This window comes from Flavobacterium movens (assembly GCF_039581425.1).
GTDB lineage: Bacteria > Bacteroidota > Bacteroidia > Flavobacteriales > Flavobacteriaceae > Flavobacterium > Flavobacterium luteolum.
Window position 1 is genome coordinate 1 of sequence record NZ_JBCPXY010000016.1, and the last position, 57,671, is coordinate 57,671.

The window sequence follows — 57,671 nt, forward strand, 5'->3', positions numbered from 1 at the left end:
TTATTTATTTATTTATTTATTTATTTATTTATTTATTTATTTATTTATTTATTTATTTATTTATTTATTTATTTATTCATTTTTATACTTTTATACTTTTATACTTTTATACTTTTATACTTTTATACTTTTATAATGCTGTAATATTCTGCCGAGCATTTTATGCCCTATCCAATCCCTTCGACGCTATAATCCCCCTTCAAAATTTCCTCGCCTAAAATGACCTAAAGAAAAACAGCGCTCCGCACATCCAAATCCAAAACCCCACCGCCTATACCCTTTTTTTACCTTCTCTGAACCGTCCCCTGTTTTGCCCGTCCCTCTTTTTAGCTTTTTTCCCGCCCCTGCATTTAATCTGCTTTGCCCCGCCCCAAAATTTTGCTTTCTTTTAATGCCCCCGCATTTCCTTTTCGCTTTTAACTTTCCCACGCCTATTTTTACTTTTTTCACTTAATTTTTTTTCAGAAATTTTATTCGGCAATGAGAGCAGGCGCTTGTTTTGTTACCACTTCTGTCTCCAATATTTCAATCCTTATTTCTGACATTTTTTTTTATTCGTCTAAAGAGCCGCAGTATGCTGTGTTTTGTTTCATGAGCATAAAAAGGTGAGTGTCCCACAAAAGCAGGGCTCTGCCTTGAAAATACTACCCGAAGGGCTGGAGATTTTCAAGGCCAGACCAAAGGCCCGGCCTTGCTTTTGGAAAAGGGCACGGACTACCTTTGCTCCTGAAACAAAAAACAGAAGCATACGGGAACTTTGATAAAAAGCAAATGGGAAGCAATCGGGATGCTGCGGATAAAGAGCAGTCAGGAAGAATAGCGGTCGGCTTCGAGGGTGAATTCTAAGAATGATTATCAGATTAATTGAGTATAAAAATAAAATACTCAGTATTTCGCACCGGAAATCACGTATATATACTTAAGCCTTTATATAAGAAAATTGATATTTTTGAGAAAATTATATTGAAGAATAAGGTTTTCCGTAAAATAAGCACAAATCCTTCCCGGACTTTTGTTCTAGAATTTGTGCCGAATTATAATTTTTCATAGTGAAAAAACATTTTAACATGAGAAAATAAAACATTGTTGATCAGCAAATTAGCTATAAAAACATAACTTTCATCTTCCAATTCTAAAATATTTGCAAGTGCGAGAACGTGAGTGACAATTCTACACAAAACCAAAAATATAACTATGGACAATTCAATGAAACTATATTGGGAATTGGTTTATAAAAGACAAACCAATAATGACCTTTTACGGGAACTGCACAATCCTATCCGCCAATATGAGAGAGAAATGATAGACGGGGCAATTTTAGACATCGGATGCGGACAGTCGCCGTTTCTTCTTGATTTCCTATCAACTGACCGGGAAATTATTGCAATCGACAACGAGCAGATACAATTGGATTTCCTAAAAAAAAGAGTTGAAAGCGAAAAAACAGCTACGCTGAAAAACTGGAGTTATTTAAATCTCAATTTCCCAAAAGACGATCTGCCAGACTTAACATATTCCTTAATCATTTTCTCTAATTTACTGCACTTCTTCACGCTTAAAAAATGTGTCGAGATTGGTAAAATAACAGCAAACAAGTCAACAAAAGGAACATTGATATACGTTGGCGTACATTCAGTTAAATTCTATGCAAACAATCCGTCAAATTCAAATAACAATGATTATTTCAAACATTATTTTACCATAAGAGACTTAGACAAAGTTTTTCCAAGCCATCTGTTTGAAAGAATATATTATGCGGATATTGATAAAAGCGATTCGCAAAGCGAGAGAGATTTAGCAGAAGAGTGGCTTGACAAGGATATAGAAGCAGATGGAATCACTGATCCAGTCCAAAGGGATTTAATCAAGAAAAATTATTTAAAAAATAAGAGACAATCGGATGTTATAGCAGTTTATAGAAAAAAATGATTTGCCATTATCAGCTGTTTGACATAATAGGCGGTTACAACCTGAACTGGAGTTTTTATTTTAAAAAAAGTACTTTTACCACATAATAATACATTGCCGGCTTCGATTTAAACCAAGAAACAGAGCATTGGCAGAGGTAAACACTCATAAGAAATACAATGATATTGAAAGAATAGATGTAATCGAGACAGACAGGATAAACACTAAACATTTAGGTTGGATATAATTGTAATAATTTAAAATTCTTATGTCTTAAAAACAGCGCAAAAGCGAAGAAGCTAAAGCCTGTAGGCAAAACAACATCATGAAAAAGCTATTTAAAAAGTCTCTCGAATCAAAGACAAATTTATTTGTCTCTTTGACAATTCTCTGTTTAGCGTTAATTATTATTTTTGACGCACTTGATCCGGACTTTAAAATCCATGATATTTTAGTTGAGTTTCATGGGCTGCTTTTCGACTTACTCATTTTGGGAATTCTACTAACAATCTATGAATCGATAACTTCCCGCTTAGAGACAATAAAACGTTATCAGGAAGAACTAAACGATTATAAATTTTGGAAAACTGAAGAAGCAATGTATCGGACAAGAGGCCTGATAAAAAGACTAGTCGATCTCAAAGTAAAAGAACTAGATTTGTCACATTGCTATCTTGCAACCGACAAATCCTTTTCTCAGTATAAAGAAATGCAAAAATGGCAATTTTGCGGCACAAATCTTTTTGACTCTCTCTTTATGTTTGCTAATATGAGCAGTTGCAATTTTTATATTGCAAATTTAGAGGAGGCATCATTTGTGAGAGTCAATCTAACGGACTGTAACTTTGGAGGTGCCAATTTAATTAATTCAAAGTTTGAAAAATGCGATTTTCTAAACACAAATTTTGATGATGCATTAGTCAGCTCTGAATTTTGGTTTGATGAAATCGCAAAAAATCAAAATATCAATTTCGAAGAAATTAAAGAAATATACAGCCTTTACGAGTTTACGGGTCATAATCGTGATTTAAAGATCTTTAAATTAAAACGCAAATAAACAGCCACAACACATTTTGGACGTCTGGCTTAATTTAGGAAGCTGGTTTAGCATTTGGTGTGATTTCGTAAGTACTAAACCAAACCTTAGTTTTGCCCCAAACCTGCTGTACGATCAAGAAGTTAACTGCAATTGCCTAACACACCCACTCCATATGATGGAAACTTTAATCAATGTCGCAATCCAGGATATCCTCACAAAGAGAGATGATATTCTTCCGTTTTTCTTAAGAAAAAAATCTAAATTCGAGGGTTGGCTAAAATTTGAATTGGCACTCTCAATAGAATCCGACCTGAAAATGGAAAATGTTGAAGTTGAAACCAAAAATGAGCACAATCAATGTCGATGCGATATTTCCTTTTCCTTTAAAGATGCCATATATAGAATAGAGTTAAAAACTTCCAATACTAATTGGAAAATTCCTGGTGTAGTAAGCAGCAGGAAAGGCATCTCTAAAAATATTAAATCAATAGTAAATGACGCTAAAAAATTAAATTGTCAAAATGGAATTGTATCGTTTGTATTGTTTCCCATTCCTCTTAAAAATGATGGTTGGAAAAAATATATTAAACGAATAAGCGAAGAAACTGAAGTTGCTATAGACGAATCTCATTACACATTGCTGGAAGTAAATATTGACACTAAACATAAATGTAATTTGCTCATTTGCTCATTTCGTTCTAAAAATTATACAGAAAAAGTACAAGCGGCATTAGGCAACACAAGTTTATAGCCATTTGCAAATTTAGTAGAACCAATGTCTTTTATAGTATTTTCGTTCAGCCGAAAATACTCATTGACAATCTATCATTCCCAAAAAAATATGCCTTCTCTAATAGAGATAAAGCAAACTGTACTTTGAAAATTCCGCATCTTTATAGGTCATACAAACAGAGTAATCTGTAGTGAATTAAAGGAAGATGATGACTAAAAGCATATAAAGGCTGCTGTAAAAGATTTTGGAGATAGCCATAATTGAAAATTAGTTTTACATGTTGGAAGATCTGTTTCACCTATTTACTATAGCTCAAAGATTACAAAAGAATTTAATTATATAAGTACTTAAATAAAGAATATTGCAGTTAAATTCTAAGCAGAAAACTTATTAAATTTAAAACTTCAAATTTTTTCTTCTCACCCTACGTCCCTGTTCTTTCTTTTTGGCATATATATATTCTTTAAATTCATGTCGCGAGATAGATTTCACTAAAATCTCTTTTTCCATAATTGCAAAATGCGCAGAGAGCTGTTTTCTAATAGATTTGGAATCCATTCCTTCCCGATAGGCTTTCATTGATTTAGAATAATAACGCTTTTTTGAGGCCTTTACGGCATAAGAAAGGAAATTCCTTTTCCCTAAATGTGAATATCTTTCAAAAATCTGCTTTTTTAAAATTTTATCCCTCTTTGATTTATCACTGTACGCCATCATTACAGTCTTTACAATCCTTCCTTTCATTTTCCTGAAATAGCGTGAAAGGCTTCCTGGCCTGATATAAATTGAAACACCATTAAACTCAAAACCGAGGTACTGCAGATTCTTATAATAGTGCTGCTCATTCTGCGAAGTGAAAACTGGTGAAAATTTTTCAATTTTCTTCTGGTTAAATCCTCTTATTTTTCCAGATAATGCAGGCCTGAAATGGATTATTTCAGTTTTTTTTGTTTGGATAACCAGCTTATACGCCGCTATTTCGTTAAGAAGGATTTCATTGATATGCGCTGCTTTTTCAGAGTCGCAGATTATCAGAAGATCATCGCAGTAGCGCCTGTATGTAAAATCCAGCTCAATGCTGAGATTAAATATTTTTTCATCAAAATCAATAAGGTAAATATTCGATAGCAGTGCGCTCATAGGCGAGCCCTGCGGTATTCCCCGGAAACTTTTTTCACCACTCTGGGAAATCTTTGGAAGATTGACCGTCAGAAGATTTCTTTTTCTGAGCAGATCAAACTTATTGTTGAACGTTGGACCGGCAGCATTGTCAGGTATCAGATCCAGAAGCGAGTTCCAGTGCGGTGCTGTTTTTAAATCTATTTTAAAATGCTTCAATATACTGTCTCGGCTGATATAGCTGTATTTTGTAAGGGATCTGAAAATTTTATACTGATCCTTTGTCAGCTCCTGAATGTTTAATATTTTACACCATTTGTTTTTTAAAATCGCATGGTCAATATTATCAAAATAACCGGTAATATCAAGTGCAATCGCAGTGCAGTGTCCATTAGCCGAGGCTTTTTTCCTTACAGCTTCAAATGCTTCTTTAGCAAACTGTATATTACATTTCCCGTCAAGATCAGATCTGTAGGCCAACACGCATTCACTAAAACCTTTCTCGTGTATATACTCTTGGTACTTTTCGGTCAAAGCAAAAGAATAAAAACCATAAATATAAGAGTCGAAATGGGAAGCGAAAGCGATTGGTCTTATTTTAGTTTCCAGACCATACATTTTTTCGTTTTCCTGAAATCTGAATCTCGGGGTCTTAGTAAGTATTTTTACAAAAGGAAGAAAAGAATGCTTTTCCATAAGCACTCTATTTGACACAAGCTTTTTGATGTCACTGCTGTTTTTAAAAAAATTAAAATAAGGATCTAAATGGGGATAAGTTTTAAGCTCAAAACTCTCCTGGCTTTCTGCAGTCTTCGCCACATAACGCTCCCATAAATCCTCATTAAAAAGTAGTGCTTGATTCATTATTTTTTTATAGGGACACCAGCAGAAAAGCAGTATCAGTCATTAACCTTACCTGCTGATGTACAATGTTAAACATTGCTTGGCCGACGACCGATTTCCATCGCCTTGGGGTTTACACCCATTCATGCCTTAATCCTCACATTGGCTGATAGAATTGTGTTCTCAGCACTTCAGATTGGCTTTTTTAATTCCAACCTTTCCAAGATTACCGGCAGTCTGACTGAACTGCTTTTGTGTGCCTTGAAACCTTGCAGAAATGTTTTACACCTGCTCGGACATACCAGACGGAGTCTGGGAAATCTTACAAACAATAGAAATGTTATGAAAGCAACTTTAGTCTTGACAGTATATCTGATATTTCGTATCTTAGCGGAGTATTTCTTTCCCTTTGGTACAGAAATTGCAGTATATGTCATGAATCACATTCTGCCTGTCGCGATAGGCAGAATAGTCAACTTAAACATTCAACCCTTCGGACTCTTCCGAAGGCACTTATCTAACGCAAAATCTATGCCATAGATTCCCTGCATCAGTATAACGTCCCATAAATATCAGTTTTAATAGAAATATATTGATTTCGAAAATATTTTTCAGATAATTTCCTGACATCTCTGACATATTCATGACAGTTTTGTTATTGATATGCAGGGTAATGACAATTTCTACCCGAGCTTCTGTTAAAAAATATGTAAGTTAAACCCTAGCCCCGATAGCAGCGGAAATCTTTCTGCGCCGGTGTTCGGCGCAGAAGATTGCAGCGAATAGCGGGAAAAAGCTCTCAAAAAACCAGCCCTAAAAACTAATACCAAATAAAAACTCCAATAAACAGATAGGCAATCCAGTGAGCATGAGCTCCCTTAAAAAAAATGCGCAGAAACAACTCAAAAAATCCCGAGACGTTCCCCCGAATCCCTTGACAGGACAGGTTTTTTTGCCTAATTTTGCCCCATGAATCCTGAAGAGATAAAACGCTATTTTGAGCATAATCCCCCGCCTAAAGAAGTAAGGCTCACCGAGTGGGCCAATATCACCGATACGCAGATATTCCTAAGGAGCTGCTATTTGACCATCAGAAACTTCAGCGGCCCTGTGGAGAGATGCCCCGCCTTCTGGCACCTGAGGGATTTTTACATCCTGATGAAAAAAACTCCCGCAGCGCAGGCTCCAGCCCCAGATACGGCTTCGCAGGATATACCGCAGGACTCATCGAATCAGGCAGTTTCAGACGAAGAAACCGCTGTATAGGATACGCACCGATAAAACCTCGATGATTTTAAAATATAAAAGCCCTGCAATTTGAATCGCAGGGCTTTTTTTTAGGAGAAGCGCTGTCTCAGAAAACAAGGGAATCTGCTTTATTTCTTCCAGAGATCTTTAGGCCAACTTCCATTACACCGTTCAGAAAATCTTTAAGGATCCGGAATGTGCCGGAATTGACAGCATAAAATTGAGCTGCCAGTCCGCAGGATCGGTTTAATCCCTTTAAGAGGATCAGCAGGTGTCTGCAGCCAGAAATCCATATGATGTAAATTCTGAATAAAGCTTTTCTGCACGTTTTTTTCTCTGCTTCGGACCTGCTGAAAAACAAGGCTTTTTAAATTTTGTTGCTATTTGTAACACACAAAACTTTAAAATTGTTCTAATCTGTACTAATTTTGATCTGTATAAAAATGAACAGATCATGGACCGGGCCATTGTACATATTGACATGAACACGTTTTTCGTATCGTGTGAAAGACTGACTAATTCGCAGCTTAACGGAATCCCGCTGATTATCGGCGGCGGTGACCGGGGCGTTGTGGCATCGTGCTCCTACGAGGCCCGAAAATTCGGCGTGCGCTCGGCCATGCCGATCCACATGGCCATGAAGCTCTGTCCCCAGGCAAAAATCATGAAAGGCGACATGGAGCTGTATTCGAGACTCTCCCATAATATTACCGAAATAATCCAGGAAAAAGCCCCTGTGGTGGAAAAGGCCTCCATTGATGAGTTCTATCTGGATATTACCGGCATGGACCGTTTCTACGGCAGCTACAAATGGACCGATGAACTGGCGCATCGCATCACAAAGGAAACGGGGCTTCCCCTCACCTTTGCCCTGTCGGTGAATAAAACCGTTTCGAAGATCGGCACCGGCGAGGGCAAGCAGAAGCAGAACCTTGAGATCCCGGGGCACATGGTTCAGTCTTTTCTCAATCCGCTCTCGATTAGAAAAATCCCGATGGTCGGCCAGAAGACCTTTGAGCTGCTTTCGCGGATCGGCATCCGCACTATCCAGACGCTCTCTGAGATGCCTGCCGAATCCCTGCAGCAGATGATCGGCAAAAACGGCACAGAGCTCTGGAAAAAAGCCAACGGGATTGACAACACCCCTGTAGAGCCCTACACGGAAAGAAAATCAATTTCAACCGAGCATACCTTTTCACAGGACACCATTGATGTGCTGAAACTAAACCGCATCCTGCAGGGCATGGTGGAGAAGCTGGCCTATCAGCTGCGCGCCGAGCAGTGGCTCGCCTCAACGGTGACCGTGAAGATCAGGTACGCCAATTTTGATACCGAAACCAAACAGTCAAGAGTCCAGTACACCTCGGCCGATCATATCCTGACCCAGACCGTCACGGATCTCTTTACCAGGCTCTACCAGCGTCGCATGCGCCTGCGCCTTATCGGGGTGCGCTTCAGCGGCCTTGTCAGGGGAACCTATCAGATCGACCTTTTCAATGACACCGAGGAAATGCTTGCCCTGTATCAAGCTATGGACAGAATGAAGACCCGTTACGGCTTTGATGCGGTGATGCGATGCGCCGGCGCCTCTTTCAAGCCCAATACTAAAGACGAAATTCTAAAACGCAAAAAATAAATCATGTTTCTCAACTGCCACTCTTTTCATTCCCTGCGCTACGGCACCATTCCGCTGGATGATCTGATCAGACAGGCAGCGGACTGCGGTGTCTCGGCAGCAGCTCTGACCGACATCAATACAGTAACAGGGATTTATGATTTTATAAAAGGCTGTGAAGCCTTAGGCATAAAACCGCTTGTCGGGATAGAATTCCGCTGCAGGCATAAATTTAGATATATCGGGCTTGCCAAAAATGCGGCAGGACTTGCCCGGATGAACCGCTTTCTGACCGATCACAATTTCAGCGGCGCTCCCCTGCCTGAAAAAGCTCCTGCTTTGGAATCCGTATATTTTATCTATGGTATGGAAAATGCGCCGGCTGAGCTCGGCGAGAACGAATTTATCGGCATCCGGCCCGAGGAGCTCACAAGGCTTTTTACAGCTGAACTTAAAAGGAAGATTTCCAAGATGGTTATCCTGCAGCCTGTGGTATTCAGAACTAAAAGGGAATACAACCTGCACCGGATCTTGCGCGCGGTTGACCTCAATGAACTGCTGTCCAAACTCACAGCTGAGGACTGCTGCAGAAAATCCGATGTGATGATTCCCGAAGCGGAACTTATCGCCCTATATAACGATTATCCCGAGATTATCCAGAATACCCGATACATCATCGAGCACTGTAATTTTCAGTATGATTTTGAAACTCCGAAAAACAAAAAGCATTATACCAAAAATAAAGCGGGAGACATTGCCCTTCTGACCACCCTGGCCGAAGAAGGCCTTATATGGCGTTACGGAAGACATAACGCCGAAGCAAAAGCGCGTGTGGAAAAAGAGCTCAAAGTCATCAATCATCTTGAATTCAGCGGCTATTTCCTGATCACCTGGGACATCATACGCTACAGCAATAGCCGTGGTTTTCTTCATATCGGAAGGGGTTCGGGCGCCAACAGCATTATAGCGTACTGTCTTGGAATAACCGACATCTGCCCCTTGGAGCTTGACCTTTATTTCGAGCGGTTTCTGAATGAAAACCGCAAGAGCCCTCCCGATTTTGATATCGACTGGTCGTGGAAAGAGCGTGATGTGATATTGAAATACATCTTCGACCGCTATGGCTACGAGAATGTGGCTTTCTGCGGCACCAATGTGGAATTCAAATACCGCTCTATTTTCCGCGAGGTGGGCAAAGTATTCGGACTTCCCAAAGATGAGCTGGATATGTTGGCAAAAAATCCCATGAAGCTCCACCAGACCAATTCCATAGTAAAACTGGTGCAGCAGTATGGTATGATGCTCGAGAAATATCCAAATATGCGCAGCATGCATTCCTGCGGGATTCTGATATCGGAAGAACCGCTGACCAATTACACGCCGCTGGAAATGCCCCCAAAAGGTTTTCCAATCGTGCTCTTTGATATGCATACGGCAGAGGATATCGGTTTTGACAAGTTTGACATCCTCAGCCAGAGAGGCATCGGGCATATTGATGACACCGTGAAAATAATTGAGCAGAACAGAGGAATCCGCATCAATATCCGCGATACGGGAATCTCAAAAAACGAACCCTCCGCAAACGTGTATCTTGCCCAAGGGAGAACCATCGGCTGCTTTTACATCGAAAGCCCCGCGATGCGGGGACTTTTGCGCCGTCTGAAATGCGATAATTATAAAACCCTTGTGGCGGCATCATCCATTATACGTCCCGGCGTGGCGCAGTCGGGAATGATGAAGGAATATATCTTTCGCCATAACAACCCGTCAAAATTTGAATACTTCCATCCGGTTTTCGAGCGCGAGCTCGGAGAAACCTACGGCATTATGGTGTATCAGGAAGACGTTATCAAAATTGCCCTGCATTACGGCGGGCTCTCGGCCGCCGACGGAGATATTTTAAGGCGTGCCATGTCAGGCAAGGGACGCTCCAAAGCGGCACTTGAGAAAGTAAAGGATGATTTCTTTATTGCAGCTGCCGCAAAAGGGCATCCCGAAGCACTGAGCCAGGAAATCTACCGCCAGATAGAATCCTTTGCAGGCTATTCGTTCTGCAAGGCGCACTCTGCCTCCTATGCCGTAGAAAGCTATCAGAGCCTTTATTTAAAGGTGCACTACCCTGTTGAATTTATGGTTGCCGTAATCAATAATCAGGGAGGTTTTTACAGAACTGAAATCTATGTGCACGAAGCGCGGATGGCCGGCGCTGTAATCCATACCCCGTGCGTGAACAAAAGCGGATATGAGACATCTCTGTACGGCAGCGATATTTATCTGGGTTTTATGCACCTGCAGGGTCTGGATTCCAAACTCTCTCAGTTCATCGCCTATGAACGCGAGAGAAACGGCATCTATAAATCGCTGGAAGATTTCATAAACAGGGTGCCGATGGGCATTGAGAATGTAAAGGTGCTCATTTTCATAGGCGCATTCCGCTTTACGGGAAAAACAAAAAACCAGCTGCTGGTGCAGGTAAGCCTTCTAATGAACAACTTCAAGCCCGAGAACCGCGGGCTTATGCTGATTAGGGAGCCCGCCAAAGAATTCAAGCTGCCTGTTCTGGAGCGCTCGGTATTTGAGGATGCCTTTGATGAGATAGAGCTTCTGAATTTTCCGGTTTCCTGCACCGTTTTTGATCTGCTGCAGACCAGACACCGCGGGGACGTGATGGTGCGAGACCTTCTGAAATACCATAAAAAGCAGGTGCGCATGCTGGCCTATCTGATCTCAACCAAACAGGTGCCCACCAAAAGGGGCAATATGTATTTCGGCACATGGATCGATCATGAGGGAGCCTATTTTGATACGGCGCATTTTCCGGACAGTCTGGCAAATAATCCATTTCAGGGAGGAGGCTGCTATCTGCTTTTGGGAACCGTGGAAATTGACTATCATTTCCCGACGATCACCATATCCAGAATGGCGAAAATGCCATTTATCCCTGATCCCAGATATTCGGACTCTGATAAAAGGTATACCACACAGCACAATATCAAGCAGGATGTCAGCAGCACCCATCGCCAGCCTTATCCGCAGGAGCATGAAATCAATCTGCCGCGCCACAGGATGAAATTTTGAATATTTATTTATGCAATGTCCTATGAATGAATTAATTTTGATAGAGAAGCAAAAATAGAAAGAGGAAAACAAGCATGCCATTCATCAGTTTTCTGCTGTTTCTTTTCCAAAGCTTTTGCTTTCGCTGCCTATTTTCATTTATTAGCCTTTCAATACGCTTGATGTCTATTGTGCAAGATTCCATAAGATCGTTTTGTCAAACTTAAGCGAAATTAAAAAGACGAAAGCCCTGCGAAGGGCATATTTGTGTCAGGATAAGACATTTTAAAACAGCCTTAAAACGGAAAATTATGTGTTATTATACCCAGCAGAATGCCTCGATAGAGGATCTTAAAAGACGATTTAATGCCGAGCTCGACAACGAGGAAACCTATCTGCAGTCTGATTTTATAAACGGATTCTCGCATCCGAACATTCCCATTATCCTTAACTCGTCCCCGAACCTGATCACAACCGATTACACCTGGGGGCTTCTTCCGTCATGGGCAAAGGATATCGAGTTCAGGAAAAATACGCTCAATGCAAGGATTGAGTCCATTGACCAGAAAGCCTCATTCAAAAACATAACCCATAACCGCTGCCTTATAATCGCTTCGGCTTATTACGAATGGCACTGGAACGATGTGAAGGGAAAAAGCAAGGACAAATACCAGATAAATTCGCAGGACGATGAGATATTCACTTTTGCAGGCCTGTATTCTACCTGGACCGATCCCCTTACAGATGAGGTAAAAAACACCTATACCATGGTGACCACAAAAGCCAATGATCTGATGCAGTATATCCATAACCATAAACTCAGGATGCCCATTATGCTCAAACGCCAGGACGAATCCGCATGGCTGGACCAGTCGGCTAAAATTGAGGATTTCGCTTTTCCCTATCAGGGAAACCTGGTCGGTTTTCAAATCTAAAAAAACAACGTTATGGAAATGGATAAGTTTAACGGAGTTACAAATGGGGAATTTATAGATTACTTCAAAATTGACCTGCACTCCAGAATGGAGATCATCAATTACACCTATCCGCATGAACTCCTGGACGAAGACTCAGGTTTTGGCGAGCACGTCCACAGGTGCATCGCCCTGTTGAAAGATTATATTCTGCTGTGCCGCAGAAATGCAAAAGCCACTGTTGTGCTGCAGCAGAAAGATGCGCTGGAAAATACGGCAGCAGCCGATCAGCAGGCAGATTTTGTGCACACTGCAACGGTTCAGGAAACTCCCGGAAAGAGAAGCGAAAGGCTTGAAATCGAAAGGAAAGAGGAAAATGAAGAATCCACAAAGAAGTACATGGAGCTCAGGGATGAAATAGACAGGCTGATCGATGAGCATCGGGAGAACGTAAGGATAATATACGTTGACCTTTGAGATCTGACAGCCCGCAGCTGCCATCAGCCGAGAGTAAGCAAACGCATTAAAATTACCGCTGCTGATTTTGCGGCTCTAATATTGCTATGGTTTTATCATCCATCTGGCCGTGATAATATTTTTCCAATATTTTTAGAAAAACTGGATCTGCGTTGGGAATCCTGCTGAACAGCGTCATGCAGGACCTGAGCTTGCGCTGGTCAGGCTTTCCAAAAATTTCCAGTGCCGTTTTGCCATCTTGGGCCAGAAGCGCTTCTGAAATTTCGATCAGGCGTTTTCCAAGTACCGGATCATTAAGGTACTGCCCTGCTTCATCAAGGTTTTTTAATCCAAAATACACATTGTATTGTGTAAATCCCAAGCCTCTGATCTGAGGAAATACAAACCACATCCAATGGCTCTGCTTTTTTCCGCTTTTAATTTCATCCAGTGCCTGAAGGTACACATTTTGCTGTGCCCGCAGAAATCTTTCAATACCTTCATTTAAATCCATAACGAACCTGTTTTCCAAACTAAATCTATAACTTGCATTGCTTTGACCAGGAGAAAATTCAAATCAATCTGCTCTTTCAGAATACCTGCTGATACAGCAGTTCAATTGTCACTTCTTTTTTGGCCGCTCCCTGCTCGGTGAACACTGCAGTCCATCTGGGCTCGAAATTTTCAACCAGATACAAGTAAGCTTTCAGAATTTCTTCGGCAGAACTTGCCCTATCGATCCCCAAATTCTTTTCATAGGCGATGATGCGGTAAAACACGCCGTTTTCCAGAAGCTCGTCCTGTCCGTCAGCTGTATTGTCGGGCGCCGGTCCAAAGCAGAAAATTTCAGTGCTGCCGACCAGCAATTCTGTTAAATGGCTGCGGACCGATAAAAACAAAGCCTCGTCCCTTAGACCGTACGGCACCTCCAGATCGCCGGCCCTTATGGTCAGGGCAAAATCTTCAAAATGCAGTTCCATAAATCGAAAATTAGGAGATTAAAAGGCCGGCGGGCCATTTATTTTGGAAATCTGTTTAAAAATGCCAAAATCAGTCAAGAATTCCTTCTCCGAATATCTTTTCAGCCTGAAATATATAGCTCTCCAGTATCGGCCCGGAAAGGAAAAAACGGCTCACTGCCGCGGCTTTTGCATCCAGCTTCTGATTCTCAAACGACAATTCCAATAAGGCCTTATAATCTTTAAGCTGGCCGGGATCCAATATCTTTCGCAGTTCGCGTTCCGTGTTTACAAACGATTTGAGCATGGGAAAATCATTATGGTTATCCATTTCATACCTTTCAATTCCGGATCTTATCTCCAGATATTCCTTTTCGAACAGCCCCAGAACTCCCGGCACGTTATGTCGGTAAAAAATATCAGGTATCAGACCGGCTTTATATTTCGCATAATGCTGCGATGAAGACGCCTCACTTTGGAGGTACTTTTCAAAGGTCTGAATCCGGTATATATAGTCGACCTGAAAAACATTAGGGTCCTGATAATCAATATCCATACAGCACTGTATTTAATGTTACCTATAAAATTAGCTAATTTTTCAATTGCACGAGCATAAAAGAAAATGTTCTGTTAAATTTTTAAACAGCTGCCTCACTAAAATTCAGTAGCGCAAGGGCTATCTCAGGCGGTCAAATATTAAGAATTTTCAGCTGTAAAAATGGAATATCTTAATGATATTGCATAAATTTGAATTCATCGATATGCTTTACTGCCAACTAAATTCTCCAAATACAAAACAGAGCCTTCTGGGCCTCTAGCCCCGATAGAAGCGGAAATCCTTCTGCGGCGGGGTCCGCGCAGAAGATTGAAGCGCATAGCGGGAAAAAGCTCCCAAAAAATACTATCATATACAATCTAAAGAAAACAACAACAACAACAACAACAACAACAACAACAACAACAACAACAACAACAACAACAGCAGACACAATCAACTATCGGCCATCAGCAATATTTTTTTTATTTTTGCACTCCATAACGCCCTATCAGCGCCACTGCAGAAAACATCCATGGCTTTTAGAGGAGCCGTTACAGAGATAATGAAAATGAAGAAGTTTGAAATAAAAAAACAAGACGGCGATAAATGGCTGGTATCCCACAACGAGCACCCCAGGTTCACCTGCCTGTTCGAGGATAAAAAATTCATTTACCACAGGACCCTCACAGGCCTCTGCGACCCCGCAGGGGATCCTGAGCAAATCGAGCTGGTCCAGAGAATGGAAAAATGGCTCTCGCGCTACCACAGGGAAAAAATAAACGGCTGACGCTCTCCAGGGCCCTTTGGAGATATGCCCCCCTTGCGCCAAGCAAAAAAATAAAGTTCCAGCAGGGCTCCCCATGCCCCAATTCCTATAGTCTGCCCTATATATAAACAGCAAAACCCGAGCAGGCTATAAAATGGCAAGCCTTAAAATCGGATCATCAGATGGGCAATATATAAGAATCAGAAGCAATTCAATAAATTCTTTTAGCGATTTTTAGCGATTTTTGCATCGGCCCAGTTCTGAAGATCACATAAGATATCAAGAATCCAGTAAAAATCAGCTTGTCATTTCTGATAAAAATCTGGACTCTGCATTTTACTGATTGAAAGTTCTGGATCCAAAAAAACCATACAAATAAACATATTGCGGAAGATTATGTTTATGGACAGGCCCGTCTTATGCCAAAGGTGTCAGACGGGTATTTCCATTATCGAAAATCTTGGCAGAATCGTGGCAGCATCCCTGCAAACGGCGCTTGACTGCTCGATATCCCCTTAGGCAAGCAGGAATTTTCCGCTGTTTTTTTGTCCGCCGTCCCAGTCCATTTCAAATATTTTCAGCAGCAGATCTTTCAGCCCCTGAAAAGTGCTTGGCTTGACGGCATAGAAATCAGCGCCGAGCTTATGGCAGAGTTCGATATTATCGGGGCTTCTGCTGGTGGAGAGCATGATGATCCTTACTTCTTTCAGAGCGTCTTCCCCGCTTCGGATTGCCGCAAGGCAGTCAAATCCGTTTTTGATCGGCATATTGATATCAAGGAAAATAAGATCCGGCAGACGCTGCAGCGTCTTATGAAGTGCATTGAGCAGTTCCTGCCCGTCACGCGCCGCCTCAACGGCAGCCGACAGCTCCAATTCCGCGACAGCATCCAAGAACAGCATTCTGTCGTCTTCATCATCATCAGCTATTAAAATAAGCTTCCGGCAGTCTTGGAATTTGCACATGTCCCTTTTTTTTTTGCGGCGGCAGCAGAAAACAAGAATCTATGAATCTGCAAAAGCCCATATAAAGTATAAGTCTCTGTAAATCGACAAACCGCCTGGATTATATCCCTCGAGCGGCCAATTGCCTTTAAATGTACGGATTTTATTTAAACAGCACACCATTTCATGCTCAATAACTGGGCATATTAAGACGATCTGCCTGCTGCTTTGAATAAAAATGAAAAACGGCAGGCAATAATTTCCGCATAAGCGCATGCTTTTTCTTCAATTCTCCCTTGCTCTGAAAATTCTGGATAAACCGGCTTCGGCATCAAAAAGATGTTTTTCGGATGCCCCGAAAAATAACGATTTTTGAAATTCCCATATTTCCAGCATTGGCTAATATTCTATGCTCAGCTCATCGACTGTGATCGGACTTGTTGAGATTCCCTGCTCGCTTATCAGGACGATGTATCCCCAATTGCTCACTTTACTGCGTTTTAGCTCATTGACCGTTTTTGAAACTTCCAAAGCATCGGGAAAGTGTTTGGAATATTTGGTCGCGGCATCCTCCTTGGTGACAAACCTGCCGTCAAAAAATGCTTTAATGATTATCTTCATAGGACTTTTTTTTATTGATAGATGATTAGCTGAAGGAAAGCCAAAGCCGTTTATCTTCCCTTATTTCAAGTATTATCCATAAAGCTCATGCAATGAAAAAGATATTGGAATAGCCTGTGGCCTAAAAACAGTCCGAAGGCGTGCTTTGATCTGTTTTGCGATTTCTATGTTCAAAAAAAACAGACCTTAAAATCGCGTTCAAGCAGCGCAATCCATATATGCTGAAAACTATGCCATTACAGTTTCAGCGTCAGTCCTATCCCAGGCGAAAATCCTGAAACATTCCCGCCTCCTATTTCTACATAAACGCCCCATTTTTCGTTCCAAAACCATCTTCCGCCTATCTGCAGGCCTACATTGAAATCGCTTCCGTCATGGCCATTATTGCCATGGTCATCCCTCAAATCAAAAGAATAGCCTACATTGGCCCCGCCATATACGTCCCAGGCATCATCAGTAATGCCAAATACATGGTCGAAATAATAATTTCCCTTTACCCCGGCATTGAGCCAGTCAAGATCCAGCGTGGTCCCCACTCCCGGGGCAATGGTTATGTCCCTGTGGACCGGTATTTCATAATTTATTCCCACAAGACCAAAATTCAATTCCTTTCTGGCCTGCGCAGATACACTTGCAAAACATAATACTGCAAAAAATGATAGCGTAATTTTTCTCATGTTTTTTCTTTTTTAAATGTTACACTCAAATTTAATTAAATTTATTAAATAAAACCTTAAAAAACACACCTACACAATACATTATCAACAAAATGGGACAAAAATATTCCCTGTTAGAGATTTCAGATATTGCCAATCTTAGCCAATGCTTTTAGATGCAGATAAACATTGAATTGCTATGATAACGTCTTTGCTAAGAGCGTCCTTCATAGATATAAGATACATTAAATTAATACTTTTATCCACCTCCACCGCTTGGCGCTCCATCATCCACTGCTTTCTCTTTGCGGACAACGGTCTTTGAGATATCAGAAAAAATATTTTCAAAAGTGAGATTTAGCTGAAGGGCATTATAAACTTTATCTGTCGCCATACGAGGCAAATATTCATTTGCATACGAAATTTCGATCTGAAATTTTTTTGATGCTTTGTAACCTAACCCTATCGTGGCGCGGTTTCTGTCAAAAAACTCACTGCCGCTTATTTCACTTTTAGTTTTAAAGTACACTTCATCAGATAAAAATCCATATACCGTCTTTTCTTTTATTTTTGGTCGGTTTATGGGGTATACCGCTCTGCCTTGAAATCTAAAACGCTCAACAGCTTCGAAAATCCCTGCTTCGTTCTCAATATTTCGATCCTCAAATCTTGCTCTAAGGTTAATATTTATTCTTCCATGCCTAGCTAGATTATAAGTTGCCTGCAAAGCAAACCGATATTCGGGCGCTTGATTTTGATTAAGTTCCGGCACATTCTTATTGTAATAGTAAGCATAAAAAAAAGAAAGCTTCCAACGGTCGCCCGGATAATAATGTATCCATGCTCGAGCGCTGAATTGTGTTAAACCGTAAAAAATATTGTTTTCATCTGGCACTCCGCTACTTGTCAATCCAGCATCAACTTCTGCTACCCAGTTTTCACTAATGTTATGCGTAAAGGCATATTCGTTCCAGAATTGATTCAGTACTTCTTTCTGCCCCCAACTTGAATGCACATTCACAAGTAATAATACAGTTAAAACATATTTAAATTTAAAGCGCATAAGCATTTAAATTAATTATCAAGCTATTGAAAAGCTAAAAGTATTCTATTACAAAATTCTCGTTATTTGTAATGGCGAAAATTAAAATCGGCAAATCTCATAGGTAAATTAATGGTGAAGCTACACTCTAATAGATCTTTTTGTCAATGTGCGATTTAATTGCATAGAATAATGTTTAAAATAATCTTTCAAACTGCTATTTACAAACTATTTATTTTCAATCCATTAAAGCCGTACTGAAACAAAAAAAATCAGGATATCTCATTGAAATGCTCTCTTTCGATTTCCAAATGTTCATTCACTTCAACCGATACCCTGATTCTCAGCCATTGCTTTTTAGTATTAAGGTTCAACTATATTAAACCAGAAATTAAAAGTATCTATTTTACTTAAAAAGCTTGTAAATGCGTTTTTATCTCCTGAAATTTTAATAGTCCCGTTATCAACAAGATCTTTAAAAGAAGTCTCGCCAAGACTAATGCGGTCCAGATCCTTTCTGTTAATTGTCAGGCTTGCGGTAACATCCTCAGAAACATTGCTTCCTATGCGCGGATTAACAGCGCCATTTTCTATAAGGAGTGCGACTTTTTCATTAACATCTGGCATCGTGATATTGAAATTGTACTTCATTGCCGCGGCATCTGGATCTGTACCTTTAAACTTCATTGCAAGGAAATTAAAAAACAAGCTTGTAGACATTCCGCGAACCATGTCTGGACCAGCCGTATTTGGCGATGGAAGCACTTTAACCCCGTCTCGCAGCTCTTTTGCCCCTGAAAGATAAAAATTTCTCCATGGCCCCGACTCAGCCTGATATCCCAGCTGCTCGTAAGTGTCTGCAAGCAGATTTCTTGCACTCTGGTTCTTAGGATCTGCAAATACAAGATTGCTCAATACGGTCGCTGTCCATCGGTACTCGCCTTTATCAAATGTCTGTTTGGCTTTTGTTAAAACTGATGCCGCCCCTCCCATGAACTCGACATATTTTTTGCCCTCCTCCGCAGGCGGCAGCTTGTCTAGATTGGCAGGATTGCCGTCAAACCATCCGAAATATAGGTCGTACTGCGCCTTTATGTTATGGCTGACAGACCCATAATATCCTCTGTTGTAGAACTGTTTATCCAAGCTTTCAGGAAGTTTTAGCATATTGGCTATTTCTACTGGAGTATAACCTTCATTTGCCAATCTTAAAGTCTGGTCATGGATAAATCTGTATAGGTCTCTCTGGCTTTTCCAATATTTGTTAATAGTTTCATTTCCCCATGTAGGCCAGTGATGTGATCCAAAGGTTGACTGGACATCTTTTCCCCATTTCTGTAAAGACAGATCGATATACTCGCTCCATTTCTGTCCATTTCTTACCTTTGCGCCTCTCAAGGTATATAAATTGTGAAGAGTGTGGCTGATATCTTCCGCTTGGCAGAAAGATTTAAATTCTGGAAAGTAAAACATCATTTCAGCTGGTGCTTCAGATTCAGGGGTATAAATGAATTCAACCGTTATTCCGTCTATTATTTTTTTCTCTCCATCCAATTTCTTAATTATTTCAGTGCCTTCTAAAATTCCAGCCAACCCGGTTGAAGTGGTTTGTCCCAGTCCTGTTCCCAAAGTTCCTTTTGCGTCTTTCGGCAATAAGTTTCCATACATATATGAAGCTCTTCTTCCCATGGTGTTTCCTCCCATTACATTCTCGCTGATTGCTTCATCAAAATATCCTTCCGGCACATATATGGGCACTTTTCCACTTTTCACATCAGCTTCATCCACAACGCCTCGGATACCACCAAAATGATCAATATGGCTGTGAGTATGAATCACCGCCGACACCTTTCTTTTCCCAAGTTTCTCATTTGCGAGATCAAGCCCTGCTTTAGCTGTAGGCGGCGATAACAGCGGATCTATTATAATCCAGCCGGTCTTACCTTCGATTAGTGTCATATTGGCCAGATCAAAACCACGAATCTGATATATTCCGTCTGTAACTTTAAAAAGACCGTGTATGCTGTTTATTTCACTCTGTCTCCATAAACTGGGATTAGTAGTTGCAGGAGCTTTTCCCTTGATAAAATCATACTGCTTCATGCTGTATACAACATTTCCTTTTTCATCTTTAATTTCACCCGCCGGCAGCGTTGCAATAAATCCTTTTCTCGCATCTTCATATGATGTATTGTCACTAAAGGGAAGATAAGAGAGAAGATCTTCCTGCTTTTTTTTGGTAAACGAACTTGCTTCCTTTTTATTTTTATCTGAACCATTCTGAGCAATTAGACCGAAGGGCATCATCGCCAGTAATACACTCATTGGAAGCCATTGTGCAATTAATTTTTTCATAATTTTAAAGTTTAAAAGGGTTTTACTTTTCTTACAAACTAAAGTTCGGATTCTAAACTTTAAATTATCCAAAAAAAAAGAAAAATGTTGTTTCAAATCATAATTTGAAACAACATTTGCTATATCAAATATTCATTTATAAGAAACAAACTACAAAATTAAATGAGGTAAAAAATCGAGATATGATTTTAACATGCCATGATACAAATTTTCAAAATTTCAAACTGCAAGATTATAAATCATATTTACGACCAACAAAACTCTCTATGATCAGTCTTGGAAATTAAATGAGTTGGTATAGGATTTTTTTTTAGCTTAATTAAACGTTCACAATAATTATCTCAGAAAATAAGTTCAAAAGCAGCCAATTCAATTAAGTGCCGAAAAATTTATTTGGCTTTATATCTAGAAGTCAATATTGCCAAATGAGACTAATTGAAGACAATTTTAACCGTTCATTTCAATTCATAATTATACTTGATATTTTTCACCATAAATATTGAACATTAATAATTTAAATAATAATTATCGGAAAAAATTTCATTAGAGATTATCTATGAAATCATGTAGATTTTTGCATCAGTCCCTAAGAGGAGATCTAACTAAAAATACAATGCCAATGGAAGACAGACACCACATATAGCAAGGCAAAATCTTCAAATCATCTAAAAATGATGTCGAAATTTGTCCTGCGCCTTTCACAAAGGCATATGGCGCCAATGGAAGACAATTGGCGCCACTTTTTTTACTACTTCTACTAAATTACGATAACTTTGAATCATTCTTGCTTTTAATTTTCTTTCTTTAAAATAATGCTTTAGTGAGTAAACTAATATGATGATTAGAGGTAATTTGTGCAAGTGGCACTTGCACAAATTCATTTTCTGGCTATGAGCGGACTAATTGAGAAAACAGATAATAATTCATGAATAATATGTCAAAAAGTACACAAGGGACACTTCTTCTGACTGCAATGATTGGTAAATCATAAAATATTTTAGAATTGTATATTTAGTTTACTGCCATAAAACAATTTAGTTCTTATAATTTTTATATCAATCCCCAACAGGACATCTAAACCAAATTTACAAAGCCAATGAAAGACAGACCCTACATGTAGTACGCCAATTTCTTCAAATCATCCAAAAATGATGTTGTAATTTGTCCTGTCCCCGTCACTCTTAAAGAAACGTTAAAACATTAGTTTTAGCGTTTTTTTTATGTCAATCATACATCATTTAACCCTCTTTTACCTATAAATATGAACGGTTTATAAATCCTGTTGAGGTAACTACTCAGAATTCAAACCATTGGTATTACCTATGTATTGGGACTTTCAAAGATTTTTTATGTTTATATTAACAAAAAACTATCTTAACTTTCAATATTCTATTAACTAAAATATTTCTAAATTCGCACCGTGAAAACATTGGTAACAATATTATCGTTAATTGTACTGCTTCTTTCAACAGTGCCATGCTCTGCGTTTTCTAAACACACAGAATGTGGTGTCGAGAAAAACTGCGAAAAAAACTGCAAGGATGAATCACATGATTGCGGTAATGAATGCAACGGAAAATGTTCGCCATTTTATTCTTGTGGAACTTGCATTGGTTTTACCATAAATTTTAATTCTGTAATTATCAATAAAAAATTAGAATTTACGCTTATCGAAGTTTCGCAGACGCCATCCTACAACAAATTTGTAGATTCTTCTTTTATCTGCAAAATCTGGCAGCCTCCTAAAATTTCTTAATGTAAAAAGTTTATCCCCTGCACTAATCTCATTATGCGGGTTTAATTGTTTATTATTAATATTAAGAAATCATAAATGTTTAAATATATTTTATTGATTGTGGCAATAGCATTTATTGGCACTGCACGAGCACAGAATACTATCAAATTCCATATAAAGAATACTGCAACTAGTGAACCTATAAAAGGTGCATCTGCAAAAATTGAAGAAACAAATTCTGTTTTCAAATCAGATAATGACGGAAATATCACTATCGAAAATCTAAAAGATGGAAATTATACCTTGTCGAGCTCAATAGAAGGCTACGCTCCAAGCAAAACTGTTTTTAAAGTGCCATCTAGCTCTAATTTTATAGAAATTGCATTGCAGAGTAAAGAAGAAGACGCTGAAGAAATGGAAGAAATAGTCGTTACTTCAACCAGAGGAACCAGAACAATTAGTAATATTCCGACCAGAGTAGAATTTATTGCTGGCGAAGAACTGGAAGAAAAAGCCAATATGAAACCAGGAGACATTCGTATGATGCTTAACGAAAGTACCGGAATCCAGACTCAGCAGACTTCAGCAACTTCCGGAAATTCTTCTATTAGAATTCAGGGATTAGACGGTCGATATACGCAAATCTTAAAAGATGGTTTTCCCATTTATGCAGGTGCGTCAAGCGGACTGGGATTATTGCAGACACCTCCATTAGACCTAAAGCAGGTTGAAATAATCAAAGGTTCTGCCTCTACCCTTTACGGTGGAGGAGCAATCGCAGGATTAGTGAATCTTGTTTCTAAAACTCCAACCGAAGAAAGAGAATTAAGATTTCTGATCAATGGAACTTCTGCCCTTGGTTTGGATATTAATGGATTTTATTCGCAGCAGTTTAACAAAATCGGATTGACTGTTTTTGCTTCTCACGACCGAAATGCACCTTATGATCCAGCAGATATACAATTAACCGCTATTCCGAAATTTGAACGCTTTAATTTTAATCCAAAACTATTTGTCAATTTTAATGAAAACACAAAACTTAATTTTGGAGTAAATACGGTTTTTGAAAATCGTATAGGCGGAAATATTGATTATATTAAAGATGAAAATAAATATCCTGGCAGTTACTTCGAAAAAAATAAAACCCAGAGAATAAGCACTCAATTTGCCTTGACTCATAAATTTAATGAGAGAGAATCTTTAACCATTAAAAACAGTTTTAATAATTTCAGTCGTGTTATCACAATTCCTGATTATGTTTTTGACGGTTTGCAGAACAGTACTTTTTCTGAAATAAGCTATTCTAAAAACGGTGAAATTGCAGAATGGGTTGCTGGTGGAAACTTATATACAGACAGTTTTACTGAAAACAGCCAGACCTCTTTTCCGTTAAGGAATTATAACCAGATTACTTATGGAGCTTTCCTTCAAAATACGGTTAAAGCAAAAGAATGGCTGGAAATAGAAACAGGCCTTAGAGGAGATTATGTTATTGATTATGGTTTTTCGCTGCTTCCAAGAGTTTCTGCTTTGTTTAAAATTAATTCTAAATTTACATCTAGAATTGGCGGAGGTTTGGGTTATAAAACACCAACTATTTTTACAGAAGAAAGCGAACGCATACAGTATCGCAATGTACTGCCAATTAGCAGTGATTTCAATAAACTTGAAAAAAGCTACGGTTTTAACTTTGATGTAAATTACAAAACTAAAATTACAGAAGATCTGTCCTTATCTTGGAATCAGTTATTTTTCTACACCAATGTTGACAATCCTTTGATTTTAAATTCTCTTCCTGATAACGTTTACCAGTTTGTAAATGTTAATGGCTACTTGGACACAAAAGGAACTGAAACAAATATCAAATTAGGCTATAAAGATTTTAAGTTATTTCTCGGTTATACATATACAGATGCCTCAATAGATACGAATGGAATAAAATCTGAAAACCCTTTAACGGCTAAACACAGACTGAATAACGTTTTGATGTATGAAGTTGAAGATAAATGGAAAGCCGGCTTAGAAGCTTATTATTATAGTCCTCAAAAACTAAATGACGGCACGACAGGAAGAGATTACTGGATTTTCGGTTTTATGGTAGAAAAACTTTGGGAGAATTTTTCAGTGTATGCCAATTTTGAAAACTTTACCGATACGAGACAGACTAAATTTGGAAGCATATATACAGGACCTATTTCAAATCCCGTCTTTAAGGATATTTATGCTCCGTTAGATGGTTTTGTAGTGAATGCAGGAATTAAAATCAAAATTTAAATTTCAAAACCTTTTAAATTAATCATTTGTAAAAACCTTCAAAGCTAAATTAGTTTTGAAGGTTTTTATTTTGCTGTAATGATATTATAAACAAACTCTAAATTACGATTGCAACTCACTAGCCTAAAAGAAGCAAAACACTTTTAAAAAATTTTTATTTTAGCAATTGCTTAAATAATAAAATACGTTATTTTTGTATAATGGAAAGTAATTCTTGCATACGACAACAGGCGGATATTAAACAAATCATCCGCTGTAAAAACAGAGTACTTGAACTCAATGATTCCTTTGACTATTTATCAAACGGGCTCGAATTAGCAGGTAATAATGTGAGATTAAGAATTCTCTTTTTACTTTATGAAGAAAAACGACTTTGTGTCTGTGATATAAGTGACATTCTTGGAATGGGTACCTCTGCAATCTCTCAACACTTAAGAAAACTCAAAGACAGAAAACTTATCGAAACTAAACGAGAAGCGCAAACCATCTTTTATTCATTGACACAGGAATATGAAAAAATGCTCAAACCATTCTTCGAAATATTAATCGAAAATGAAATTTTAGAAAAAATATGAAAACAGAGAATAAAATAATTGGAGCTGGATTTTTCACAGCAATAGCTGCTTCATTGTGCTGTATTACTCCCATATTAGCAGTCGTTGCCGGAACAAGTGGACTTGCCTCTGCTTTTTCATGGCTTGAACCAATGAGGCCTTATTTCATCGGGCTGACTGTTTTAATTATTGGGTTTTCTTGGTACCAAAAACTAAAAACTAAAAAGCATATAGAATGTAACTGCGATACAAAAGAAAAATCAAAATTCATTAATTCAAAAATGTTTTTAGGAATCATTACCATATTTGCAGTCCTTATGCTTTTGTTTCCTTACTATTCAAACATTTTCTATCCAAATACAGATAAGCAAATCTTAATCGTAAAGAAATCATCTAGTAGTCAAAAAGCGGAATATACAATCAATGGAATGACGTGTGCAAGCTGCGAAAAACACGTAAATTATGAAGTGAATAAATTACAAGGAATAATAAATTCAAATGTCAACTATACAACTGGTAAAGCAATTGTAGAATTTGATAATTCCAAAACTACCATTAATGAAATTGAAAAAGCAATTAATTCAACAGGCTATATAGTAACTAACAAAAAATTAAAATGAAAATCGTTCTACAATCAATAATAACCTGCCCCCTTTGCTCCCACAGCAAAGAAGAAACAATGCCGACTGATGCCTGTCAATTTTTTTACGAATGTGAAAATTGCAAACAAACTCTTAAACCAAAGCAAGGTGATTGCTGCGTATATTGCAGTTTTGGAAGTGTCCCGTGTCCGCCAATTCAGCAAGATAAAAAATGTTGCTAAATTGAATAATCTGCAAAGAAAAAAATGATCGTCGATAAATTTTGATTTGAATATTTTCAGAATAATAATTTAAATTTACTTTTAAACAATTTGTTTTTTTTACTCTAAAAATTTATCTCTATCATTTATATACAGATTTATTTTAGAAAAAATACATCTACTTTGAATTCACAAATTTTAACATTTGACCCTTATGATACAACCAAACCGTCGATTGTTAAAAAAACAAAATAATTATCTTACAAATTAACCTGAAAGTAAGCCAATTTCTTTAAATCATTCATAAAATGGTTTGTAAATTGTTCAGTCAAGGTCACAAAGCTAAATGGCGCCAATTGAAGACAATTGGCGCCATTTTTTTATTAAATATAATTGTTGCCCGGCTGAAGCAAAAAATTGGTTTATTCTTTTCCTTAATTTATCAGACCTTCGGTCAACGCCACTGCCTGTCGTATAAGCCAACATCGCATGAATCCCTTGATTCGTACGGCGCTCGGATATAATAAGTATTGGTCGTAACTTTAATAAACAACAATAAAAACTAAACTACAAAATGACTTTTCATTATCTCCATTGCAATTTAAAATTCTTTAGTTTCTTTATTGGCAAATTATTCTATTTGACCATAAGATGGGTTTCTAATTTGAATATTATCCTTTTTTTGCATTATAAACTTATTTCTTCTATATCGGCCATTCTCCATTTTTTACCAAAGAATGACGGATCAGGAGCATAAAGCCTAAAAAAGACAAACCATTTTCCCTCTTTTCCGGTTGTGACCCAATTGTTTTCAAATCCTTTTGGAGCATTTGGAGAAAAATAAATATCAACAGATCCGTCTTTGTTTTTCTTCGTTTTAGTGTTGAAAGAGTCTAAACTTACAACAGGCGCTTCCCGAATAAAGCATCCATTTTCGTAATCATAAGCTGTTATAGACCAATATTGCCTAGCAGGAACGTTTGGCGGAACCCTTAAATGGTATGTTTTTCCACCACTTAAAGGTGCACCGGATTTATCGTTGTAAGATAAGACATAAATAGTTGGAGCGCTTTTATCAGCCTTTTTAGGAGGTGCCCAGACAAAGAAATTGGCTACTGCCCTAGCATCGTAATCTAATAAATTGGAATCCTGAAATGAAAACTCATTTTTAAAATTTGCCGAAACAGGTATTGACCAATGAGTGTTTTCCCAAAAATAAGGAATCAAAGTCTCTTTTTGAAGAATGTTAATATATTCATGCACTTCTTTGATAGCCGATTTAAAAACCGTAAGATTTTCTTCTGTAGGCTTAAACTCTTTACCTTTTTCAATGCCTATAGTACGCAGGATATTCATCATTGCTAAATCTCTAGGAATGATAGCCTCCTCGTTAACCATTTTAGCAAGTGAAGTATAAAAAGTTTCATCCATTTTTGGATATCCTTCCCAAAGTTTGCCGGAGGCGTCTATAAAATTTTGCTGGGGAGGATTATTAGCTTTGGAGAAAGGATAAAGACGGATCTTTTTAATTAATGCATTTGCAGCATCCTGATCTGTTTGCGAGTTGCTTTTTGCTATTGTACGAAGCAACCAGAAACCACCGTAAGTATTTTGGCGGACTGGAAAATATCCCTCCGGTATTTTTCCAGTGTAATCTGGCGGAACAATTAAATATTTCCCACCTCTTCCTTTGTCTTCTCCTCCTCCTCCTACAATCACAATCGGCACATCCCACATATCGCATAATTGTCCATAGATTCCTGCTTCAGCTGCTGGTGGGACTTCTAAAACCACAGGTCCGTCTTTTTTTGTATCGTAAGCGCTGTAGATATATCTTGTAGATGCGTTTGGAGTCGTTGTTTGAAATTTCCAATCTGGCATCTTGGAGAAATATACAATGTCATTGTATTTTGCACCTAAATTAAGGTAACCTTGTCGAATGGCATCAGTTGCAACAATTGGTATTCCCCAAATTGCAGCTTCTACGGCACGGGAATGCAGTAGTTTTTTGCTAATTTCAGTCTGCCCATTTGCATTATTTTCAGCCTGTAAACTTTGATTCTCAATATTTTTTTTACAAGATAATATACTGATCATAAATGCGAAAAAAATAATCTTATTCATATTATTAGATTTTAAGTTTAATATCAATCCGTATTTAAATTACAAAAGAATTACTACAAATTTGCACAGCAAAAAAATGCTGGATTTTGATGCCATCATTTTATAGTCTTAAGCTAATATATTAAATATTTTAGTACAAACCAATCGCCTGGTTTAAAATAAGTTAAGCTATTTTGCTGAATAAATTTTTCAAATAAAATCCTGCGAAATTTGATTTCCCTAAGTTTCTGACTATAACACTGAAATATAAAATTGTTCAAGTATTGCTTGTAATAACGTATTTTTCGGCTCTGGACTTGATACTCTGCTACAAAATGCTAAGGCGAATGTTGAACAAATTTTAGTTTTCAACGATGAAATTTTTGCTGCAAAATTTGAAGGAAGCTTATTTAAGAAAATAATTTATCATTTTGTTAAAAGTTCTGAAAATCAAATAAATTTATCTTTAAATCCCAAAAAGAACTTCATCGAGCCAAAAAAAAGACAACTCTACCTTAACCATAAAAATCTTTTCAAATCCTCCATAATATTTGTAGAATTGTTTATTAGTTTGATGTGATAAACAAATTTAGTTTTTATATTTTTTTTGCATCAATCCCCAACAGGACATCTAAACCAAAAATACAAAGCCAATGGAAGACAGCCCCTACATATAGTAAGCCAATTTCTTCAAATCATCCAAAAATGATGTTGTAATTTGTCCTGTACCCGTCACAAAGCCAAATGGCGCCAATTGTCTTCAATTGGCGCCATTTTTTTTAAACATAATTGCTGATGGACAACAGCTGAAAATTGATTTATTCCTCACTAAAATAAAGCACAAAATAGCCCCGATAGTAGCGGAAATCCTTCTGCGCCGGGGTTCGGCGCAGAAGATTGAAGCGCATAGCGGGAAAAAGCTCCAAAAAAAAAACAAACCTAAAAAACAAACCTAAAACTATTGCCGTTTGGAACTGCATGATAAGCCGTCTCTGGGCTGTTTCCGCCTCCTACCTGATATGGAATATCCGCTCTTGAGCTGATAAATCCTCCCACGATGCTCCCATGACTATTGCCGCCAGATTCTTAAGATCTTCATACGTGCTGGGCTTCACGGCATAAAAATCCGCTCCCAGGGCAAAAGCCCTTTGCATTGTTTTGGCTGCACTGTCAAGGGAATAGACGATGATCCTTGCATTTCCGGGAGCCGGGCCCATGCCTCTGAGCCTTTCGATGCACTCAAAGCCGTCCATGCCCGGCATATAAAGGTCAAGGAATATGAAATCGGCAGGCTCCTGCTCCGGTTTGGAAAAATGCTCGATGAGCTGCTGTGCGCTGCAGAGCTCAAATATCCTGAAAGGCCGATCGAGCTCCAGAAGCGCTTCATGGAGCAGCATGCGGTCGTCCTCATCGTCATCGGCTAGGCATATGATTATTTTCGGGTCTTCATCCATGATCTGTCGGTTTTTCGCTGCCGAATAAAACCATCATACAAGGATCCCTCAAGCCGGCTGCGCCACAGCCCTCAGAAAATCCCTGAAAATCGAATTATTCGGCTCTTGGATCAATAATTTTCCAATTTAGGAATTCTGGCGCCCTGAAACAAATACGGAAACAGATTTTACATAATTTCCACCTTAAAGATGGGAATTATGTAAAATCAGCATAAGAATTCCGCTTCAAAAAAACACCTCAAGCGCATCATTTATAGATATGCCCTAGATGCCTGGCTCTGCCTGGTCTGTCTGGCGCTTGAATTCCAGTTTATTTTTATGACAGATTGATTCTGTATTTTTCTTCTGTAGGCCAAGAAGATCTATCGGGCATAAACCGCCCTATCTGGAATACTTTTTCAATAAATTCTATGCTCTGGTCCACTGGCGTATTCTCCTCTTTCAAGTGGCTCGCAAAATGGCCTATCAATTTTTGGATAATCCTGGAACTGACCAGATCCATCTGAACCTCGTCAAAATGGATTGCTTTCTTCTTTTGGAAAGCAAACTCAGTCGATACAATCTCATTCAGTTTTGCTTTCAATGCATGGATGGTCGGTGCGCATTTTCGGCCGTTCACCCAGGCATACAGCTCTGATTTCAGATCCTCAATAATGGCTTCTGCGGCAGGAATATGCTGTTTTCTTCTCTCCAGCGTCTCATCGGCAATCTGGGAGAGATCATCCAGATGCATTAAAGTCACGCCGGGTATTTCTTTGACATCGGCATCCACATTTCGCGGAATGGAAAGGTCCAGGATCAATAAGGGCTTATGCAGGCCAAGAAGTGTTTTATCAATAGTGGGGCTTTGCGCTCCCGTAGCCACAACCAGCACATCCGCCCTTTGCAGTTCTTCTTTCAGATCGCCGTAACCCTTTACGATGACATTGAGTCTTCGCGCCAGCAATTCGGCTTTGTGTCTTGTTCTGTTTATAAGGGTTATATGACTGTTTTTGGTATGCTTTAATAAATTTACGCAGGTATTTCTGCCTATTTTTCCTGTCCCCAGCAGCAGAATATTTTTGTTCCCTACATCAGCTGCATTCTGGATTATATACTGTACCGATGCAAAAGAAACCGACGCGGCGCCGCAGGAAATTTTAGTCTCTGTCTTGACTTTTTTGCTCGCCTGGATTACGGTGTTTACCAGGCGGTCCAGAAATGTGTCGGCCAAACCTTTCTCTCTGCTGCGGCTAAAAGCGGTTCTGATCTGGCTGATGATTTCAAAATCGCCCAGGATCTGGCTCTCCAAACCTGTCCCTACCCGGAACATGTGGCTGACGGCCTGGCTGTTTTTATAGATGTAGCCAAATTGCTGAAATTCCTCCACTCTGCCTTTCGTATGGCCGCAAAGCAGTTTTATCAGTTCATACGGATGAGAAGCCCATCCATAGATTTCAGTCCTGTTGCAGGTGGAAATTACAATCAACGACTCTATGCCCTCGGTTTTGGCCTGCGCCAGCAGGTCAGACTGGCCTTCAGCATCCAGGCTGAATTTCCCCCTGATCAGGGCATCTGCTTTTTTATAGCTTAATCCTAAGGCGTAGAAAGTGGTGTTTTGGGAAAGCTTAAAATTTTCCATGGGATGGCTTTGATTAAAGATTCGAAAAAAAAGGAGTTCTGCTCTGGAAAATCAGTCCGCACCCGTATGTGCTGCCATGCGGACAAGCGCCTCCAGTCAGTATGGTCCTTGTATGAGATATATGGTCAAAGATGCCATGCAGCAAATTTGCAACTGCAAAGGGATTCCTTTAGGCAGACATGCTTGTTTTGGAATAAGACAATGTCTTAAAAAGAAAACGCCGCCCGCAGAAAAAGGCGGCGTTTTTTGGGAAGATGAATTATTTTTGGACGATGGGCGTTCTCAATGATTCCAAAACTGCCACAATATCCGTATAAAGTTCGGTGTTTGAAGCAACGCCGTTCGCATTGGCGGCCGCTCCCACATAACCTTCGAATTTCGTATAGTCGGCACTGCTGGATTTTGTTCCCATTCTAGGGTTTGTCGCAGGGTTGTGCGCCGCTGCCATGCTCAGGCCCGAATACGTATTAACTGCATTTGTCCCTCCGGTGTTGAAGGAAAAGAAATCAGTCAGGTTATCGGATAATTTTGCAATATTTGTAGCCTGGGTCGTTCCGGTTTCGGCCAGAAGGGGCGCAAAATGCGCCTGCAGGTTTCCTGATGCATTGGACTGGATATCGGCAACTATCAGTCCGATTGTTGAATTGACCACTTTGCGGAAGCTAAGGCGTCCCTGCTCGATCATCTGTCCTGAATTATCAGGATCGGCAACCATTTTAGTGCCTCCCAACCGCTCATATATGGATGCTTTTACAGGAGCCGGAGTCTCATCATCATTGCTGCAGGATGTAAAAACAGCCGTTGAAAGGAATAACGCGATTAAGGCGATTTTAGAATAATTTTTCATAACAATAATATTAAAGGTTAATTAAAAAAATGATTGATCTTCTGGGACAGCTTGTAGCCCAGACTGTTCTGGTCCATAGGACAGACTTCTTTGGATGCCAGATTTTCAGGCAGTATATAGGGCTGCGCATCATAATGCCTTTTGGCCATCAGCTGCGCATAGACCTTTTTTGAATTGGTGATCCGGTTATTATGGAAGTAAACCACCACGTTTCTCTTGATAATGATGGAATCCGAGGTCAGCCCTTTGATGGATCTCAGGTCAGCGCAGATCTGTCTGGCCTGTGCAGAATCGATAGCCTGCTTGAAGTCAATGCGGCTTACCTGCAGGTTTGGAGTGTCATAAACCGCAGGCTTGGCAGTAATGATATGGAAAAGAAGAATTGCTGAAAACAGGACCGTTGTTCCCATTGCGATCCAAAGACCTTTTTTGATGTGCTTGTTGATTTTCATACGTGATTTTTATAGCGGTTAGATTTAAGGTCATATACGGAAACTTTTTTAGGATGGTTTTAACAAGTAAAAAGAAAACTTTAGTTTAGAATTGTTTTAAATAATCTGAATCCTTTCCACAGCATCAGCCATGCCTAAAACAGCATCCCGCATCATCTTTTCATACTGCCCATGTTTTTGGAGATATCGCCGGCAAAAGCCATGATTCGGATTTCAATGGACAAAAAGAGGTCTTCCTGCAATCTGTAAAAGAGTTTTTGGCGTATATAGGTGAAAAGCATTCCTTGAGATGAAAATCATCTCTGCTCTGCAAACCAAAAAAAAAAAAACGTTATGAAACTACAAAAAGCATGTGCCGTTTTATCAGCTGCCATAATCCTTGCAGGCTGCTCCAATGATGATTCCGCAGCTCCGACGGACACCACCGCCCCTGCCGGATCAGCAACCTATGACAAGGATGTGAAATCAATTATTGACAATAACTGCATTGTCTGCCATGCGGCGGTTCCCACAAACGGTGCGCCCATATCCCTTGCCACATATGCCCAGGTCAAAGAGGCCGTTTTAAAACGAAGCCTCATCATCCGCATTTCCCTTGAAAACGGCAATAGCGTGCTGATGCCCAAGGGAGGCCCCAGAATGCCCCAGGAAACTATAGATATAGTCAAGCAATGGGAAAAGGACGGATTATTTGAAAAATGATTTTAATATCCGCGGCAATACTATACTCTGCCCCGGGCGGTTAAATGATCCCGCCGCAGGCAGATTTAATGCAGGAGCCTGCTCCGGTGCGCGGGTCGCCACCTTAATGTATAGTGGTTAAAAATACCCCTTAGAGAACCTCTGGTCAGCATTCAATTTCAGAAAATGAAATCCCATTTAAAGGCGATTTGATGCCCAATAATTATCTCATAAGCATAATAAGAGCTATATTTGCCGTTTCGGATATCAAAAAGAAATAAAATCATCTCATCTCCCCTAATGCCGCCCTGCAAGAACATACTGATCTTCCTGCTTACCGCCCTGCGTCTTCTCCACGGCAGTGAGCCTGAAAAGCTTTCATCGGCTGTATTCTCTGATCCGTCCATGGAAATCCTTGCAGGCTCAGATGCAGCAGCTTCAGTTTTCAGTGCACCGGGCGCTAAAAAAAAAGTGAGAATAAATAGTTCATCCAATGAACGGAAAACCAAACTCAAGCCGTCCGTTTGTGTTTTGAAAAATGAAAAATTCCGCTTTGATGCTGTTTTGGCGAACTGCGCCATAGACAGCTCGCTTTTCAAGAACAAAATAGCCTGCCGGCTGGACAGCAGCAGCCTGCTTCACCTATTTCACCTTTTCTAGAAATCCCTTAAACAGCGTACCGTATTTTCGGCCTTTGGGTCCGGCTTTTCACTTCGCTAAATTTCCTTAATCTTTTAAGACTCGCTGCATCTTCACCATTTTTAGCCCCATAGGCCGCTAGATCCCGTGAATTGTTTACCATTCAATGTTTTTCCTAAACATCTGCTGGATATCATTTCAAGTCGTTTCCTATTGCAAAACTAATCGTGTTTTATCTCTGCAGGCCTAATTGGTTTTAATCATTTATTAATCAGGATACCCGTATCCGCTCTCAAAATTCCATGAAACATTTATTCTTGCTTTTCATATCCTTGCTTATATGCCAGACGGCGGCGTCTCAAAAAAAATCGCTGAAATTCTACCTTGAACAGCATCAGGGCAAAAAAATTGACACCATATTCCGCATCGGCACTTCTGACAGCATCAAAGCCGGGCTCCCGGCAACATTGATATGCGGAAGATTTAAGGGACCGACCTTTGCCATCGTGTCAGGAGCGCGGCCCTCAGAACAATCGGCAGTACAATCACTTTTAAAACTGCGCCGCGAGATAAACCCTGAAAAACTGGCCGGGAGCCTGATCATAATTCCGATAATGAATCTGGATTCCTTTTTTTCTTCCTGCCAAAATAACGGCCTGAATACGGATTTAAATCTGGATCAGTATTTTCCAGAAGCCCAAAAAAGCATCGTCAATGGGCTTGCAGCCGATTTTATAACCACCCATATTTTTGATGCTACTGATATTCTTCTGGATATCAGATCAGCGGGCAGCAATGAAGACCTTATATCATATGCCAGCTACTATCATAACAGTGAACTTCCCCAGCAGGCCCTCTTGTGCTCGCGCCTGTGCGAAATCAGCGGTTTGGGAACCGTAGTTGCCAGGCCTTATCTTCAGCCTTGCGGGCAGCCTTCCAAGCAGATCTCCAGACAGGCAGTGCGCCTTGGCATCCCAGCCCTGAGCATAACGGCGGCAAAGCAGGCCGCCGCCGCCAGATCTGAAATAGGCCCGGCCATGAATGCTGTGTATAATATGCTGGCCCAGCTCAAAATGTATCAGCATAAACTGGCTCCGCAGGCAGTGCTTCCAAAAAGATTCTTTAATGACCAGCTGCTTGTAGCCTCACCTGCAGAAGGCTTGTTCTACAGCAGCGCAAAGGCCGGCAGCAGCATTATCAAAGGTGAGGAAATAGGCTATATAACCGATGTTTTCGGCAGGAACGTAAAAATAATAACCGCGCCGGCAGACGGAACAATCCTTAAAAAAAGCACCGGACTTGCCGCCAGCACATCTGCCCCGCTTTTCTGGATCGGCCGCAGCAGAAGCAGTAATGAAAAAGAACAGGAAAAATAAGACTGCTGCCCGCATTTTCCTTAACGAAAAACTCTTTGGATTCTTCTAAAAATCAATCCCGATTTGTTTTTTCTGCCCTTACCGGCTAAATTTGCAGATATGACAAAACTAATAAACCTAAATATTTTCAAACGATTTTTCTCCTCCTCCTCAGCCGGAGGCGTCATCCTGCTGCTTTGCGTAGCTATATCGCTCACTATAGCCAACATCGGGTGGGCAGAATCGTTTAATGGTCTGCTGCAGATGAAACTTGGCAGGGATTTTGGAGCCATAGATCTGGAATATCCCCTTATTACCTGGATTAATGACGGTCTTATGGCTGTATTTTTCCTTTTGGTCGGCCTGGAAATCAAAAGGGAAATCATCGAAGGGGAACTCTCTTCCTTCAGACAGGCGTCCCTGCCGGTGCTTGCAGCTATCGGCGGTGTTGCTGTGCCGGCCCTGCTCTACGCCTCGCTGAATGCCTCAAATCCGCAGGCGGCCGCAGGCTGGGGAATTCCCATGGCCACCGATATTGCCTTCGCACTCGGCATTATTTCCCTTTTGGGCAGCAGAGTCCCAAACGGGCTTAAAATTTTTCTGGCCGCACTTGCCATCGTTGACGATCTGATCGCCATACTGGTAATCGCAATATTCTATTCCAGCGAAATCCATCTTATCTACCTTGCCTATGCAGCAGGCATCATGTCGCTTCTGATCATTTTTAACAGATGCGGGGTAAAAAACATATTCTGCTATATCATTCCCGGGGCAGCAATGTGGTATCTGGTGCATCATTCAGGCATCCACGCCACCATTGCAGGGGTACTGACGGCGCTCGCCCTGCCCACCAATGAGGATGACACCGAATCCCCGTTGGAAAAACTTGAGCACAGCCTTACCATTCCGGTAAACTTTTTCATAATGCCACTGTTTGCCATTGCCAATACGTGCATCACTTTTGAGAGCGGAATGATCGAAGGGCTTGCAGGAAGCATCGGGATGGGTATCATACTGGGATTATTTCTCGGCAAGCCCGCCGGGATTTTTTTAATGTCCTGGTTAGCCGTTAAGCTCAAAATTTCAGAACTGCCCGACCAGACATCATGGCCTCATGTACTTGGACTAGGCATTCTGGGCGGCATCGGCTTTACCATGTCTATCTTTATTGCCCTTTTGTCCTTTAAGCAGCCTGAATTACAGCTGCAGGCAAAATTTGCCGTTCTTACAGCTTCCCTTCTGGCCGGCGCGCTGGGCTATGCCATTTTATATCTCTATGGCAGAAGATCCGAAAAATCATAACAAATTTTCAATGCAGCGGCTATTTTGGGCCCGTGCAGCTTGAAATGCTTTTTTTTGCTTTATTCGAAAAAGGGTTTTATTTGCAAAAATAAGGCCCTTTTTTACGCCATCCTTTACGCGTGCACAGGCAATCATACCTTGATCTATGCGCCATAAGGCTACTTCTCGCGGCGGTAGAGCACCACGTTTTTGACGCCCAGCCTTTCATTGAGCCAGGTCCTGAACTTCTCCTTATCGGCCTGTCTGATTGGTTTTGCCGCGTCATATGCCACAGCAGTCACCTCGGCAAGCGAATCGTTTTTTAATGCGGCCTGCTGGCGCACAATGGCCAGGGAACTTACTTCGGGAAACAATATTCGGATTTCCTTCAGAAATGAGGCATTATCGAACTCATAGCGCGAGAGCTGCTTCTGGAGCTGCATGATCTTCACATCCTTTGCATTGAGCTCATTCTCACTGCTTTTGATCTGGCTCAGGATATCGCCCTTCAGCGCACTGAAACGGTCGGTGCTGTCTTGCCTGATAATCAGTTGGGCACCCTTCAAAAACTGGTTCTCACCCATTTTTTTTCTCAGAAGGCCCATTTCGGAATCTGTAAATCTCTTGGAAAGGAAAGCCAGCTCCAGCACTTTCCCCTTTGGAGCATAGGAAGTCTTTTTATAAACCATCGTGTAGCCTTTAGCTGTGAACTCCTGATCGGCGAAAAGGTCTGCACTTTTGATGAACTGCTGCTTCTCATACAGCGTATAGGCAAGATAGGCGCTCGGGATAATCATAACGGTAATGAGTACGGAAATGAAAATTCTGACTTTTCTCTGCTGTCCCTTGTCCACAGCCTCTTTGGCAGGATATTTAAGATATTTTACAATCAGGAAAGTGGATATGCCGATAAACACGCAATTTATGCAGTACAGGTAGAAAGCGCCTAGGAAAAAAGGCCACTGCATAGTGGCAATGCCGTAGCCTGCCGTACAGAGCGGCGGCATGAGGGCCGTGGCGATGGCGACCCCGGGAATGGGATTTCCCTTTTCGGTCCTGGTGACGGCAATCACGCCCACCAGCCCCCCAAAGAAGGCAATAAGTATATCATATATATTGGGAGATGTGCGTGCAAGCAGTTCGGACTGCACTTCCTTGAAGGGGCTCAGGTAAAAATAGACCGTCGAGAAAAGAAGGCTTACCAGAGTGGCATTAAGCAGGTTGCGCAACGATTTTTTTAGCAGGGAAAAATCATAGATTCCCAGGGCAAAACCCGCCCCCACTATCGGTCCCATCAGCGGGGAAATCAGCATCGCACCTATGATCACCGCTGTAGAGTTCACATTAAGCCCCACAGAGGCAATAATGATCGCACAGGCCAGTATCCAAAGATTGGCGCCTTTGAAATCAATATTTTTCTTGACACTCTCAAGGGTCTTACCCTTGTCGTCTTCATCCTCATGGAGGGTGAAAAATCCTGAAAATTTCTCCATAATCTGCTTCTTGATAAAATTTCTGTATTTTGAATTTAAAAAAAATATGCATATCATCCAAAACAATTGTGAAATTGCCCTGCAGACCATCTGGAGAAGACCGGATGCAGGTACAGTGTTGCGGCATGTATATTGGGACTTTAGATCGAAAGCTGGATCCCCATGAAATAAGGCGGAAGAAGCTGATATTATGCATTTTCACCCAATAGCCTTTTTTGAACTTAGAAAATCAGCATTCCTTTAAATTCGGCGCTCCCAACCGCATAGAGAAAGGAAAAACAGAACTCTGTAAAGGATAAGGAATTATCGGCTCTGGATACCTCATGGAAGCTAAAAGCAGTGCTATCAATAAATTGTTTGTTAAAATCTGATGCTGAAACAAAGCTGTGGCGTATCTTTGAAAAAATTGCCCCTATAATCCCGCAGCGCTTATTGCCGCATTTAAAATCAATGCACGGGCGCGCGTACACAGTTTTCACTTTCATGTTTAAAAAAAAGCTTTTACAGATTGAGGCCCTTCTTATTGTAGGAAGAAAAAAAATGTCTCCCAAACAGTTTATATTTCTGGCCAGCGTCCTTGTCGGGATCACTTCCGCCTTGGCCGTCATACTCCTAAAATCATTTGCCCATTCGGTTTATCAGGCCGCTGCATATGCCAACAGCATACTAAAGCTGAGCTTTATCAACTCAGTGCTTCCCGTTATAGGGATCCTGCTCACGGTGATGGCCACCAGAAGGCTCCTTGGAGGGACCATTGAAAAAGGCACTTCCCAAATCCTGTATCTGGTAGCCCGCAAAGCCAGTATTGTTCCCAAAAAACAGCTTTATGCGCAGATTCTCACAAGTTCCCTCACAGTGGGGCTTGGAGGCTCGGCCGGGCTTGAAAGCCCAATTGTGGTTACAGGAGCCGCTTTCGGTTCCAATTTTGCCCAGCAGTTCCGATTAAGCTACAAAGACAGGACGCTCCTTCTGGGCTGCGGAGTCGCGGCCGGAATCGCCGCTGCTTTTAATGCGCCCATAGCAGGGGTGCTGTTTGCCGTTGAAGTGCTTCTGGTGGATGTGACCATAGCAGCCTTTACACCGATTATGATCGCCGCCGCAACCGGCGCCCTGGTTTCTGCAATCCTGCTTAACGAAAATATACTGCTCAGCTTCCGCCAAAAGCAGACTTTTGATTACCACAACATCCCACTGTATATCCTTCTGGGCCTGTTTACAGCTTTTCTTTCGGTCTATTATTCAAGGAATTTTCTCAAAACCGAGCACTATTTTGCAAACCTAAGGCTCGGTGCATATAAAAAAGCGCTTTTCGGCGCTCTGGTCCTCGGACTTCTCATTTTTGCATTTCCAGTCCTGTTTGGTGAAGGATACGAAAGCATCAAATCTCTGGCCGACCGCAATCCGGGCGAACTTCTGGAAAATACCCTCTTCAAGGACTTCAGCTCCAATCAATGGGTGCTTCTGGCTTTTGTGGGGGCATCAATGATGCTCAAGGCTTTCGCATCAGGCATTACCCTTGGCAGCGGAGGCAACGGAGGAAATTTTGCGCCATCGCTTTTTCTGGGCTCATATGCCGGATATTTTTTTTCTAAATTCCTTAACCTTACCGGACTGACCGACCTTCCTGTAAGCAATTTTGCCATAGTGGGCATGGCGGGAATACTCAGCGGACTCTTTCATGCCCCTCTTACAGCCATATTTCTTATTGCAGAAATCACAGGCGGATATGATCTGATCATCCCGCTTATGATTGTCGCCTCGATAAGCTTTGCAATCTCAAAACGTTTTGAAAAGCATTCCCTGGATGTAAAAGGGTTGGTAAAAAAAGGGAATGTCTTTACCAGCAACAAGGACACCAATATCCTCTGGACCCTTAAAATGGACGCCATACTGCAGAATGATCCCAAAACGCTTGCTCCTGAGGATGACATCCACATGGTTCGCAGTGTGATAAAAGCTTCCGATCAGGGAATGTTTGCCGTGACTTCTGGGGAAAAACTGCTCGGCGTGGTCTATTTCAGCGATATAAAGGAATTTATATTCAATGATACCGATATCAGGGCGAAAGACCTAATGGCCGCCCCGATGGAAATCGTTTATTATAATGACAGTATGGAGACCGTAATGCAGAAGCTGGAAAAAAGCAGCAGGTCCTATCTTCCGGTTCTCAAGGAGGATCTCTATTGCGGCTATATAGACAAGGGCGCTGCATTGGAAGCCTACCGAAATCAGCTTAAATCCATGATTTTTGAATAATTTCCCCCAGTAGAAATACAGCAGATAAAACCCAAAAGATAAAAATTTAATCTCTTGAAGCTAGTAAAAAAATCAATCTGCAAAATAAAGGAAGCATAAAATCCGAAATCAGCATTTCTATGTTTATTTTAGATCTCAGGCATTGCTTTTAAGGAATCCTTTCAGTAAATTTGTAGCTCTTATGAAGAATTGGTACACTAAATTATTCGTTTCTATTGTCATTCTTTTAAATGGATATGGCAGCACTTATGCACACAATAACATTGTTTTATTTAAAAAGTTTTCTTTTTGCACTGTTATTAATAATGCTCAAAATGAAGCCAGTTTAAATCGTGGACGTTCATTTGAATCCTTTAAAAGGAAAATGTGCCTTTTTGATAATGAAGAAAATGAAGAGAACTTTTCTTCGGTGCAAAAACAGCTTGTCAAAAGCAATTACTTTTCATTTTTTCACATCAGCAATCATTTTGCCGTTTCTGCGACTGCTTTTACCCAGAAAGTAAATGACTGCAAAATCTTTAGTTTACTTTATAATAAAGTATATCTCCTGTTTCAGGTTTTCAGAATTTGATTTTTGCTATCGCTATTTCAAAATAGCCGATTCCTTTATTGTTCTATCCTCTGTGTTCTAATTTAGAAAATAGAAGGATACGAGCTACTATGGTCTATTTCCGAAGGCCTTTTTACTTAAAAATCAAAAATAAATTACGTTTTAATGCTGAAATAATTATGAAGAGAATTTTCATGATCATGACTTTATGCGCCTTAGTTTTTGCGGGCTGCAATTCAAAAAAAGAAGAAGAAAAAGAGGAAAAAACCAAATTTCTGGTTACCAGTCCGATTGAAAAAGATACTACAATTACAAAAGATTATGTATCTCAGATACACTCTATCCAACATATTGAAATAAGAGCCCAAGAGCGCGGCTATCTTGAAAAAATCTACGTTGACGAAGGACAAATGGTAAAAAAAGGACAGCTCTTGTTTAAAATCATGCCTGCACTTTACGAAGCAGAAATGAAAAAATCTAAAGCAGAAGTAAGTTTCAGCGCAATTGAATACCAAAATGCCAAAAAACTAGCCGATGAAAAAGTGGTTTCTCCAAACGAACTGGCAATGGCAAAAGCCAAACTGGAAAAAGCAGATGCCGAACTGGCCTTAAGCAAAGTTCATCTTCAGTTTACAGAAATCAGAGCTCCTTTTGACGGCATTATAGACAAATTTCATGTTCGTCAGGGAAGTCTAGTTGACGAAGGAGAATTGCTGACAGAATTGGCAGACAACAGCTCAATGTGGGTTTACTATAATGTTCCTGAGTCTGAATATCTGGATTATCAAGAAAAAGCAGAGAAAAACGGCAAAATGAAAGTAAATCTTCTAATGGCCAACAACAAAAAGTTTCCCTACACCGGTGTAGTAGAAACTATTGAAGCCGATTTTGACAATGAAACGGGAAACATTCCTTTCAGAGCTGTTTTTCCTAATCCGAAGAGATTATTAAGACACGGTGAAACGGGAAGCATTCAGATGCCTATTGATTTGAAAAATGCAATGCTGATCCCTCAGAAAGCCACATTTGAGGTTTTAGATAAAAAATATGTCTATGTGATTGACAAAAACAATGCAGTAAAATCCAGAGAAGTTGTTATTGCTGCCGAAATGCCCCACCTATTCGTAATTAAAGAAGGCTTGTCAATTAATGATAAAATACTTTTAGAGGGACTTCGTCTTGTAAAAGAAAATGAAAAGATAAACTACGAAGTTGTAAAACCTCAGTCGGTACTGTCAAATTTAGGACTCTATGCAGAATAACCGAATCTAAAAAAAGAACACATGTTTAATAAATTTATTCATAGACCCGTTTTTGCAATTATAATTTCGATTATAATTGTCTTTATAGGCACGCTTTCAATCAAGCAGCTTCCAATATCGCAATTCCCGCAAATTGCGCCCACGACCGTAAACATCTTTATCGCTTATCCGGGTGCAAGTGCCGATGTACTGGTAAAATCCACTTTAATTACATTAGAGAATTCACTAAACGGCACGCAAGGCGTTCGTTATATGGCAACAGATGCCACGAGTGCTGGAGAAGCGACACTTAGAATCATATTTGAACCAGGAACAGATCCTAATGAAGCCGTAATCAGGGTTAAAACAAGGGTAGATCAGGTAATGCCATTATTACCTGAACTGGTTCAGCGTGAAGGAGTTGTTATTACTCCTATACAGCCAAGTATGCTAATGTATGTCAATCTTTACTCGAAAAGCAAAAGCATGGATGAGAAATTCCTCTATAACTATGCCGATGTCAAAATGATTCCAGAAATCAGCCGTGTAAAAGGTGTTGCGAGAACACAGATCTTAGGAAGCCGCAAATACGCCATGCGTGTATGGCTGAATCCGGACAGAATGAGAGCTTATAAAATTTCTGTTGAAGAAGTTATGCAAGCACTTCAGGAACAAAGTATCATTGGCCGTCCAGGTCGATTAGGACAAAGTTCTGGTATAGCAGCGCAATCTCTAGAATACGTATTAACTTACAAAGGGAGATACGACGAACCTAAACAATATGAAAATGTAATTGTACGCGCCAATTCTGAAGGTGAAAGCATTCGCTTAAAAGACATTGCAAAAGTAGAATTAGGAAGTGAGTTTTTCGATATTTACTCCAATTTAGATGGCCATCCTTCTGCCGCAATTGTATTAAAACAAAACTACGGAAGTAATGCAAGTGACGTAATCAATGATGTAAAAGCAAAACTGGAAGAAATGAAAGCGAGTTTTCCTCCAGGAATGGATTATAAAATCAGTTATGACGTTTCGCAATTCTTAGATGCTTCTATTGATCAAGTGGTTCATACTTTGAGAGATGCATTCATTTTGGTTGCTTTGGTTGTGTTTATATTTTTAGGAGATTGGCGTTCTACTTTAATTCCGATTATAGCGGTTCCTGTATCGTTGATTGGGGCTTTCTTTGTTATTCAGCTGTTTGGAATGTCAATCAACTTGGTAACGCTGTTTTCTTTGGTACTGGCAATCGGAATTGTAGTAGATAATGCCATTGTCGTCGTCGAGGCCGTCCATGCCAAGTTTGAAGAATTCCCGCATATTACGCCTTATCATGCCGTTAAATTAGTATTGGGCGAAATTGGAGGTGCCATTATTGCTATTACAGCCGTTATGGTTTCTGTTTTTATTCCCGTTTCGTTTATGTCGGGACCGGTGGGAACTTTCTACAGACAGTTTTCGGTTACCATGTCGAGCTCGATTATCATTTCTGCTATTGTAGCTTTGACCCTTACTCCTGTTCTCTGCGCCATTCTTTTGAAAAACAACCATGGAAAAGAGAAAAAAGGAAATATCTTGACAAAATCGCTTGATGCTTTCAACAGATGGTTTGAAAGGCTTACAGGCCGTTATGTTGCTGTTCTAAAAACAATTGTAAGCCGAAGAGTATTGACTTTTGGAATCCTGATTGCGTTTTGCGCTTTCATTTTTATAGAAAACAAAGTGCTTCCTTCAGGATTTATTCCTAGTGAAGATCAGGGAACCATTTACGGAATCATACAAACGCCGCCAGGTGCTACATTAGAAAGAACCAATCAGGTTGCTCAGAAATTGCAGAAAATCTGCGAAAAGGTTGAAGGCGTTGAATCGGTTTCTTCTCTGGCAGGTTACGAAATCATGACCGAAGGTCGTGGTTCTAATGCTGGAACCTGTCTGATTAACTTGAAATCATGGTCAGACAGAAAACATTCTGTAACAGAAATCATGGAAGAACTCGAAAAGAAATCTAAAGATCTGGGTGCTGTTGTAGAATTTTTTGAACCGCCAGCAATTCCTGGATTTGGTTCTTCTGGAGGTTTTTCTATGCGTTTATTAGACAAAACAACCAGCACCAATTATCAGGAATTTGATAAAATCAACAAGCAGTTTATGGCCGAACTGGGCAAACGTAAAGAACTTTCTGGTCTGTTTACTTTCTTTGCCGCCAATTATCCGCAATACGAACTAGAGATTAATAATGATCTGGCTATGCAAAAAGGCGTTTCTATCGGCAAGGCAATGGAAAACCTAAATATTTTAATCGGAAGCACCTACGAACAGGGATTTATCAAATTTGGAAGGTTTTTTAAATTGTATGTCCAATCTGATCCAAAATTCAGAAGGCTACCATCAGATGTATTGAATCTCTTTGTAAAAAATGATCACGGAGAAATGGTGCCTTATTCGGCATTCATGACACTCAAAAAAACGCAGGGCCCTAATGAGATCACACGTTACAACATGTATAATTCTGCCGCTATTCAGGGTCAGCCTGCAAAAGGATACACTACTGCAGATGCCATTAAAGCAGTGCAGGAAACCGCTCTTAAAACACTTCCTAAAGGATACGATATTGCATGGGAAGGTCTTTCTTATGATGAAGCTGGAAGAGGCAATGAATCGCTTTATATCTTTTTAGTCGTATTGGCTTTCGTTTACTTTGTATTGGCGGCACAGTACGAAAGTTTTATTATTCCGCTATCAGTAATTCTCTCTATTCCGGTTGGAATTTTAGGCTCTTTTGTCATTCTGCAGATGATGGGCTTGCAAAACGACATTTATGCACAAATTGGGCTTATTATGCTGGTCGGATTGCTCGGTAAAAATGCCGTATTGATTGTCGAATTTGCCGTCCTCAAACATCAGCAGGGCGCCACAATTCTCGAAGCAGCGATTGAAGGTGCAAAGGTGCGTTTTAGACCAATATTAATGACATCATTTGCCTTTATTGCTGGTTTGATCCCATTAATTTTTGCTTCTGGAGCAGGTGCAATTGGTAACAGAACTATTGGAGGATCTGCGCTTGGCGGAATGCTTTTCGGAACCATATTTGGAGTAATCATTGTTCCTGGACTATACTACATCTTTGGTTCATTGGCACAAGGCCGAAAACTAATTAAAGGAGAAGAAGAAAGTTCATTATCTGATGATTTCATACATCATGTAGATGATTTTTCAATAAACAATCAAACGGAGGAAAATGAAGAATAACAGAAATATAAAATACGCAGGTCTTGCCTGCGTATTACTCTTTATAGCGGGCTGTAAAACAACTTCTATTGTAGAAAAAACAGAAAACAAAACAGTACCAGAAAACTATGCAGATAATGGTTTAGATACTCTAAATACAGGAAAAGTAAAATGGAGAAGCTATTTTACAGATGAAAATTTAGAAAATCTGATTGATATTGCATTGAAAAACAATCAGGAATTAAATATTACACTTCAAGAAATCGAAATTGCAAGAAGCGAAGTAAAAGCACGAAAAGGAGAATATTTACCTTTTGTTGGTTTTAGCGCTGGTGCCGATTTAACCAAATCTGGAAGATACACCAGCACAGGTTCTGGCGAAGCAACAACAGATATTATGCCTGGCAAAGAAACACCTGATCCGCTTCCTAATTATCATTTTGCACTGACTTCAAGTTGGGAAATAGATATTTGGAACAAACTTCATAATGCAAAAAAAGCCGCTTTAAACCGTTATTTAGGTTCTATTGAAGGAAAGAATTTTGTAATTACCAATCTGATTGCCGAAATAGCAGATTCGTATTATGAACTTTTGGCTTTGGACAATCAATTAGAAATCATCAAACAAAACATTGATATCCAAACGAATGCTTTAAAAGTGGTGAAAATACAGAAAGAAGCCGCAAGGGTAAACGAATTGGCTGTACGAAGATTCGAAGCGCAGATTTTAAGCACCCAAAGCCTTCAGTTTGATATTCAGCAGCAGATTACAGAAACTGAAAATAAAATCAATTTTTTATTAGGACGTTTTCCTCAAAAAATTGCCAGAAACAGCAGTACTTTCAGCACGATAACTCCAGCTGATGTTCATGCGGGAGTGCCTTCTCAGCTTTTAGAAAATCGTCCAGATATCAAAAAGGCAGAAATGGAATTAATCGCCGCGAAACTGGATATTAAAGCCGCTAAAGCTAAATTTTATCCTTCGCTAGGCATTTCAGCAGGAATTGGATATGAGGCTTTTAATACCAAATATTTACTGACTTCTCCAGAATCTTTATTGTACTCCATTGCAGGTGATTTAGTAGCACCTTTGATTAACAGAAATGCTATTAAAGCAGAATATCTTACCGCGGGAGCCAAACAGATTCAGGCTGTTTACAATTATGAAAGGACATTGGTTAATGCTTATGTTGAAGTGGCCAACCAATTGTCTAAAATCCAGAATACGGCAAAAAGCTATGACTTAAAGTCAAAACAAGTTGAGGCCTTAAATGAATCTATTCAGATATCTAACAATTTGTTTAGTTCTGCACGAGCAGATTATATGGAGGTTTTATTGACCCAGAAAGATGCTTTGGAATCCAAATTCGAACTTATTGAAACCAAAAAACAGCAGATGAACGCATTTGTTAATGTTTACAGAGCGCTCGGAGGCGGCTGGAATTAGTAGTTTTCATTTTCATTTTTTGAAAAGGAGATTGGCCGAAAGCTGGTCTCCTTTTTGAATTAGCCTCTTATCTTTTGAGTAAAGAGCTATTATGTCCATAATGCAATAGGAAGGCCTCCTGCATGACTCCCTTTAGAATTTGGTGTAAAAAAAATATGCTGCTGCGGCTGACCAATATCAATAATAGACCGAAAGCATAATTTTTGTAGGAGAGCTTTCGATGATTTTTTCAAGCCTTTTAAAAAAAGCTTCGTTTACCATAGGGCATCCATGGCTGTTGATGATATAATACCCCTGCTCTTCGGAGGGAACCTCTTTATAGCAATGCAGCACAATGGCACGCTTCATGGCATTGCTGTTGGTCGGGTCCAGTCCCGCAAGACGGTAAGCTTTTCCAAAAATGCCTTTATAAGATCTCTCCACAGAATATCTTCCAAGAGAGGTGCAGTTGGATTCAGGCATATTGCTGAACTGTAGAATGTCTCCTTTAATGCCGGTCTCCGAGCCTTTTCCATGGGCCACCAGTCCCTGGTCGATAATCTGGCCATGCTCAAGATCGTAAACAAAAAAACGGTTTTTCCCCGACTTGATCTTCATATCCACCAGAAAAGCAATTCTGCTGTTGTACTTAGGATTTGAGGAAATGAAGGCTTTTATGTCACTGACATGATCAGTGAGCCTTGCCAGTTCAAGCTCATCCAGCGCATCTTCCCGCTCTAAAATATGGAAAGAAGAAAAGGAGCTTAAAGAGAAAATCATCGCAATAAAAAATAGTCTCATATACTGTAAGCTGTAATTTAGTAGTGGTTGATTGCATATGAATATAAAATGAAATGATGCTGCATAAATTAAGTATGCATTTTCATAATTACCATTTCTTGCGTTAAAGATATCATAATTTTTGCAAAAATCAATACATTGTAGCCTTTTTTCTCTTGCACTGCATATAAAAATCCGGGACCTTGCCGCGTCACTCCCTTGTCATATTCAATTAAAGACAATACAGTTCTCAAACCAGCCCGCATGTTTATTTGGTTATTAACAACCCTGTGTGCAAAGCTTTCAGGTCCTTTGCAGTCTTGCTTTGATTGCAGGCTGACATGCGACGATATGGAATAAGAATACGATTTCCTGTTAAATTTAGAATCATTCTAATGGCCTTATCGCCATATCCAAAGAGGATTTAAGCTAATTTTATTATGAATTTCAAGCCGCCTTAAATGAGTATTGCTGATAAAGACCGTATGCAGAGAGTCCTTATGGAAATAGATAATAAAATCAACAGTTTGAACAATCAGAAAATAACTGCTTTATTTGATGCCATGGGACTCAGGGACAGAGAAGATATCCCCAAAGATTTCCTTGACTGGGAAAGCATCCTCATTGTTGTACCCAGCCGCAATATCCTGAATGAAATCAAAAATTTCAAAAATTCAATCTCCGGGATCTCTTTTGTGGTAAACCCCCATGCGCAGCAGATTCATATCTATGACTTCAACGAATGGAAAAACAGCACCAGAAATAAAACTCAATTCCAGATCAGGGAAATGATGAAAACCAATTTTGGCGGTACTCAAAAAAAATCTGAAGACCGCGACTGGGTAAAACTGCTAAATAAAAATTATGGAATCTGAGATTCATTACATCAACAGAAGCGGCTGGCTAAGGGCCGCAGTCCTTGGGGCAAATGACGGGATCCTTTCAACCACGAGCCTTACGATCGGTGTTGCAGCAGCAAGTGTAACCCGAGAACCTATTCTTCTCGCTGCAGTGGCAGGCCTGGTGGCAGGCGCCCTGTCCATGGCAGCAGGCGAATATGTATCAGTTAGCTCGCAGTCTGATGTTGAATCCGCTGATCTGGAAAGGGAAAAAATGGCCCTAAGGGATATGCCCCAGGAGGAACTGGAAGAATTGGCAGAGATTTATATAAAAAGAGGGCTCAATGAAAAATTGGCCAGGCAGGTGGCTTCTGAACTAATGGCTCATGACGCCCTAGAAGCCCACGCAAGGGATGAATTGGGGATCAACGAAATCACGCAGGCCAATCCCCTGACTGCCGCCTTTGCATCGGCAGTATCTTTTATCATTGGAGGTTTTCTTCCGCTGCTGGTGGCAATTTTTGCTCCCCTTAAAGACATGATTTTTTATCAATACGGTTTTTCGATTGTCTTTTTGGCTTTTTCAGGAATATTGGCCGCCAAGGCCGGAGGCTCAAATATCCCCAAAGCAGTCCTTCGGATCTGCATCTGGGGCACCTTTGCTATGGCAGCCTCAGCCCTGGTCGGATATATTTTTGGAGTCCAGACTGCCTGAAGCAAGAAAACAGGGCTTATAACCGCTTAAAACATTAATCTAATCTTAAGCGAACCGCAAAAATAACAAACCATACCTTTCGTTATTTCGTATATATCAAAAAAAGAAAAAGATGAAGCTGATTACTTTATTCCTTACAATGGCAATGGCGTTTTCCATAAACTGGGAACCAGATTTCAATAATGCGAAAAAAACTGCGGAAAAAGACCATAAACTGATCCTTCTGAACTTCTCGGGCTCAGACTGGTGCGGTCCATGCATTGTGCTTCGCAGGGATTATCTCGAAAGCCAGGGATTCACCGATATGGCAAATGAAAACCTGGTGCTGGTCAATGCTGATTTTCCAAGAAAAAAGAAAAATATAGGAACAGCTGATCAGGTAAAACGCAACGAGGATCTGGCCGAAATATACAACAAGGAAGGAAGCTTTCCCCTGACGCTTCTTCTTGATGCACATGGCAGGGTGATCAAAACCTGGCACGGAAAACCCGATGCATCGCCTGAACAGTGGACTGCCGAAATAAAAGCGATCTGTGAGAGCCGAAAATAACATAGCAAACAAGCAGAAATATTCGAAATCCCTAAAACTGATGGGCAACAGCTTTACCATAACAGTTGTTGCCGTGAATGAAAAAACAGGAAATGAGAATATCGATCTGGCCATTGAGGAAATCAGACGCATCGAAAGGCTTCTGACCACATTTAAAGAAGACAGCCAGACCAATCTGATCAATGATAATGCTGGAATAGGGGCCGTAAAAGTAGATCTGGAAGTCTTCAGCCTTATCGAAAGGTCTATCGGGATTTCGAGAATCACACAAGGCGCATTTGATATTTCCTACGGAAGCATCGACAAGAGCCTTTGGAATTTTGACAGAACCATGACCAGCCTTCCTGATGCCCAGACGGCTCTCAAAATGGTACACCTTATTGATTACCGAAATATCATCCTTGACAGGGAAAATACAACCGTATTCTTAAAAGAAAAAGGAATGAGGATCGGTTTTGGAGGTATCGGAAAAGGATATGCCGCAGAAATGGCAAAACAAATCCTTATAAAACATAATGTGCAGAGCGGCATCATCAATGCCAGCGGAGACCTTTCCGCCTGGGGCCTGCAGCCCGACGGCAGGAAATGGACCATCGGGGTGGCCGATCCCGACTCGCCCAATGCCGCTTTTTCTTATATGGAAATTTCCAACAAGGCGGTGGCGACATCCGGCAACTATGAAAAATTCGTGACCATTGACGGCAAAAAATACTCGCATACCATCGACCCAAAAACGGGCCTTCCCATAACCGGAATCAAAAGCGTCACCATTATCGCATCCAATGCAGAATTTGCTGATGCAATGGCCACTCCAATTGCTGTTATGGGCATCAAGGCAGGCTTGTTTCTAATAGATCAGATCCCTGATCTGTACTGCATAATAATTGATGACCACAATAAAATTTACACATCCAAAAACATTAATCTGAAATGAAAAAGCCAAAGCAAAAAATTCCCGTACCATTATGCGGTACTGCTCTTGCCGTGCTGCTGCTTGCCTCCTGCACTTCGGTGAAGGAATACCAGAAGGGAAAACTCAACGATTCCGAAATGGTACTCTCCAACAGGAAAATCGAAAAAACCGAACTCAGTTTCCAATCCTACCGCGAGGGAGCTTCCGGGGCGAATTCAGGAAAAAGCGGCGGCGGCTGCGGCTGCAACTAATATTCATACGCTGAAAAATGAAAAGAATATTCATAACAGGATATGCCTTATTGGCGTTGTTCCAATTGAGGGCACAAACCGTTCCTGCTGATTCAACGGCTTATAAAAGCAAAAAATTAAAACTCGAAGAGGTGAATCTGGTATCAAGCTATTACAAGCAGGACGGAAACAATTCTGCCGTTACGGGCGGAATCGGTTCGGAGCACCTTACCGATATTGCCAATACCATTGATGTAAAACTGGTAAAGTACGGCCAGACAGGGATCAAGCATACTTTTGATATTGAAGCGGGAATTGACCATTATACCTCCGCCTCGTCCGATATGATTGATCTGAGCGCCAATTCATCCGCTTCTTCATCAGACAACCGATTTTACCCTTCGTTGACTTATCTGAGAGAAAATGAAGAGAAAGGAAGAACTTACGCTGTTGGAGTTTCCTCTTCAACCGAGTTTGATTACCAGTCTTTTGGAGGGAATATCGCCTTCTCTCAAAAAACCAAAAACAAAAACGGTGAATTTACAGCCAGGTTTCAGACTTTTATCGATCAGCTGAAACTCATTGAGCCTGTTGAACTTCGTCCATCCGGAAGCGAGGGCTACGGCAGTGCCAATAGAAATACTTTTGCCGGAACACTGAGTTATTCCCAGATCATCAATAAAAATTTACAAATATTGCTTGTAGGAGATGTAATAAGCCAGAATGGCTACTTAAGCCTTCCTTTTCACAGGGTTTATTTTGCTGACGGCTCTGTTCATCAGGAGAAAATGCCTGACACCAGACTTAAAATTCCGCTTGGCATCAGGGCCAGTTATTTCTTCGGGGACAATATAATTATTCGTGCCTATTACAGATATTACACAGACGACTGGAGCCTGAAAGCGCATACCGCTGATCTTGAAATTCCGGTAAAATTGACCCAGGCCTTTTCATTAAGCCCGTTTTACCGCTATTACACCCAAAGCGGAACCAAGTATTTCAAGCCTTATGGCCAGCATACAGCCGCTGATGAATTCTACACCAGCAATTATGATCTGTCCAAGTTTGACAGCAGCTTCTTTGGAATGGGAATGAAATTTACTCCTCCAAATGGCATATTTGGTTTAAAACACTGGAATACTTTGGAGATTCGTTACGGCCATTATACCAGAACCACTAATATGACCTCGGATATTATCAGCATCAATATTAAATACAAATAAAATTAGAATAAAAACAAGGAGCCCGATTTTAATTTTAACGATCGGGCTTTGTATTTGTTTGAAACAACTCTATGGTTTTAAATCAAATAATAAAATTAGAGGGCTTAAATAATAAATGTAAATGACATTGCCCAAGCACAAATAAATTTAATATTATTGCATTTAAATATTAAATCTATAGAATAACTGTGGTGGAGTTCCCTCCAAAGTGCCACAAAAACTAAAGCGCTTTTACCAGTAATCGATCATTCCAAGTTGCGGCATACTCGTGGCACACAACTTTTCAAATGCCTCTTAAATTCATTAAACTTATACTCTTATCTACTAAGTTTGAATTGCAGGACATCCCTCTGATGAATCAGAAAACTTGTAAATTATTCCAAAAACAGATAGTTTTTTTCCTCACTTAATTACTTAATGACTTGCTGCTCCACTAAGGTCAATTATTGGTTTAGTTCTGAATTGTCTTTCTAGATTTTTAGCCCCGATTGCTTCGCCAGCTCGCTTCGCTCTTGTGCAGAGGAAATCCTTTTGTACCGTTTTTCGGCAAAAAAGATTGGAAAGTATAGCGGGAAAAGCTCCTGAAAACTTTTATTATGAAGTCACAGATAAATCCTGTCCGATCAACTGATCGAGCGGCGGCAGGGCCATTCAATCATCAGTCCACTGAAATTGCCATATTTCCAGCATTGGCTAATATTCTATGCTCAACTCATCGACTATGATCGGACTTGTTGAGATTCCCTGCTCACTTATCAGGACGATGTATCCCCAATTGCTCACCTTACTGCGTTTTAGCTCATTGACCGTTTTTGAAACTTCCAAAGCATCGGGAAAGTGTTTGGAATATTTGGCTGCGGCATCCTCTTTGCTGACAAACCTGCCGTCAAAAAATGCTTTAATGATTATCTTCATAGGGCTTTTTTTATTAATAGATGATTTGGTGAGAGAAAGCCAAAGCCGTTTATCTTCCCTTATTTCAAGTGTTGTCCATAAAGCTCGTGCAATGAAACAGATATTGGAATAGCCTGTCGCCTAAAAACAGTCCGAAGGCGTGCTTTGATATGTTTTGCGATTTCTACGTTCAAAGGCCAGACCTTAAAATCGCGTTCAAGCAGAGCAATCCATATATGCCGAAACCTATGCCATTAAAGTTTCAGGGTCAGTCCTATCCCGGGCGAAAATCCTGAAACATTCCCGCCTCCTATTTCTACATAAACGCCCCATTTTTCGTTCCAAAACCATCTTCCGCCTATCTGCAGGCCTACATTGAAATCGCTTCCGTCATGGCCATTATTGCCATGGTCATCCCTCAAATCAAAAGAATAGCCTACGTTGGCTCCGCCATATACGTCCCAGGCATCATCAGTAATGCCAAATACATGGTCGAAATAATAATTTCCCTTTACCCCGGCATTGAGCCAGTCAAGATCCAGCGTGGTCCCGACTCCCGGGGCAATGGTTATGTCCCTGTGGACAGGTATTTCATAATTTATTCCTACAAGGCCAAAATTCAATTCCTTTCTGGCCTGCGCAAATACACTTGCAAAACATAATACTGCAAAAATTGATAGCGTAATTTTTCTCATGTTTTTTCTTTTTTAAATGTTACACTCAAATTTAATTAAATTGTCTAATAAAACTTTAAAAATAAGCAATACATATCACATTATCAAACAATTAAGATTGCAATACTCTTAGGAGAGAAATAAATCAATTTTTAGCTCTGATGGAACAACAATCAATTAATTCATGGCGTACAATGAAAGACAATCCTGCTTTAACTATAGTACGCCAATTTCTTCAAATCATCCAAAAATGATGTTGTAATTTGTCCCGTCGAGGTCACAAAGCCAAATGGCGCCAATTAAAGACAATTGGCGCCATTTTTTTATTAAACATAACTGCTGATGGACTACAGCTGAAAATTGATTTATTCCTCACTAAAATAAAGCACAAAATAGCCCCGATAGAAGCGGAAATCCTTCTGCGCCGGGGTCCGGGCAGAAGATTGAAGCGCATAGCGGGAAAAAGCTCCCTAAAACATATAATAACTGGAACCTAATAATGTTTTATCCGGCTAAAAAATTAATTGCCCCAGCCCAAAAAACGCAGGATCTTTGATAAAAGTAAAAAGCCCGCCTGCTTTATAGCCGGCGGGCTGTGGTTTATACAGACATTTTGACTATTTGATGCTGATCGTCTCCAGAAGATTTTCCTGATCGATAAAAGCCGCTATATACTGCCGCGCTTCATTTCGTTTCTCCAAAGGAGTTTCAAATGTATTGATATGGAACTCCTCGTCCTGGTCCAGGATATGGATGATCTCGGTATATCCTTTTGAAATCAGGTTCCCTTTGAGTTTAAGTATGGTGTGCTGCTGGCGGGCATCCAAATCTTTTCTCACCTGTAGTTGTATCGCTTTTTCCATTGTGAAAGATCTGTTGGTTTTTATGTCATATTCTATTCAAATTTAGTGATTTTGATTGTAGGCAGATCTGCTGATGCGTCAAAAAAATGGGAGTCCGTAAAGTGAAAACTTTAAAAGACCCATACAGCAGATTTTTCATCTGTTTTAAATTTGCGGCAAGTAGTTGGCGTATGCTGTTCTTAAAACAAAAACGTAGAAAAAAGAGCCTGGGCACGTTTAAGCCATAAATGTACTATCAAACCCAAACTGCTTTTAAAGCTACAATCTCAAAACATCATTCAACTTTTATTACTGCCGGCGGAGTCCAGTTTCCATTTACTACTTCCTCCTTTGGCCAGTAAGTGCGGAGATAAAGCGAAAAATCCCCCTTTTCAACGGCCGGAAGCCAATTGTTTTGGGTTTTCGCATCAGTCGGAACTGATTGAATATAAATGGTCAGCGAACCGTCCGGATTATATGCCATTGTCTTGTTCTTTGTCCCCAATGAATATCTGTTGAGCTTGTTGATTTCAAAAAAGTGATGCTCGTTATATAATGTAAGCGACCAAAATCCATTAACAGGTGGCAGCTGCCCTTTGGCAAAAGTAATTTTATATTTGTTCGAGCTGTTTAATCGGGCACCTTCTGAATCCAGATCCTGATAAAAGTAGCGTGTTTCATTTGGGGCATTGACCAGGATATTGGATTTGGCTACCGCAGTGCGCGTAAAATAATCCGTGCCCCACGATGCGCCGTTCGTTACCCCTGACCAGTGAAAAGGCAATTGGATCCCCCAGTTGCGGAATTCCATTAAAGGTTTTATTACTTCACGCTCTGTCTCAACGGCTGCATCGATCATCGCCTGCTTCAGTTTTGGGTCTTTCTTGGCGGCTTCCACTACAGCAAGTATCTGCTTGTATTTCGCCTCTTCGCCCGGCAGTGGCTTTGCATCTGCCAGCACGATAGGAAGCTCGTCAAAAAATGTCTGGGGGTTCACCCATACCGCTTCTTCTTTTCCTCCTTCGCCTCCGGGAAGTTTCTTGATATTGGCCCAATCGATGGTTTTCATTTTGCCGTCATAATCAGACAAGGGATACATAACCACTGATTTGAGTACCTCCTGAATTGCTTTTCGATCTTCTTTTGTGTCATCCAGAAAAACACGGGGCCCCACCAGTCCAGTATTGGTTGACGAGCGGAAAACTTTTATTATTCCCTTAGGCACCTCTCCTTTCCAGTCCGGTCCGGCCAATAAATAAAATCCCGGCTTATTATCGTACATCTTTCCCAATTTTGCGAAACTTTCGGTGCGCAGATCAACTATCTGGTAGACCCAGAAACGTTTGCCAAAATCAGGCACTTGCACCACAACGGGCGATTGGTCCAAAGCAAGGCATCCAATACCGTAAACCACATCCTGGTTCGGGCAGGCTATGGCACGTTCTGTCGGTATCACATAATCGGTAAGCATGGTAAACTGATTCAGCGGAGCCATTAGCAAAGGTCCGGACAGGGCCAGCTCTTTTACATCCTTGAAAGCCATTCGGCGGTTGTACATATTTACCAGCGGCCATGCCCAAAAATAGGCATCTTTAGCCGCCAAAGCGGCATACTCTTGAGTAATTTTTACATTGGTGTCGGGTCCCATTGGCGGCTGAGCTGCTCCCTTGGCTGGAATTAGGCTGTCGATTCCCTTAGAATTGGATGCTTCCGCACCTACATTTTTCTTTTGGTTGCATGCCGTTAATGCGATAATTAAAATCACGCAGATGAGTTTCTTTTCCATAAGTTTAGCAATTGATTATTTAACCTCTTCTATATCTCCAAGTTTCCATATCCTATCGAAAAAAGGTTTTTCCGGGCCGTAAATCCTAAATAATACTTCAAATTTTCCTTTAGGGTCCGTTGGGATCCAATTTGATTCCTTGCCTGCAGGGGATTTTGGGCCAAAGTAAATATCAACCGAGCCATCTGTGTTCTTTTGGATCTCTGTCGCATTCGATGCTCTGCTTGCGCGCGGCAGATTTTTGATAAGGCAATGTGTTGTCCGGTCGTAGACTGTTGCCGACCAGTATTGTTTGGTGGGCACATTTGCAGGCACGTGGAGCATATAGGTTTTATCGCCGTCAAGCGCGCGGCCTTCCTTGTCTTTTTCTGCAATAAGATATATTTGCGCTGTACCCAGGCGTTTTATGCCTACATAACCGATTGAATAGGTTAATGCACGGGCATCTGTAGGATAAATATCAGATTCCGCATATCCCGAAGATCCCGCCTTAACGAGTTCCGGCATTGCGGGAACAGCCCATTTTGCATCAGGATTTATCGGAGGGAAGCCTTTTTCAAGCATTGCTTCCAAATAGTCATGCGCACTATTTGCCGCCGCATTCAGAATCTCGGTGGTTCGTGCATCAGGGTTATAGGGTTTCCCTTTTTCAATGCCTATGCTTTTTAGTTTATCAATCATCGCCTTATCGCGCACCAGCATAGGCTGGCTTTGCACAATGCGGTTAAGAGAGATGAAAAACCGGCTGTTGTAGGGGATGACGGAATTGTAAAGCACATCCTTCACGTCTGTATATTTTGTTTCGCCGGGATTATTGGCTTTAGCAAGCGGATATAGTTTTAGCTGTTTGCCGTAATTGACGGCATTCACTATATCGGCATCACTGTGGCTGGGCAGGTTGGAGCGGAATAATCCATAACCCTCATAGGTATCGGCTTTCAGCACAATGTATCCTTTAGGAATATTTTCCTTATAGTCAGGCGGCAGTATCAGATATTTGCCGCCAGCGCCTTTATCGGCTCCGTAAGGTCCTGCATCTTCAAGGGGCATCTGCCAGATATTGTCAATATTGGCGGCAAAGGAGCCATTTTTTGCCGCAGGAACATCTATAACTATTGGCCCTGCATCCTTTGTGTTGAAAAAAAACATAAAGTAAATCGCGTCGGGATTTGGCGTTAGCGTCTGATTATGCCAGTCTACGGGTTTTGACCAAAATATGATCTCATTTTGTTTCCCTTTGGTGCTGCCCAGCATTGCCTGAAGCATAAGATCATAATTAACGGCAGGCATGCCCCATACTAAAGCTTCGATTGCGCGTTGGTAAACCATCTGTTCCTTGATGCTGGCAGGTTTGAATTCTGCCGAAACAGCACCCTCAATATCGGCTTTCTCACCGGAATTTGCTGATGGTGTTTGGTTG

General features: G+C 40.4%; 51 protein-coding genes (1 of these 51 running past the window's edge). 28 read left to right on the forward strand and 23 right to left on the reverse strand.

Annotation, left to right across the window (positions count from 1 at the left end; translation table 11 throughout):
• Nucleotides 1-186: 186 nt before the first annotated feature.
• Nucleotides 187-450, reverse strand: a complete 264-nt coding sequence (locus tag AAYQ05_RS21130) for a hypothetical protein (RefSeq protein ID WP_343545249.1) — start codon at nucleotides 448-450, stop codon at nucleotides 187-189.
• Nucleotides 451-1,194: 744 nt separating this feature from the next.
• Between AAYQ05_RS21130 and AAYQ05_RS21135 the strand changes: the two genes are divergently transcribed.
• The 3 genes from AAYQ05_RS21135 (at nucleotide 1,195) to AAYQ05_RS21145 (ending at nucleotide 3,698) form a co-directional block, all read left to right on the forward strand.
• Nucleotides 1,195-1,929 carry a class I SAM-dependent methyltransferase gene (locus AAYQ05_RS21135; protein WP_343545250.1) on the forward strand — a complete coding sequence of 245 codons (735 nt, stop codon included), beginning with the start codon at nucleotides 1,195-1,197 and terminating at the stop codon, nucleotides 1,927-1,929.
• Nucleotides 1,930-2,233: 304 nt separating this feature from the next.
• The gene (locus AAYQ05_RS21140) at nucleotides 2,234-2,965 is read left to right on the forward strand and encodes a pentapeptide repeat-containing protein (RefSeq protein WP_343545251.1); all 732 of its coding nucleotides are present in this window, start codon (nucleotides 2,234-2,236) and stop codon (nucleotides 2,963-2,965) included.
• Between the two features lie 154 nt (nucleotides 2,966-3,119).
• Nucleotides 3,120-3,698 (forward strand): hypothetical protein, encoded by a 579-nt coding sequence (locus AAYQ05_RS21145; RefSeq protein WP_343545252.1) that lies wholly within the window; start codon nucleotides 3,120-3,122, stop codon nucleotides 3,696-3,698.
• Nucleotides 3,699-4,076: 378 nt separating this feature from the next.
• Here AAYQ05_RS21145 and AAYQ05_RS21150 read toward each other — a convergent pair whose 3' ends face one another.
• On the reverse strand, nucleotides 4,077-5,663 hold the full coding sequence (locus AAYQ05_RS21150; RefSeq protein ID WP_343545253.1) for a reverse transcriptase/maturase family protein: 1,587 nt from the start codon (nucleotides 5,661-5,663) through the stop codon (nucleotides 4,077-4,079).
• Nucleotides 5,664-6,611: 948 nt separating this feature from the next.
• Between AAYQ05_RS21150 and AAYQ05_RS21875 the strand changes: the two genes are divergently transcribed.
• From AAYQ05_RS21875 to AAYQ05_RS21170, 5 genes are all read left to right on the forward strand, one after another.
• A complete protein-coding gene (locus tag AAYQ05_RS21875; protein WP_510727527.1) occupies nucleotides 6,612-6,908 on the forward strand; it encodes a DUF6965 family protein in 297 nt (98 codons plus the stop codon).
• Between the two features lie 436 nt (nucleotides 6,909-7,344).
• Nucleotides 7,345-8,526, forward strand: coding sequence for a DNA polymerase IV (gene dinB / locus AAYQ05_RS21155; RefSeq protein ID WP_343545254.1), 1,182 nt, complete (start codon nucleotides 7,345-7,347; stop codon nucleotides 8,524-8,526).
• Nucleotides 8,527-8,529: 3 nt separating this feature from the next.
• Entirely contained in the window at nucleotides 8,530-11,583 is a 3,054-nt protein-coding gene (locus AAYQ05_RS21160) for a DNA polymerase III subunit alpha (RefSeq protein ID WP_343545255.1), read from the forward strand.
• 290 nt (nucleotides 11,584-11,873) lie between these two features.
• Entirely contained in the window at nucleotides 11,874-12,497 is a 624-nt protein-coding gene (locus tag AAYQ05_RS21165; RefSeq protein WP_343545256.1) for an SOS response-associated peptidase, read from the forward strand.
• A 12-nt stretch (nucleotides 12,498-12,509) separates the two neighbouring features.
• Entirely contained in the window at nucleotides 12,510-12,953 is a 444-nt protein-coding gene (locus AAYQ05_RS21170; RefSeq protein WP_343545257.1) for a hypothetical protein, read from the forward strand.
• Between the two features lie 52 nt (nucleotides 12,954-13,005).
• Here AAYQ05_RS21170 and AAYQ05_RS21175 read toward each other — a convergent pair whose 3' ends face one another.
• The 3 genes from AAYQ05_RS21175 to AAYQ05_RS21185 form a co-directional block, all read right to left on the reverse strand.
• A complete protein-coding gene (locus AAYQ05_RS21175) occupies nucleotides 13,006-13,446 on the reverse strand; it encodes a DUF1810 domain-containing protein (protein WP_343545258.1) in 441 nt (146 codons plus the stop codon).
• Between the two features lie 76 nt (nucleotides 13,447-13,522).
• Entirely contained in the window at nucleotides 13,523-13,912 is a 390-nt protein-coding gene (locus AAYQ05_RS21180; protein ID WP_343545259.1) for a hypothetical protein, read from the reverse strand.
• Between the two features lie 70 nt (nucleotides 13,913-13,982).
• Nucleotides 13,983-14,447, reverse strand: a complete 465-nt coding sequence (locus AAYQ05_RS21185; RefSeq protein WP_343545260.1) for a hypothetical protein — start codon at nucleotides 14,445-14,447, stop codon at nucleotides 13,983-13,985.
• A 514-nt stretch (nucleotides 14,448-14,961) separates the two neighbouring features.
• Between AAYQ05_RS21185 and AAYQ05_RS21190 the strand changes: the two genes are divergently transcribed.
• Nucleotides 14,962-15,216 carry a hypothetical protein gene (locus AAYQ05_RS21190; RefSeq protein WP_343545261.1) on the forward strand — a complete coding sequence of 85 codons (255 nt, stop codon included), beginning with the start codon at nucleotides 14,962-14,964 and terminating at the stop codon, nucleotides 15,214-15,216.
• A gap of 494 nt (nucleotides 15,217-15,710) precedes the next feature.
• Here AAYQ05_RS21190 and AAYQ05_RS21195 read toward each other — a convergent pair whose 3' ends face one another.
• The 5 genes from AAYQ05_RS21195 to AAYQ05_RS21215 all read right to left on the reverse strand — a co-directional run bounded on the left by AAYQ05_RS21195 (nucleotide 15,711) and on the right by AAYQ05_RS21215 (nucleotide 20,813).
• Nucleotides 15,711-16,160, reverse strand: coding sequence for a response regulator (locus AAYQ05_RS21195; protein ID WP_343545262.1), 450 nt, complete (start codon nucleotides 16,158-16,160; stop codon nucleotides 15,711-15,713).
• 378 nt (nucleotides 16,161-16,538) lie between these two features.
• Nucleotides 16,539-16,760, reverse strand: a complete 222-nt coding sequence (locus AAYQ05_RS21200; RefSeq protein ID WP_343545263.1) for a hypothetical protein — start codon at nucleotides 16,758-16,760, stop codon at nucleotides 16,539-16,541.
• Between the two features lie 236 nt (nucleotides 16,761-16,996).
• Nucleotides 16,997-17,437, reverse strand: coding sequence for a putative outer membrane beta-barrel protein (locus tag AAYQ05_RS21205; RefSeq protein ID WP_343545264.1), 441 nt, complete (start codon nucleotides 17,435-17,437; stop codon nucleotides 16,997-16,999).
• A gap of 238 nt (nucleotides 17,438-17,675) precedes the next feature.
• A complete protein-coding gene (locus AAYQ05_RS21210; protein ID WP_343545265.1) occupies nucleotides 17,676-18,479 on the reverse strand; it encodes a DUF2490 domain-containing protein in 804 nt (267 codons plus the stop codon).
• A gap of 342 nt (nucleotides 18,480-18,821) precedes the next feature.
• The gene (locus tag AAYQ05_RS21215; protein WP_129748830.1) at nucleotides 18,822-20,813 is read right to left on the reverse strand and encodes an alkyl/aryl-sulfatase; all 1,992 of its coding nucleotides are present in this window, start codon (nucleotides 20,811-20,813) and stop codon (nucleotides 18,822-18,824) included.
• 1,420 nt (nucleotides 20,814-22,233) lie between these two features.
• Here AAYQ05_RS21215 and AAYQ05_RS21220 point away from each other — a divergent pair.
• The 5 genes from AAYQ05_RS21220 (at nucleotide 22,234) to AAYQ05_RS21240 (ending at nucleotide 26,199) form a co-directional block, all read left to right on the forward strand.
• Nucleotides 22,234-22,569, forward strand: a complete 336-nt coding sequence (locus AAYQ05_RS21220; protein WP_343545266.1) for a DUF6660 family protein — start codon at nucleotides 22,234-22,236, stop codon at nucleotides 22,567-22,569.
• Nucleotides 22,570-22,644: 75 nt separating this feature from the next.
• Nucleotides 22,645-24,822 (forward strand): TonB-dependent receptor, encoded by a 2,178-nt coding sequence (locus AAYQ05_RS21225; protein ID WP_343545267.1) that lies wholly within the window; start codon nucleotides 22,645-22,647, stop codon nucleotides 24,820-24,822.
• A 200-nt stretch (nucleotides 24,823-25,022) separates the two neighbouring features.
• Nucleotides 25,023-25,397, forward strand: coding sequence for an ArsR/SmtB family transcription factor (locus AAYQ05_RS21230; RefSeq protein WP_119790651.1), 375 nt, complete (start codon nucleotides 25,023-25,025; stop codon nucleotides 25,395-25,397).
• Nucleotides 25,394-25,996 (forward strand): mercuric transport protein MerTP, encoded by a 603-nt coding sequence (gene merTP, locus AAYQ05_RS21235; protein WP_343545268.1) that lies wholly within the window; start codon nucleotides 25,394-25,396, stop codon nucleotides 25,994-25,996. The genes AAYQ05_RS21230 and merTP overlap by 4 nt, the downstream gene beginning before the upstream one ends.
• Nucleotides 25,993-26,199, forward strand: coding sequence for a GDCCVxC domain-containing (seleno)protein (locus AAYQ05_RS21240; protein WP_119790645.1), 207 nt, complete (start codon nucleotides 25,993-25,995; stop codon nucleotides 26,197-26,199). Before merTP ends, AAYQ05_RS21240 begins: the two co-directional genes overlap by 4 nt.
• A gap of 666 nt (nucleotides 26,200-26,865) precedes the next feature.
• Here the strand turns inward: AAYQ05_RS21240 and AAYQ05_RS21245 are convergent.
• From AAYQ05_RS21245 to AAYQ05_RS21265, 5 genes are all read right to left on the reverse strand, one after another.
• Nucleotides 26,866-28,302 carry a DUF1214 domain-containing protein gene (locus AAYQ05_RS21245; protein ID WP_343545269.1) on the reverse strand — a complete coding sequence of 479 codons (1,437 nt, stop codon included), beginning with the start codon at nucleotides 28,300-28,302 and terminating at the stop codon, nucleotides 26,866-26,868.
• Nucleotides 28,303-29,291: 989 nt separating this feature from the next.
• Nucleotides 29,292-29,735 (reverse strand): response regulator, encoded by a 444-nt coding sequence (locus tag AAYQ05_RS21250; RefSeq protein ID WP_343545270.1) that lies wholly within the window; start codon nucleotides 29,733-29,735, stop codon nucleotides 29,292-29,294.
• Between the two features lie 316 nt (nucleotides 29,736-30,051).
• A complete protein-coding gene (hemA, locus tag AAYQ05_RS21255; RefSeq protein ID WP_343545271.1) occupies nucleotides 30,052-31,356 on the reverse strand; it encodes a glutamyl-tRNA reductase in 1,305 nt (434 codons plus the stop codon).
• Between the two features lie 259 nt (nucleotides 31,357-31,615).
• Nucleotides 31,616-32,203, reverse strand: coding sequence for a globin family protein (locus AAYQ05_RS21260; RefSeq protein WP_129053246.1), 588 nt, complete (start codon nucleotides 32,201-32,203; stop codon nucleotides 31,616-31,618).
• A gap of 17 nt (nucleotides 32,204-32,220) precedes the next feature.
• Nucleotides 32,221-32,655: a hypothetical protein gene (locus tag AAYQ05_RS21265; protein ID WP_281632468.1), complete on the reverse strand. Its 435-nt coding sequence runs from the start codon at nucleotides 32,653-32,655 to the stop codon at nucleotides 32,221-32,223.
• A 333-nt stretch (nucleotides 32,656-32,988) separates the two neighbouring features.
• Here AAYQ05_RS21265 and AAYQ05_RS21270 point away from each other — a divergent pair, with 333 nt between their 5' ends.
• Complete coding sequence (locus AAYQ05_RS21270) at nucleotides 32,989-33,357, forward strand: hypothetical protein (protein ID WP_129053244.1); 369 nt, start codon at nucleotides 32,989-32,991, stop codon at nucleotides 33,355-33,357.
• Nucleotides 33,358-33,515: 158 nt separating this feature from the next.
• Here the strand turns inward: AAYQ05_RS21270 and AAYQ05_RS21275 are convergent, their stop codons facing one another.
• Nucleotides 33,516-33,917, reverse strand: a complete 402-nt coding sequence (locus tag AAYQ05_RS21275) for a hypothetical protein (protein WP_343545272.1) — start codon at nucleotides 33,915-33,917, stop codon at nucleotides 33,516-33,518.
• A 360-nt stretch (nucleotides 33,918-34,277) separates the two neighbouring features.
• Between AAYQ05_RS21275 and AAYQ05_RS21280 the strand changes: the two genes are divergently transcribed.
• Both AAYQ05_RS21280 and nhaA read left to right on the forward strand, forming a co-directional pair.
• On the forward strand, nucleotides 34,278-35,351 hold the full coding sequence (locus AAYQ05_RS21280; protein WP_129053242.1) for a succinylglutamate desuccinylase/aspartoacylase family protein: 1,074 nt from the start codon (nucleotides 34,278-34,280) through the stop codon (nucleotides 35,349-35,351).
• 99 nt (nucleotides 35,352-35,450) lie between these two features.
• A complete protein-coding gene (nhaA, locus tag AAYQ05_RS21285) occupies nucleotides 35,451-36,632 on the forward strand; it encodes a Na+/H+ antiporter NhaA (RefSeq protein WP_343545273.1) in 1,182 nt (393 codons plus the stop codon).
• Between the two features lie 158 nt (nucleotides 36,633-36,790).
• Here nhaA and AAYQ05_RS21290 read toward each other — a convergent pair whose 3' ends face one another.
• Complete coding sequence (locus AAYQ05_RS21290) at nucleotides 36,791-38,104, reverse strand: DUF389 domain-containing protein (protein ID WP_343545274.1); 1,314 nt, start codon at nucleotides 38,102-38,104, stop codon at nucleotides 36,791-36,793.
• 483 nt (nucleotides 38,105-38,587) lie between these two features.
• On the opposite strand from AAYQ05_RS21290, the gene AAYQ05_RS21295 reads away from it, so the two are divergent.
• The 5 genes from AAYQ05_RS21295 (at nucleotide 38,588) to AAYQ05_RS21315 (ending at nucleotide 46,826) form a co-directional block, all read left to right on the forward strand.
• Nucleotides 38,588-40,360, forward strand: a complete 1,773-nt coding sequence (locus AAYQ05_RS21295) for a chloride channel protein (protein WP_281634778.1) — start codon at nucleotides 38,588-38,590, stop codon at nucleotides 40,358-40,360.
• Nucleotides 40,361-40,541: 181 nt separating this feature from the next.
• A complete protein-coding gene (locus tag AAYQ05_RS21300) occupies nucleotides 40,542-40,931 on the forward strand; it encodes a hypothetical protein (RefSeq protein ID WP_281632465.1) in 390 nt (129 codons plus the stop codon).
• A gap of 158 nt (nucleotides 40,932-41,089) precedes the next feature.
• The gene (locus AAYQ05_RS21305; RefSeq protein ID WP_129053238.1) at nucleotides 41,090-42,172 is read left to right on the forward strand and encodes an efflux RND transporter periplasmic adaptor subunit; all 1,083 of its coding nucleotides are present in this window, start codon (nucleotides 41,090-41,092) and stop codon (nucleotides 42,170-42,172) included.
• 21 nt (nucleotides 42,173-42,193) lie between these two features.
• Nucleotides 42,194-45,400, forward strand: coding sequence for an efflux RND transporter permease subunit (locus AAYQ05_RS21310; protein WP_281632464.1), 3,207 nt, complete (start codon nucleotides 42,194-42,196; stop codon nucleotides 45,398-45,400).
• Nucleotides 45,390-46,826, forward strand: a complete 1,437-nt coding sequence (locus AAYQ05_RS21315; protein WP_281632463.1) for a TolC family protein — start codon at nucleotides 45,390-45,392, stop codon at nucleotides 46,824-46,826. Before AAYQ05_RS21310 ends, AAYQ05_RS21315 begins: the two co-directional genes overlap by 11 nt.
• Before the next feature lie 177 nt (nucleotides 46,827-47,003).
• Here AAYQ05_RS21315 and AAYQ05_RS21320 read toward each other — a convergent pair whose 3' ends face one another.
• On the reverse strand, nucleotides 47,004-47,606 hold the full coding sequence (locus tag AAYQ05_RS21320) for a murein L,D-transpeptidase catalytic domain-containing protein (protein ID WP_281632462.1): 603 nt from the start codon (nucleotides 47,604-47,606) through the stop codon (nucleotides 47,004-47,006).
• Nucleotides 47,607-48,046: 440 nt separating this feature from the next.
• Between AAYQ05_RS21320 and AAYQ05_RS21325 the strand changes: the two genes are divergently transcribed.
• The 6 genes from AAYQ05_RS21325 (at nucleotide 48,047) to AAYQ05_RS21350 (ending at nucleotide 52,055) form a co-directional block, all read left to right on the forward strand.
• Nucleotides 48,047-48,460, forward strand: a complete 414-nt coding sequence (locus AAYQ05_RS21325) for a hypothetical protein (RefSeq protein WP_281632461.1) — start codon at nucleotides 48,047-48,049, stop codon at nucleotides 48,458-48,460.
• A complete protein-coding gene (locus tag AAYQ05_RS21330) occupies nucleotides 48,450-49,139 on the forward strand; it encodes a VIT1/CCC1 transporter family protein (protein ID WP_281632460.1) in 690 nt (229 codons plus the stop codon). The genes AAYQ05_RS21325 and AAYQ05_RS21330 overlap by 11 nt, the downstream gene beginning before the upstream one ends.
• Nucleotides 49,140-49,251: 112 nt before the next feature.
• The gene (locus AAYQ05_RS21335; RefSeq protein ID WP_129053232.1) at nucleotides 49,252-49,689 is read left to right on the forward strand and encodes a thioredoxin family protein; all 438 of its coding nucleotides are present in this window, start codon (nucleotides 49,252-49,254) and stop codon (nucleotides 49,687-49,689) included.
• Nucleotides 49,673-50,623 carry an FAD:protein FMN transferase gene (locus tag AAYQ05_RS21340; RefSeq protein WP_343545275.1) on the forward strand — a complete coding sequence of 317 codons (951 nt, stop codon included), beginning with the start codon at nucleotides 49,673-49,675 and terminating at the stop codon, nucleotides 50,621-50,623. Before AAYQ05_RS21335 ends, AAYQ05_RS21340 begins: the two co-directional genes overlap by 17 nt.
• The gene (locus AAYQ05_RS21345) at nucleotides 50,620-50,853 is read left to right on the forward strand and encodes a DUF4266 domain-containing protein (protein WP_281632458.1); all 234 of its coding nucleotides are present in this window, start codon (nucleotides 50,620-50,622) and stop codon (nucleotides 50,851-50,853) included. Before AAYQ05_RS21340 ends, AAYQ05_RS21345 begins: the two co-directional genes overlap by 4 nt.
• A gap of 17 nt (nucleotides 50,854-50,870) precedes the next feature.
• Nucleotides 50,871-52,055, forward strand: a complete 1,185-nt coding sequence (locus AAYQ05_RS21350) for a DUF3570 domain-containing protein (RefSeq protein WP_281632457.1) — start codon at nucleotides 50,871-50,873, stop codon at nucleotides 52,053-52,055.
• 693 nt (nucleotides 52,056-52,748) lie between these two features.
• On the opposite strand, the gene AAYQ05_RS21355 is transcribed toward AAYQ05_RS21350, so the two are convergent.
• The 5 genes from AAYQ05_RS21355 to AAYQ05_RS21375 form a co-directional block, all read right to left on the reverse strand.
• Nucleotides 52,749-52,970: a hypothetical protein gene (locus AAYQ05_RS21355; protein WP_281632456.1), complete on the reverse strand. Its 222-nt coding sequence runs from the start codon at nucleotides 52,968-52,970 to the stop codon at nucleotides 52,749-52,751.
• A 233-nt stretch (nucleotides 52,971-53,203) separates the two neighbouring features.
• On the reverse strand, nucleotides 53,204-53,644 hold the full coding sequence (locus AAYQ05_RS21360; RefSeq protein ID WP_281632455.1) for a putative outer membrane beta-barrel protein: 441 nt from the start codon (nucleotides 53,642-53,644) through the stop codon (nucleotides 53,204-53,206).
• A 596-nt stretch (nucleotides 53,645-54,240) separates the two neighbouring features.
• Entirely contained in the window at nucleotides 54,241-54,486 is a 246-nt protein-coding gene (locus AAYQ05_RS21365; RefSeq protein ID WP_281632454.1) for a hypothetical protein, read from the reverse strand.
• A gap of 274 nt (nucleotides 54,487-54,760) precedes the next feature.
• Entirely contained in the window at nucleotides 54,761-56,251 is a 1,491-nt protein-coding gene (locus AAYQ05_RS21370; protein ID WP_343545276.1) for a DUF1254 domain-containing protein, read from the reverse strand.
• Between the two features lie 15 nt (nucleotides 56,252-56,266).
• On the reverse strand, nucleotides 56,267-57,671 hold the 3' portion of the coding sequence (locus AAYQ05_RS21375; RefSeq protein WP_343545277.1) for a DUF1254 domain-containing protein. The gene runs 50 nt beyond the window's last position; the window shows 1,405 of its 1,455 coding nt (coding positions 51-1,455); its start codon lies beyond the right edge, outside the window; it ends in the stop codon at nucleotides 56,267-56,269.

Excerpts from the sequence above, each read along its gene's own strand:
- AAYQ05_RS21135 (WP_343545250.1), top strand. The coding sequence starts at position 1,195 with ATGGACAATTCAATGAAACTATATTGGGAATTGGTTTATAAAAGACAA.
- AAYQ05_RS21140 (WP_343545251.1), top strand. The coding sequence starts at position 2,234 with ATGAAAAAGCTATTTAAAAAGTCTCTCGAATCAAAGACAAATTTATTT.
- AAYQ05_RS21145 (WP_343545252.1), top strand. The coding sequence starts at position 3,120 with ATGATGGAAACTTTAATCAATGTCGCAATCCAGGATATCCTCACAAAG.
- AAYQ05_RS21150 (WP_343545253.1), bottom strand. The coding sequence starts at position 5,663 with ATGAATCAAGCACTACTTTTTAATGAGGATTTATGGGAGCGTTATGTG.
- AAYQ05_RS21875 (WP_510727527.1), top strand. The coding sequence starts at position 6,612 with ATGAATCCTGAAGAGATAAAACGCTATTTTGAGCATAATCCCCCGCCT.
- dinB (WP_343545254.1), top strand. The coding sequence starts at position 7,345 with ATGGACCGGGCCATTGTACATATTGACATGAACACGTTTTTCGTATCG.
- AAYQ05_RS21160 (WP_343545255.1), top strand. The coding sequence starts at position 8,530 with ATGTTTCTCAACTGCCACTCTTTTCATTCCCTGCGCTACGGCACCATT.
- AAYQ05_RS21165 (WP_343545256.1), top strand. The coding sequence starts at position 11,874 with ATGTGTTATTATACCCAGCAGAATGCCTCGATAGAGGATCTTAAAAGA.
- AAYQ05_RS21170 (WP_343545257.1), top strand. The coding sequence starts at position 12,510 with ATGGAAATGGATAAGTTTAACGGAGTTACAAATGGGGAATTTATAGAT.
- AAYQ05_RS21175 (WP_343545258.1), bottom strand. The coding sequence starts at position 13,446 with ATGGATTTAAATGAAGGTATTGAAAGATTTCTGCGGGCACAGCAAAAT.
- AAYQ05_RS21180 (WP_343545259.1), bottom strand. The coding sequence starts at position 13,912 with ATGGAACTGCATTTTGAAGATTTTGCCCTGACCATAAGGGCCGGCGAT.
- AAYQ05_RS21185 (WP_343545260.1), bottom strand. The coding sequence starts at position 14,447 with ATGGATATTGATTATCAGGACCCTAATGTTTTTCAGGTCGACTATATA.
- AAYQ05_RS21190 (WP_343545261.1), top strand. The coding sequence starts at position 14,962 with ATGGCTTTTAGAGGAGCCGTTACAGAGATAATGAAAATGAAGAAGTTT.
- AAYQ05_RS21195 (WP_343545262.1), bottom strand. The coding sequence starts at position 16,160 with ATGTGCAAATTCCAAGACTGCCGGAAGCTTATTTTAATAGCTGATGAT.
- AAYQ05_RS21200 (WP_343545263.1), bottom strand. The coding sequence starts at position 16,760 with ATGAAGATAATCATTAAAGCATTTTTTGACGGCAGGTTTGTCACCAAG.
- AAYQ05_RS21205 (WP_343545264.1), bottom strand. The coding sequence starts at position 17,437 with ATGAGAAAAATTACGCTATCATTTTTTGCAGTATTATGTTTTGCAAGT.
- AAYQ05_RS21210 (WP_343545265.1), bottom strand. The coding sequence starts at position 18,479 with ATGCGCTTTAAATTTAAATATGTTTTAACTGTATTATTACTTGTGAAT.
- AAYQ05_RS21215 (WP_129748830.1), bottom strand. The coding sequence starts at position 20,813 with ATGAAAAAATTAATTGCACAATGGCTTCCAATGAGTGTATTACTGGCG.
- AAYQ05_RS21225 (WP_343545267.1), top strand. The coding sequence starts at position 22,645 with ATGTTTAAATATATTTTATTGATTGTGGCAATAGCATTTATTGGCACT.
- AAYQ05_RS21230 (WP_119790651.1), top strand. The coding sequence starts at position 25,023 with ATGGAAAGTAATTCTTGCATACGACAACAGGCGGATATTAAACAAATC.
- merTP (WP_343545268.1), top strand. The coding sequence starts at position 25,394 with ATGAAAACAGAGAATAAAATAATTGGAGCTGGATTTTTCACAGCAATA.
- AAYQ05_RS21240 (WP_119790645.1), top strand. The coding sequence starts at position 25,993 with ATGAAAATCGTTCTACAATCAATAATAACCTGCCCCCTTTGCTCCCAC.
- AAYQ05_RS21245 (WP_343545269.1), bottom strand. The coding sequence starts at position 28,302 with ATGAATAAGATTATTTTTTTCGCATTTATGATCAGTATATTATCTTGT.
- AAYQ05_RS21250 (WP_343545270.1), bottom strand. The coding sequence starts at position 29,735 with ATGGATGAAGACCCGAAAATAATCATATGCCTAGCCGATGACGATGAG.
- hemA (WP_343545271.1), bottom strand. The coding sequence starts at position 31,356 with ATGGAAAATTTTAAGCTTTCCCAAAACACCACTTTCTACGCCTTAGGA.
- AAYQ05_RS21260 (WP_129053246.1), bottom strand. The coding sequence starts at position 32,203 with ATGAAAAATTATTCTAAAATCGCCTTAATCGCGTTATTCCTTTCAACG.
- AAYQ05_RS21265 (WP_281632468.1), bottom strand. The coding sequence starts at position 32,655 with ATGAAAATCAACAAGCACATCAAAAAAGGTCTTTGGATCGCAATGGGA.
- AAYQ05_RS21270 (WP_129053244.1), top strand. The coding sequence starts at position 32,989 with ATGAAACTACAAAAAGCATGTGCCGTTTTATCAGCTGCCATAATCCTT.
- AAYQ05_RS21275 (WP_343545272.1), bottom strand. The coding sequence starts at position 33,917 with ATGGCGCAGTTCGCCAAAACAGCATCAAAGCGGAATTTTTCATTTTTC.
- AAYQ05_RS21280 (WP_129053242.1), top strand. The coding sequence starts at position 34,278 with ATGAAACATTTATTCTTGCTTTTCATATCCTTGCTTATATGCCAGACG.
- nhaA (WP_343545273.1), top strand. The coding sequence starts at position 35,451 with ATGACAAAACTAATAAACCTAAATATTTTCAAACGATTTTTCTCCTCC.
- AAYQ05_RS21290 (WP_343545274.1), bottom strand. The coding sequence starts at position 38,104 with ATGGAGAAATTTTCAGGATTTTTCACCCTCCATGAGGATGAAGACGAC.
- AAYQ05_RS21295 (WP_281634778.1), top strand. The coding sequence starts at position 38,588 with ATGTTTAAAAAAAAGCTTTTACAGATTGAGGCCCTTCTTATTGTAGGA.
- AAYQ05_RS21300 (WP_281632465.1), top strand. The coding sequence starts at position 40,542 with ATGAAGAATTGGTACACTAAATTATTCGTTTCTATTGTCATTCTTTTA.
- AAYQ05_RS21305 (WP_129053238.1), top strand. The coding sequence starts at position 41,090 with ATGAAGAGAATTTTCATGATCATGACTTTATGCGCCTTAGTTTTTGCG.
- AAYQ05_RS21310 (WP_281632464.1), top strand. The coding sequence starts at position 42,194 with ATGTTTAATAAATTTATTCATAGACCCGTTTTTGCAATTATAATTTCG.
- AAYQ05_RS21315 (WP_281632463.1), top strand. The coding sequence starts at position 45,390 with ATGAAGAATAACAGAAATATAAAATACGCAGGTCTTGCCTGCGTATTA.
- AAYQ05_RS21320 (WP_281632462.1), bottom strand. The coding sequence starts at position 47,606 with ATGAGACTATTTTTTATTGCGATGATTTTCTCTTTAAGCTCCTTTTCT.
- AAYQ05_RS21325 (WP_281632461.1), top strand. The coding sequence starts at position 48,047 with ATGAGTATTGCTGATAAAGACCGTATGCAGAGAGTCCTTATGGAAATA.
- AAYQ05_RS21330 (WP_281632460.1), top strand. The coding sequence starts at position 48,450 with ATGGAATCTGAGATTCATTACATCAACAGAAGCGGCTGGCTAAGGGCC.
- AAYQ05_RS21335 (WP_129053232.1), top strand. The coding sequence starts at position 49,252 with ATGAAGCTGATTACTTTATTCCTTACAATGGCAATGGCGTTTTCCATA.
- AAYQ05_RS21345 (WP_281632458.1), top strand. The coding sequence starts at position 50,620 with ATGAAAAAGCCAAAGCAAAAAATTCCCGTACCATTATGCGGTACTGCT.
- AAYQ05_RS21350 (WP_281632457.1), top strand. The coding sequence starts at position 50,871 with ATGAAAAGAATATTCATAACAGGATATGCCTTATTGGCGTTGTTCCAA.
- AAYQ05_RS21355 (WP_281632456.1), bottom strand. The coding sequence starts at position 52,970 with ATGAAGATAATCATTAAAGCATTTTTTGACGGCAGGTTTGTCAGCAAA.
- AAYQ05_RS21360 (WP_281632455.1), bottom strand. The coding sequence starts at position 53,644 with ATGAGAAAAATTACGCTATCAATTTTTGCAGTATTATGTTTTGCAAGT.
- AAYQ05_RS21365 (WP_281632454.1), bottom strand. The coding sequence starts at position 54,486 with ATGGAAAAAGCGATACAACTACAGGTGAGAAAAGATTTGGATGCCCGC.
- AAYQ05_RS21370 (WP_343545276.1), bottom strand. The coding sequence starts at position 56,251 with ATGGAAAAGAAACTCATCTGCGTGATTTTAATTATCGCATTAACGGCA.